Annotated in this window: 57 protein-coding genes and 1 pseudogene (1 of these 58 running past the window's edge); 25 read left to right on the plus strand and 33 right to left on the minus strand. The window is 67.1% G+C overall.

The genetic code is table 11. The features are described 5' to 3' along the window. Positions 1-1,144: pseudogene (locus VOI27_RS01410) on the minus strand (hypothetical protein); the annotation flags it as partial. 206 nt (positions 1,145-1,350) lie between these two features. After that, the gene (locus VOI27_RS01415; protein ID WP_323763500.1) at positions 1,351-1,839 is read right to left on the minus strand and encodes a hypothetical protein; all 489 of its coding nucleotides are present in this window, start codon (positions 1,837-1,839) and stop codon (positions 1,351-1,353) included. A 600-nt stretch (positions 1,840-2,439) separates the two neighbouring features. Between VOI27_RS01415 and VOI27_RS01420 the strand changes: the two genes are divergently transcribed. Beyond that, entirely contained in the window at positions 2,440-3,669 is a 1,230-nt protein-coding gene (locus tag VOI27_RS01420; protein WP_323763501.1) for a cache and HAMP domain-containing protein, read from the plus strand. After that, entirely contained in the window at positions 3,666-4,298 is a 633-nt protein-coding gene (locus tag VOI27_RS01425; RefSeq protein WP_323763502.1) for a hypothetical protein, read from the plus strand. Before VOI27_RS01420 ends, VOI27_RS01425 begins: the two co-directional genes overlap by 4 nt. Positions 4,299-4,303: 5 nt before the next feature. Here the strand turns inward: VOI27_RS01425 and VOI27_RS01430 are convergent, their stop codons facing one another. The 4 genes from VOI27_RS01430 to VOI27_RS01445 form a co-directional block, all read right to left on the minus strand. Further along, positions 4,304-6,283, minus strand: a complete 1,980-nt coding sequence (locus tag VOI27_RS01430; protein ID WP_323763503.1) for a glycosyltransferase — start codon at positions 6,281-6,283, stop codon at positions 4,304-4,306. Then, a complete protein-coding gene (locus VOI27_RS01435) occupies positions 6,283-7,455 on the minus strand; it encodes an HlyD family secretion protein (RefSeq protein WP_323763504.1) in 1,173 nt (390 codons plus the stop codon). The genes VOI27_RS01430 and VOI27_RS01435 overlap by 1 nt, the downstream gene beginning before the upstream one ends. Positions 7,456-7,571: 116 nt before the next feature. After that, positions 7,572-8,537 (minus strand): glycosyl hydrolase family 8, encoded by a 966-nt coding sequence (locus VOI27_RS01440; protein WP_323763505.1) that lies wholly within the window; start codon positions 8,535-8,537, stop codon positions 7,572-7,574. A gap of 437 nt (positions 8,538-8,974) precedes the next feature. Further along, positions 8,975-9,349 carry a hypothetical protein gene (locus VOI27_RS01445; RefSeq protein ID WP_323763506.1) on the minus strand — a complete coding sequence of 125 codons (375 nt, stop codon included), beginning with the start codon at positions 9,347-9,349 and terminating at the stop codon, positions 8,975-8,977. 116 nt (positions 9,350-9,465) lie between these two features. Between VOI27_RS01445 and VOI27_RS01450 the strand changes: the two genes are divergently transcribed. After that, on the plus strand, positions 9,466-10,221 hold the full coding sequence (locus VOI27_RS01450) for an alpha/beta fold hydrolase (protein WP_323763507.1): 756 nt from the start codon (positions 9,466-9,468) through the stop codon (positions 10,219-10,221). Positions 10,222-10,252: 31 nt separating this feature from the next. Here the strand turns inward: VOI27_RS01450 and VOI27_RS01455 are convergent, their stop codons facing one another. The 4 genes from VOI27_RS01455 to VOI27_RS01470 form a co-directional block, all read right to left on the minus strand. Beyond that, positions 10,253-11,239 (minus strand): LysR family transcriptional regulator, encoded by a 987-nt coding sequence (locus VOI27_RS01455; protein ID WP_323763508.1) that lies wholly within the window; start codon positions 11,237-11,239, stop codon positions 10,253-10,255. A 106-nt stretch (positions 11,240-11,345) separates the two neighbouring features. After that, on the minus strand, positions 11,346-11,663 hold the full coding sequence (locus VOI27_RS01460; RefSeq protein WP_323763509.1) for a hypothetical protein: 318 nt from the start codon (positions 11,661-11,663) through the stop codon (positions 11,346-11,348). A gap of 100 nt (positions 11,664-11,763) precedes the next feature. Further along, complete coding sequence (locus tag VOI27_RS01465; protein WP_323763510.1) at positions 11,764-12,531, minus strand: EcsC family protein; 768 nt, start codon at positions 12,529-12,531, stop codon at positions 11,764-11,766. 49 nt (positions 12,532-12,580) lie between these two features. Continuing rightward, positions 12,581-13,084: an N-acetyltransferase gene (locus VOI27_RS01470; RefSeq protein WP_323763511.1), complete on the minus strand. Its 504-nt coding sequence runs from the start codon at positions 13,082-13,084 to the stop codon at positions 12,581-12,583. 81 nt (positions 13,085-13,165) lie between these two features. On the opposite strand from VOI27_RS01470, the gene VOI27_RS01475 reads away from it, so the two are divergent. Next, on the plus strand, positions 13,166-13,771 hold the full coding sequence (locus VOI27_RS01475) for a flavin reductase family protein (protein WP_323763512.1): 606 nt from the start codon (positions 13,166-13,168) through the stop codon (positions 13,769-13,771). Between the two features lie 43 nt (positions 13,772-13,814). Here VOI27_RS01475 and VOI27_RS01480 read toward each other — a convergent pair whose 3' ends face one another. Next, positions 13,815-14,924 (minus strand): anhydro-N-acetylmuramic acid kinase, encoded by a 1,110-nt coding sequence (locus VOI27_RS01480; RefSeq protein WP_323763513.1) that lies wholly within the window; start codon positions 14,922-14,924, stop codon positions 13,815-13,817. Positions 14,925-14,985: 61 nt separating this feature from the next. Here VOI27_RS01480 and tyrS point away from each other — a divergent pair, with 61 nt between their 5' ends. Continuing rightward, positions 14,986-16,239, plus strand: coding sequence for a tyrosine--tRNA ligase (tyrS, locus tag VOI27_RS01485; RefSeq protein ID WP_323763514.1), 1,254 nt, complete (start codon positions 14,986-14,988; stop codon positions 16,237-16,239). 87 nt (positions 16,240-16,326) lie between these two features. Here the strand turns inward: tyrS and VOI27_RS01490 are convergent, their stop codons facing one another. Then, positions 16,327-16,461: a hypothetical protein gene (locus VOI27_RS01490; RefSeq protein ID WP_323763515.1), complete on the minus strand. Its 135-nt coding sequence runs from the start codon at positions 16,459-16,461 to the stop codon at positions 16,327-16,329. Between the two features lie 45 nt (positions 16,462-16,506). On the opposite strand from VOI27_RS01490, the gene VOI27_RS01495 reads away from it, so the two are divergent. Then, complete coding sequence (locus VOI27_RS01495) at positions 16,507-17,343, plus strand: GNAT family N-acetyltransferase (protein WP_323763516.1); 837 nt, start codon at positions 16,507-16,509, stop codon at positions 17,341-17,343. Between the two features lie 35 nt (positions 17,344-17,378). On the opposite strand, the gene VOI27_RS01500 is transcribed toward VOI27_RS01495, so the two are convergent. After that, a complete protein-coding gene (locus VOI27_RS01500) occupies positions 17,379-19,013 on the minus strand; it encodes a SulP family inorganic anion transporter (RefSeq protein WP_323763517.1) in 1,635 nt (544 codons plus the stop codon). 216 nt (positions 19,014-19,229) lie between these two features. Between VOI27_RS01500 and VOI27_RS01505 the strand changes: the two genes are divergently transcribed. Both VOI27_RS01505 and VOI27_RS01510 read left to right on the plus strand, forming a co-directional pair. Further along, positions 19,230-20,123, plus strand: coding sequence for an S-methyl-5'-thioadenosine phosphorylase (locus tag VOI27_RS01505; RefSeq protein WP_323763518.1), 894 nt, complete (start codon positions 19,230-19,232; stop codon positions 20,121-20,123). Next, positions 20,123-20,752: a LysE family translocator gene (locus tag VOI27_RS01510; RefSeq protein ID WP_323763519.1), complete on the plus strand. Its 630-nt coding sequence runs from the start codon at positions 20,123-20,125 to the stop codon at positions 20,750-20,752. The genes VOI27_RS01505 and VOI27_RS01510 overlap by 1 nt, the downstream gene beginning before the upstream one ends. Here the strand turns inward: VOI27_RS01510 and VOI27_RS01515 are convergent, their stop codons facing one another. Then, positions 20,753-20,929, minus strand: a complete 177-nt coding sequence (locus VOI27_RS01515) for a hypothetical protein (RefSeq protein WP_323763520.1) — start codon at positions 20,927-20,929, stop codon at positions 20,753-20,755. Between the two features lie 105 nt (positions 20,930-21,034). Here VOI27_RS01515 and VOI27_RS01520 point away from each other — a divergent pair, with 105 nt between their 5' ends. Next, positions 21,035-21,184 (plus strand): hypothetical protein, encoded by a 150-nt coding sequence (locus VOI27_RS01520; protein WP_323763521.1) that lies wholly within the window; start codon positions 21,035-21,037, stop codon positions 21,182-21,184. Here VOI27_RS01520 and VOI27_RS01525 read toward each other — a convergent pair whose 3' ends face one another. Both VOI27_RS01525 and VOI27_RS01530 read right to left on the minus strand, forming a co-directional pair. Further along, positions 21,185-21,829: a sulfotransferase family 2 domain-containing protein gene (locus VOI27_RS01525; protein ID WP_323763522.1), complete on the minus strand. Its 645-nt coding sequence runs from the start codon at positions 21,827-21,829 to the stop codon at positions 21,185-21,187. A 9-nt stretch (positions 21,830-21,838) separates the two neighbouring features. Next, entirely contained in the window at positions 21,839-22,759 is a 921-nt protein-coding gene (locus VOI27_RS01530) for a DMT family transporter (protein ID WP_323763523.1), read from the minus strand. Between the two features lie 75 nt (positions 22,760-22,834). Here VOI27_RS01530 and VOI27_RS01535 point away from each other — a divergent pair, with 75 nt between their 5' ends. The 7 genes from VOI27_RS01535 (at position 22,835) to VOI27_RS01565 (ending at position 31,458) form a co-directional block, all read left to right on the plus strand. After that, on the plus strand, positions 22,835-24,466 hold the full coding sequence (locus VOI27_RS01535; RefSeq protein ID WP_323763524.1) for an AMP-binding protein: 1,632 nt from the start codon (positions 22,835-22,837) through the stop codon (positions 24,464-24,466). Between the two features lie 6 nt (positions 24,467-24,472). Then, entirely contained in the window at positions 24,473-25,750 is a 1,278-nt protein-coding gene (locus VOI27_RS01540) for a 3-deoxy-D-manno-octulosonic acid transferase (RefSeq protein ID WP_323763525.1), read from the plus strand. A 67-nt stretch (positions 25,751-25,817) separates the two neighbouring features. Then, on the plus strand, positions 25,818-26,252 hold the full coding sequence (locus VOI27_RS01545) for a DUF1178 family protein (RefSeq protein ID WP_323763526.1): 435 nt from the start codon (positions 25,818-25,820) through the stop codon (positions 26,250-26,252). A 216-nt stretch (positions 26,253-26,468) separates the two neighbouring features. Then, positions 26,469-27,728: an imelysin family protein gene (locus VOI27_RS01550; RefSeq protein WP_323763527.1), complete on the plus strand. Its 1,260-nt coding sequence runs from the start codon at positions 26,469-26,471 to the stop codon at positions 27,726-27,728. Between the two features lie 99 nt (positions 27,729-27,827). Further along, positions 27,828-29,405 (plus strand): di-heme oxidoredictase family protein, encoded by a 1,578-nt coding sequence (locus tag VOI27_RS01555; RefSeq protein ID WP_323763528.1) that lies wholly within the window; start codon positions 27,828-27,830, stop codon positions 29,403-29,405. Then, positions 29,405-30,388, plus strand: coding sequence for an imelysin family protein (locus tag VOI27_RS01560; protein ID WP_323763529.1), 984 nt, complete (start codon positions 29,405-29,407; stop codon positions 30,386-30,388). Before VOI27_RS01555 ends, VOI27_RS01560 begins: the two co-directional genes overlap by 1 nt. Further along, positions 30,388-31,458 (plus strand): DUF1513 domain-containing protein, encoded by a 1,071-nt coding sequence (locus tag VOI27_RS01565; protein ID WP_323763530.1) that lies wholly within the window; start codon positions 30,388-30,390, stop codon positions 31,456-31,458. The genes VOI27_RS01560 and VOI27_RS01565 overlap by 1 nt, the downstream gene beginning before the upstream one ends. A gap of 91 nt (positions 31,459-31,549) precedes the next feature. Here the strand turns inward: VOI27_RS01565 and groL are convergent, their stop codons facing one another. Both groL and groES read right to left on the minus strand, forming a co-directional pair. Further along, positions 31,550-33,199, minus strand: coding sequence for a chaperonin GroEL (gene groL, locus VOI27_RS01570; protein ID WP_323763531.1), 1,650 nt, complete (start codon positions 33,197-33,199; stop codon positions 31,550-31,552). A 60-nt stretch (positions 33,200-33,259) separates the two neighbouring features. Then, the gene (gene groES / locus VOI27_RS01575) at positions 33,260-33,547 is read right to left on the minus strand and encodes a co-chaperone GroES (RefSeq protein WP_323763532.1); all 288 of its coding nucleotides are present in this window, start codon (positions 33,545-33,547) and stop codon (positions 33,260-33,262) included. Between the two features lie 326 nt (positions 33,548-33,873). Here groES and VOI27_RS01580 point away from each other — a divergent pair, with 326 nt between their 5' ends. Further along, positions 33,874-34,809, plus strand: a complete 936-nt coding sequence (locus VOI27_RS01580) for a phytanoyl-CoA dioxygenase family protein (RefSeq protein WP_323763533.1) — start codon at positions 33,874-33,876, stop codon at positions 34,807-34,809. A 158-nt stretch (positions 34,810-34,967) separates the two neighbouring features. Here the strand turns inward: VOI27_RS01580 and VOI27_RS01585 are convergent, their stop codons facing one another. From VOI27_RS01585 to VOI27_RS01595, 3 genes are read right to left on the minus strand one after another with little or no spacing between them, the layout of a single operon-like run. Next, positions 34,968-35,771 carry a metal ABC transporter permease gene (locus VOI27_RS01585; RefSeq protein WP_323763534.1) on the minus strand — a complete coding sequence of 268 codons (804 nt, stop codon included), beginning with the start codon at positions 35,769-35,771 and terminating at the stop codon, positions 34,968-34,970. Further along, positions 35,768-36,523 (minus strand): metal ABC transporter ATP-binding protein, encoded by a 756-nt coding sequence (locus VOI27_RS01590; RefSeq protein WP_323763535.1) that lies wholly within the window; start codon positions 36,521-36,523, stop codon positions 35,768-35,770. Before VOI27_RS01590 ends, VOI27_RS01585 begins: the two co-directional genes overlap by 4 nt. Further along, positions 36,520-37,002, minus strand: a complete 483-nt coding sequence (locus VOI27_RS01595; RefSeq protein ID WP_323763536.1) for a transcriptional repressor — start codon at positions 37,000-37,002, stop codon at positions 36,520-36,522. The genes VOI27_RS01590 and VOI27_RS01595 overlap by 4 nt, the downstream gene beginning before the upstream one ends. A gap of 79 nt (positions 37,003-37,081) precedes the next feature. On the opposite strand from VOI27_RS01595, the gene VOI27_RS01600 reads away from it, so the two are divergent. Then, a complete protein-coding gene (locus VOI27_RS01600) occupies positions 37,082-38,155 on the plus strand; it encodes a zinc ABC transporter substrate-binding protein (protein ID WP_323763537.1) in 1,074 nt (357 codons plus the stop codon). A gap of 229 nt (positions 38,156-38,384) precedes the next feature. Here VOI27_RS01600 and VOI27_RS01605 read toward each other — a convergent pair whose 3' ends face one another. The 8 genes from VOI27_RS01605 to VOI27_RS01640 all read right to left on the minus strand — a co-directional run bounded on the left by VOI27_RS01605 (position 38,385) and on the right by VOI27_RS01640 (position 43,800). Beyond that, positions 38,385-39,170 (minus strand): inositol monophosphatase family protein, encoded by a 786-nt coding sequence (locus VOI27_RS01605; protein WP_323763538.1) that lies wholly within the window; start codon positions 39,168-39,170, stop codon positions 38,385-38,387. Between the two features lie 118 nt (positions 39,171-39,288). Beyond that, positions 39,289-39,621, minus strand: a complete 333-nt coding sequence (locus VOI27_RS01610) for a hypothetical protein (protein ID WP_323763539.1) — start codon at positions 39,619-39,621, stop codon at positions 39,289-39,291. A gap of 114 nt (positions 39,622-39,735) precedes the next feature. Continuing rightward, positions 39,736-39,918: a DNA gyrase inhibitor YacG gene (locus VOI27_RS01615; RefSeq protein WP_323763540.1), complete on the minus strand. Its 183-nt coding sequence runs from the start codon at positions 39,916-39,918 to the stop codon at positions 39,736-39,738. Further along, positions 39,915-40,934, minus strand: a complete 1,020-nt coding sequence (locus VOI27_RS01620; RefSeq protein WP_323763541.1) for a ribonuclease E/G — start codon at positions 40,932-40,934, stop codon at positions 39,915-39,917. The genes VOI27_RS01615 and VOI27_RS01620 overlap by 4 nt, the downstream gene beginning before the upstream one ends. After that, entirely contained in the window at positions 40,931-41,512 is a 582-nt protein-coding gene (locus VOI27_RS01625) for a nucleoside triphosphate pyrophosphatase (RefSeq protein ID WP_323763542.1), read from the minus strand. The genes VOI27_RS01620 and VOI27_RS01625 overlap by 4 nt, the downstream gene beginning before the upstream one ends. An 11-nt stretch (positions 41,513-41,523) precedes the next feature. Further along, entirely contained in the window at positions 41,524-41,742 is a 219-nt protein-coding gene (infA, locus tag VOI27_RS01630) for a translation initiation factor IF-1 (protein ID WP_011455993.1), read from the minus strand. A gap of 71 nt (positions 41,743-41,813) precedes the next feature. Beyond that, the gene (locus tag VOI27_RS01635) at positions 41,814-42,716 is read right to left on the minus strand and encodes a carbon-nitrogen hydrolase family protein (RefSeq protein ID WP_323763739.1); all 903 of its coding nucleotides are present in this window, start codon (positions 42,714-42,716) and stop codon (positions 41,814-41,816) included. Positions 42,717-42,792: 76 nt separating this feature from the next. Continuing rightward, positions 42,793-43,800: an endonuclease/exonuclease/phosphatase family protein gene (locus VOI27_RS01640; protein ID WP_323763543.1), complete on the minus strand. Its 1,008-nt coding sequence runs from the start codon at positions 43,798-43,800 to the stop codon at positions 42,793-42,795. Positions 43,801-43,946: 146 nt separating this feature from the next. Here VOI27_RS01640 and nhaA point away from each other — a divergent pair, with 146 nt between their 5' ends. Continuing rightward, positions 43,947-45,143 (plus strand): Na+/H+ antiporter NhaA, encoded by a 1,197-nt coding sequence (gene nhaA, locus VOI27_RS01645; RefSeq protein WP_323763544.1) that lies wholly within the window; start codon positions 43,947-43,949, stop codon positions 45,141-45,143. 4 nt (positions 45,144-45,147) lie between these two features. Here the strand turns inward: nhaA and VOI27_RS01650 are convergent, their stop codons facing one another. The 4 genes from VOI27_RS01650 to VOI27_RS01665 form a co-directional block, all read right to left on the minus strand. Beyond that, positions 45,148-46,572 (minus strand): UdgX family uracil-DNA binding protein, encoded by a 1,425-nt coding sequence (locus VOI27_RS01650; RefSeq protein WP_323763545.1) that lies wholly within the window; start codon positions 46,570-46,572, stop codon positions 45,148-45,150. Beyond that, positions 46,572-47,804 carry a putative DNA modification/repair radical SAM protein gene (locus VOI27_RS01655; RefSeq protein WP_323763546.1) on the minus strand — a complete coding sequence of 411 codons (1,233 nt, stop codon included), beginning with the start codon at positions 47,802-47,804 and terminating at the stop codon, positions 46,572-46,574. Before VOI27_RS01655 ends, VOI27_RS01650 begins: the two co-directional genes overlap by 1 nt. A 76-nt stretch (positions 47,805-47,880) precedes the next feature. Next, positions 47,881-49,287 (minus strand): helix-turn-helix domain-containing protein, encoded by a 1,407-nt coding sequence (locus VOI27_RS01660; protein ID WP_323763547.1) that lies wholly within the window; start codon positions 49,285-49,287, stop codon positions 47,881-47,883. Between the two features lie 93 nt (positions 49,288-49,380). After that, on the minus strand, positions 49,381-50,598 hold the full coding sequence (locus VOI27_RS01665) for a multidrug effflux MFS transporter (RefSeq protein WP_323763548.1): 1,218 nt from the start codon (positions 50,596-50,598) through the stop codon (positions 49,381-49,383). Positions 50,599-50,832: 234 nt separating this feature from the next. Between VOI27_RS01665 and VOI27_RS01670 the strand changes: the two genes are divergently transcribed. From VOI27_RS01670 to VOI27_RS01695, 6 genes are all read left to right on the plus strand, one after another. After that, positions 50,833-52,365, plus strand: a complete 1,533-nt coding sequence (locus VOI27_RS01670; RefSeq protein ID WP_323763549.1) for an acyl-CoA carboxylase subunit beta — start codon at positions 50,833-50,835, stop codon at positions 52,363-52,365. Between the two features lie 61 nt (positions 52,366-52,426). Next, the gene (locus VOI27_RS01675; RefSeq protein ID WP_323763550.1) at positions 52,427-52,783 is read left to right on the plus strand and encodes a hypothetical protein; all 357 of its coding nucleotides are present in this window, start codon (positions 52,427-52,429) and stop codon (positions 52,781-52,783) included. 116 nt (positions 52,784-52,899) lie between these two features. After that, positions 52,900-53,271 carry a DUF6497 family protein gene (locus VOI27_RS01680; RefSeq protein WP_323763551.1) on the plus strand — a complete coding sequence of 124 codons (372 nt, stop codon included), beginning with the start codon at positions 52,900-52,902 and terminating at the stop codon, positions 53,269-53,271. 214 nt (positions 53,272-53,485) lie between these two features. Beyond that, a complete protein-coding gene (locus VOI27_RS01685) occupies positions 53,486-53,629 on the plus strand; it encodes a hypothetical protein (RefSeq protein ID WP_323763552.1) in 144 nt (47 codons plus the stop codon). Between the two features lie 81 nt (positions 53,630-53,710). Further along, entirely contained in the window at positions 53,711-54,070 is a 360-nt protein-coding gene (locus VOI27_RS01690) for a hypothetical protein (RefSeq protein WP_323763553.1), read from the plus strand. 313 nt (positions 54,071-54,383) lie between these two features. Continuing rightward, positions 54,384-54,821: the 5' end (the start) of an acetyl/propionyl/methylcrotonyl-CoA carboxylase subunit alpha gene (locus VOI27_RS01695; RefSeq protein ID WP_323763554.1), read on the plus strand. The gene runs 1,608 nt beyond the window's last position; only the first 438 of its 2,046 coding nucleotides appear in the window; its start codon is at positions 54,384-54,386; its stop codon lies beyond the right edge, outside the window.

A 54,821-nucleotide genomic window follows, 5' to 3' on the forward strand; every position in this document is an offset into this window, starting at 1 on the left:
CCCCCACATCGGAGAGCACGTCCTCAACCACATCGGTCGCGGTCTCCACCACTTCGGGAGCTACGCCATCGTCACCAAGCAGATCGTCGACGAGGCCTCCCACATCGGAGAGCACGTCCTCGACCACATCGGTCGCGGTCTCCACCACCTCGGGAGCCACGCCGTCTTCGCCCAACAGATCGTCGCCCAAGCCCCCCACATCGGTGAGGACGTCCTCGACCACATCGGTCGCGGTTTCCACCACGTCGGGAGCCACGCCGTCTTCGCCCAGCAGATCGTCGATCAAGCCTCCCACATCGGAGAGCACGTCCTCAACTACGTCCGTCGCAGTCTCCACTACCTCGGGAGCCACGCCGTCGTCACCAAGCAGATCGTCGACCAAGCCCCCCACATCGGAGAGCACGTCCTCGACCCCATCGGTCGCGGTGTCACCATCTGGCAAGCCGCTTTCGGCCCCACCATCGGCCGGCGCATCGCCCAGGGTCTCGGTCAGCACGTCTTCCCCAGAGGCCTCTTCCTCGGCACCCTCAGGGACAACATCGAGCGCCTCGTCAGAACCCACGGGTTCGCTCGGAAGCACAACCGGCGCGGAAGTGCCCCCCGATGCCACGCCGAGAGCCGCGGTCTGGCTCGCCTCTGTCCGGGCCGCCTCCAGATCAGCCTGCGTCCCGGCCGCGGCCCTTGCAGCCTCGACAGAGTGCTCGGTCGCGTTTTCGCGGACAAGATAGGCCGCGCCGGAGGACGCGGGAGCGGAGACCTCGGCTTCCGGGCCCCGCGCCGGCGGGGCAGACGCGCGGGCAGACGCCACCTCGATGCCGTCATCAAGCACATCGCTCGTCCCGGCCGGCGCCGCAGTCCGGGTCAACGGCGCAGAGGTCTGCAGCCCGGGGCCGGCCTCGCCCCGGGGCGTCGCCTCGTCCGAGCCGACCGTTTCGGCCGAGGGCACGGCGGCAAAGGCCTGCATGCCGCCTTCCGAGCCGCTTTGGCCCGCCAGCCCCATGCCGATTGCACCGGCAGTGACCGAGGCACCGACGCCGCGACCGCCCGATTCGCTGCCTGACCCGCCACGTGGCGGAACCCCGGCGACCGCCTCGCCCTGCGTCTCGCGGAGGCGCGTATCCCTGTGATCCTTACGGTCGGCCAAGCAAGTGAACTCCGGAATTGCCTGCATCAAACGCGCACCCACCCGCCAAGGCACCACCCCCGTGACAGGAGAGGAAGCGACGCGCGCACAGGCCACAGATATCCCACGCCGCGAGAGAAATCCATACTAAAGCGCCTGTAGCTGTCTATAGTATGCAGACCTGTGCGATTTTCGCCATGCGTCCGGCGCCGGCCTGTCTTCGAAGCTCAGGCCGGAGCGTTGACGCCATGACAGGCCGCCAGAAACCACCTGTGGTTCTCGATGGTGGCCCGCACGGCGGCCGCCAGAGCCTGCGACCCGGCCGGCCATTTCAGGGTCGCGTCACACGCCAGCATCCGCGCCGAAGAGAGGTCGGACTCGCGGACCTCGGTCGACACAAGCAGGATGCGCAACTCCGGAACGGCGCGCCGGACAGCCATGCAGAAGTCGACCGTATCCTCGAGATCCTCGAGATATTCCGCGTCGACGATCATACAGTCGAATGCCCAGGCATTGTCGACCACCCAGCGCGGCCCGACGGCTTTGCCATCCCGCAACACCAGTTCGGCCCCCTGCCCGGCTGCCCAGACCCAGAGGTCGGCGCCGATGCGCCCGACATCGCCGTAGAAAAAGACCCTTGGCGGCATGCTCTCGCCCACCATCTGCCTCTGCTCGAGATCCTCGAACAGCAGGTCCTGCAGTGGCGGAGGGGACAATGGGCGCGGTCTTCCCCCGTCCGGCTGTCTGTTCTGAAAGGGTGAATTCAGGTACATGGTAAGCCTCCTTCATGCCGGCACCGTGCCGATCTGAGGCCACCCTTCCACCCAACTCTGGCAAAAGTATGGCAAAACAAGCTAAAGTATGTATACTTTTGATATTGCTACCTCCGACAGCCCACCGGCCCGGCCAATTTGACGACAGTCTGGCTTGGTGCCCAGACATTCAGCAAGAGGTTGCCCCATGGCTCCGCTTCATCGACCCAAACCGTCTTCGGATTGCATGTCACGCGTATTGCTGCGCGCGCGGACACATAATAAAGACAGACAGGTGCAGACGTCCCCGCGTTTGTGGCGGAGGCAAGTCCCGCGCCGCACAGGAATTCGGCACAGCGCACAGAGGCAAGGAAACCTGAACCCAAAGTTGTGCAGCCACCCAGAAAAACCCGCAAAAGTAATATTGGCCTGCTGCATTGATGCTTTATCCTGATCTGCGATACACCCGGCCCAGTCGCGTAGGGGTTTCAAGGATATCTCTGCTCGGCGAGCCTCCGCTGTTCAGCCGAACGTGAAGGTGAAAATTCGATGAGGGACCGTAATATGACCAGTTTGCAGACCAAAACCTTGCCGCGCGCCTTCGAGTGGATCGCGTCTGCCCTGTTTGCAGCCGTAATTTGCGCAGCGCTGTTCGTGGCCGTGGTCGTTACGCAGAAAAGTGACGAGGCGCAGCAGCAACTGAGGCACGATATCGTCCTGCGTGGCGCCGATGCGGTGGGGCTGAGCTTCAACACCGCGCTGAAGCGGGAATGGCGCAGTCTGAACGCCGTGGCGCAGAACATCAGCGGCTCGTCCAAGGCCGACGTCGATGACTTCATGGATGCCGTGGCCGAGACCGGTGGCCAGATTGCCTGGTCCGGGGTCGCCGATCTCGAGGGGCGGATCTCTTCCGGCTCCAACCGTCTGCGCGAAGGCGAGGACGTGAGCGAGCGGCGGTGGTTCCGCGAAGGCCTGCGCCAGCCCAACGTCGGCAATGTCCATGTCAGAACCTCCGTCGCCGCGGCCGATGATGGCGAGAACCGATCCCTGCTGAACCTGTCGGCGCCGATCATCGACCCGGCGACACGCGAGGTGACCGGGGTGCTGGTCTACAGCCTGCGAATGGCTTGGGTCGAAGCCTTCCTCAGGAACGCGCGGGAACGGCTGAACATCGACCTGGTGGTACAGAACCGCGCTGGCCAGACCCTTGTCGACACCCGCGAAACCGCGCGCGACCTGCCCGAAGCGGTGGTGGCGCAGGCCGCACTGGGCCAAGACCTCGCCGGCACCTTCCGCCTGCTCGACCAGGCCGACGGGCTCTATGCCTTTTCTCCCAACTTCGTCAGCGACGATCTGCCGGATTTCGGCTGGCGGGTGTTTGCGGTGCTCGATACCAGCCAGGTGGTCAACGTGATGCCGGAGCTTCTGCGCGTCTCGGTGATCGCCGTCACCCTTGCGGCACTCTTCGTGCTGCTGGTCACCCTGGTTGTCGCGCGCGTCGTGCTGCGGCCGGTCGAAGAGCTGGCAAAGACCGCCGAGGCGATGGTCGATGGTGATTTCGAGTTCCCGCTGGAAAGCCGCAGCTCGCATGAGGCGCGCAGCCTGTCGCGGTCGCTGGCGCGGTTACAGGGATCTCTGGCCCTGCACAGGCTGCTGATCGAAAACCGCGACGCCCCACCGCTGCAGGTTCTGCTGGGCGGCGCAGATGGTGTCCGGGGCGGAACGGACAGGGCCTCGGACCAGGCCGGGCACGAGGATGACAGGCAAACCAGACAGGCAAGGAGAAAATCTTGAGCACCCCGAGAGTTCCGGCGCAGGTCGGCACAGCATCCGCCACCCCAGGCCCCTGCCCCATCCACAGACCGACCGGCAGGGTACGCCTCCTTGCCGCCGCGTTGTGCCTCGTGGCCAGCGGTGCCGCTGCCGACGGCAATTTCCTGCAGATGGATCTGGGGCCTGACACCGCCGACACCGTGGTCGCCGCGACCCGGGGCAAGGTGAGTTTCGGCGGCATCTACTCGACCTATGAAGGCGGCTGGAGCGCCGGCGGCAATGTCACCCGCGATCTTCAGCTCGGCGACGTGGCGACCCTCAAGATCGGCCCCAGCTTGGGCATAGGTGACGCCACAGAGGGCGTGGCCCTGGGGGGCAAGCTCATCGTCGAGAGCTACCGGCCCACCGGCTTCGGCTTTGTCTTTCTGTCGGGGCAGTACAATACCATCGCCAACGACTGGTTCACCCTGGCCCAGGTCGGCAACGGACAGGGGCTGTCGGTCGATCTCACCGCGGGCGGCAGCGACACCTATTCCGAACAGGCCGCGGCACTGAATTTCCGTCTGAACGATGGCCCGGTCAGCCTGCGCGCAGGCTATCGGTTTCAGGCCGAGTCCATCTTTTTCGGCCTTTCGGTCAACACTTACTGACCCGCTCAGCTGCGCCGGGGCGCGATACTTCGGAAGATATCCTTGGCCAGCTTCCAGAGATTGACCTCGGTGACCCCCGGCTCGTGACCGTCGGCATAGAGCTTCACGAACAGGGCTTCGCGCTGCGCTTCGGTCGGACGAAGCTGCAGCCGCAGCCCGTCGCCCACCTCGGCAAGGACACGGAAGCTGATCCGCCCCGGAATGTCGGCGATCATCAGGTGCCCGGCCGAGCGCACCGGGAGCTGCAACCCGCGGATGCGCACCGTGCCCATCGTCAGCGAGGTGATCCAGAGCTCGTGGTGGCGTCCGTCGGTGGACAGAACCGCCCGCTCCGGCTGGTCGCCGACGTGCAGTTCCTTGCGCGGCATCTCGATACAGGCAAGACAGGTCACCGCCAGCACCGCGAGGTTGTACAGGCTCCAGAACAGGATGACCCATTTGCCGTCGCCGGCCGCGAAGGTGGCAAACCCGTCGAAGACAATGCCCAGCAGCAGCCCCGTCAGGGTCAGGACAAAGCCTGCGAGGAACGGCATCATCATCCGCCACTGCACCACCACTTTCGACCTGTCCCCGCCTTTGGCCGTGACCGAGAACGGATGACCATGCGGTTTGAACAGGCCGGTAAAGGCCGCCCGGCTGATCGGAATGGCCCCCAGCAACTGGCTGACGTCGTTCAGGATCGGCACCACCATGCCGCGCGTCAGGTAGTTCAGGGTCAGCAGGATCCAGAAATAGTAGGCGCCGAAATAGCTGATCACATCGGTCAGGCGCGCATTGACCACGATGATGTCAAAGAACCAGTAGAGCAGCGGAAAGACGATGGCGGCGATGCGGAACGGATAGGTGGTCGTCCAGAAGAGGATCGAATCGGCGACGCTCCAGCGGTCGCGCAGACGCAGGTTGTTCGACGACAGCGGCCCCAGCGAAGAGCGCGCGATCTGCATCAGGCCAAGGCACCAGCGCGCCCGCTGGGTGACGTATTCCTTGAGCCCCTCCGGCGCGAGCCCTTCGGACAGGGGCTCTGACAGGTAGACTGACCGCCAACCCTGGTTCTGCAGAGCCAGGGTCAGCATGAAATCCTCGGTGACGGATTCGGTGTTGAACCCGCCGATCTCGCGCAGCGCCGTCCAGCGGGCGACCGAGGAGGTGCCGCAGCAGAACGCAATCCCCCAGCCATCGCGCGACGGCTGCATGTGGTCGAAGAAGAACCGCTGCTCGTCCGGGTAGGACCGGCCGAGGTTGAAATTGTGCTGGATCGGATCCTGGTTGAAGAAGTGCTGCGGCGTCTGGACGAGGCCCACGCCGGGGTCATGAAACAGCGCCAGGGTGCGCGACAGGAACCCGCGGTGCGGCACGAAGTCGGCGTCGAGCACGGCCACGAAATCGGGCGGCACCGGGTCCTCGGCAAGTCGGTCCAGCGCGTGGTTGATGTTGCCGGCCTTCTGGCCTTCGTTGGTCGGGCGGCACATGTACCGCACCCCGAGCTGTTCGCAGAACGCGCGCAGCCAGTCGCGACGGCTGTCATCGCAGATGATGATTTCCTTGTTCCGATGCCGCAGGTACTTGGCACCGACAATGGTGCGTTCAAGGACGTCCTTGTCCTCGTTGTAGGTGGCGATCAGGATCGCCACCCTCGGCTCTTGCGCGCCCCACCACCCGGCGTGGGCGTCGGCTTCCTCGCTGCGCAGCTTAAAATGCGACAGGATGAGGAAGGCGCTCAGCGAGCTGACGATCGAGAGAGCCTCCAGCGCGAAGAGCAGCCAGCTTCCGATCATGCTGAAGCTGAGCTCGGGCGGCGCCAGCGTCTCTGTGGCCCGCCACCACATGTAGCGCAGCGCAAGCAGCGCCGCGACGCCCAGCAACAGGCTGCGATGCCACCGCCGCTTGGGATCGATGACCAGCGGCATCACCGAGGCCACGCCGATCACCAGCATCAGATGGGTGGCAGAGGAACCGAGTTCTCCGAGATGCGGAAAGGGCAGCATCAGTTGAACAGGTCTCGGACCCAGTTGAGCGGCCGTTCATCGAAAAACGCCCGCCCGGTGCGACCGACGGCGCAGCCACGTTCGCTGTCAGCGTTCAGCTCGGGCACCAACAGGGCCACATCGTAGCGCTCCAGATGTTTCTGCGAGGGGGCGACGGCGAGCGCCTCGTAGATCGTCGCGGCCCCGGCACCGGCCAAGCGGGCCACCGTACCTTCGTACACCGGCGTCTCGCCGGTCAGGCGGAAGGAGGCCGCGTCGCCGATGCTCAGCGAGTTGAAGACCCGCTCGGTCACCGACAGGGTCACGATGGCCGCGTCGCAATTCACCAGTCTGAGGATCGGGTCGCCGCGCTGAACATTGACGCCATCGGCCTGCAGGATTTCCCAATAGAGCCCGTTGACCGGCGAGGCGATCTCGCCGCCCCCCAGCGCGAGCACGCGCAGGTTTTCGCGCTGGCGGCGGGTGATCGCCGTCTCGACGCGGCTTTGAGCCTCGACGAGCCGGGTCTCGAGCTCCGAGATCACGGTCTCGAGTTCGGTTGCGCGCTGCTCTGCATTGGGAGAGTCGTTGTAGCCATCCCCGAGAAACACCCCCTCCTGCGCGGCCTCGAGCGCGATCTCGAGCACCTCGACCCGTTCGCGGGCGTGATCCAGGACCAGCGGCGCCAGCCCCGGCTCCATCGGCAGGCGATTGGGCAGTTCACCCACCAGGCTCAGCACCTCCTGATCGATGGTGTCGGGCAGCTCGCCGCCCTCGAGAATGGCCAGCCTGATGCGCGCATGATCCAGCCGAGCGCGCAGTTCCTCCAGCCGCGCGCTGCGGAAGGTCTCGGCCCGCTCCAGCAGGCTCTCGCGCAGGGCGGTCGCGCTTTTCAGATCGGCCTCGATCCGGGTGATCTCGGCCTCGATGAAACCCTGCTCCATGCGCAGATCGTGCAGTCTCACGGTGTCGACCAGCGGGTCGTCGACCGCGGCAATGATCTCGCCCTTCTGCACCCGCGCGCCGAAGGGCGTACTGGGCAGGCTGAGATTGCCGGCGGTATCGGCGCGAACTGTCACCACCGGCGCGTTGATAAAGGCGTTGGCGCTCGCACCCGACATCTGCTCGGCGATGATCACCCAGAGGGCAAAGGCGATCAAGAGGATGCTGAGGATCATGCGTAGCAGTTTCATCCGCTGTCTCCTGTTTGGCTCGCATCCTTAGATTGCATACTTTTGACAGCCGCAAGCAGTCTCTCGCGACCCGTTGCCAAATTGCGTCACGCCGTTCTGGTGCCGTCTCGCGGCGGTTACCGGCCCTCTCGCCAGGCGATCTGCGCCAGAAGCGCGAGCGTATCGGCGTAGTAGCCTTGGCCGGGCCGTGGCGCGGCCGGGGCCCGCCCGGCGGCCAGATCGGCGACCGCGCCAAACCCCGCCGCATCGCTCTGCTGCACCAGTCGCCCCGCGGGATCGGTCACCGTTGCGACATGCCCTTGCAGGCTGGCGGCGGCAAACCGCGCGCTGGCAGCCTTTAGCGCCGGATGCCCCTGACGGCCCGACCAGAACAGGTACAGCGGCAGCCGCAGCGCGTCCCAGCCGAAATCGCCCGAGAAGTCGGGGGCCGCCCCAAGGCCCTCCGGGGTGACGGCAATCCAGTCGCGAAGCGCCTGCGGCTCGGTCAGCAGCCGTTCGCCGTGGGCCGCCGCGCGCAGCAGTTCGACCTCGCCGGTGGCCTCGCCCAGTTCGATCATGGCGCGGATCATATAGTAGGAGGGGTTGACGATGACCAGACCGGCGTCGGCCGGCATATGGCTCGCAGGCAGAAGCAGCCGCTCCTGCGGTGCCCGCGGATCGGGAGCAAGGCAGTGGGCCACCAAGTCGCGACAGATCAGTGCCGCCTTGCCCGACTGATCCTGCCAGCCGGAGTCCCGGGTGGCGCGCAGCAGCGCCCAGGCGCGCAAGAGGTCACCATCGGTGGCATTGCGCAGATCGCGCGCGCCGTTCTCTTGCCATTTCCACGCCATCAACTTGTCAGGGCGCACCGCCAGCCTGGCCTGCGTCCAGGCTTCGATCCGGTCGAAGGCCGCCCGGTCGCCTGTGGCCTGTGCCAGCAGCAACCCGTAGGCCTGCCCCTCGGAATGGCTGATATCACCGTTCCAGTCGTCGATCACGCGGCCATCCCGAGCCAGATAGGCCGCTTTCCACTGCGACCAGGCCTCCGATTGCCCCGACTGCGACGAGACAGGCGCCGACGCCAGGCAGAACAGGGCCAGCATCAGACTGCGTCTGTCGATCTCGTACCGCCTCATTGCCGCCGTGCCTTCCAGCTACGCCACTTGGTGGGTCCAGTGGTGGCACCAAGGGAGACGCATTGCAACGGCAAGCCCGCCATGCGCGCCTCGCTATCCCTTGGACATTGACCTGCCCCCTGCCGGCCCCTCAGTAATAGCAAGGGGTTGCGGGCTGGATTTTAGTCTCCCGGGCCACTCGTGCGCCCGACAGTCTGGTGTCAGCGACGAGGCCCAGGCATTGACGGGTCGGCCAGGGCCGCGATCCGTTTTCGGTCGAGAGATGGCTGAAGACTGAAGACTGAAGTGAAAGCCTTCGAGCGTCTTGGCCGGCAAAGCGGACAGCCGATGGAACGTCCCTCCGACATCCCGGCGCGACCACGGCCTGTGCCATGTCGCTCGACACGGTCCAAGCCCACTGCGCGCTAGAGCAGCCCCTGCCAGCGCAGCACCGCCAGGAACACGGCTGCGATGATCAGCACCTTGAGCACGATCCCCCCCGCAAGATGCAGTCGCGCGGTGGTCCGGCGCTCATCCGGGTCGATGCTGGTGAGGTAGCGGCGCAACCGCGCCTCGGCCTTGTCGAGCGCGGTCTCGTCGATCTGCCGCGCCAACTTGGGATGCGCCGCCAGCCGCCCGGCCTCGACAAAGCGTGCGGCATCGCGCCGGGCCCAGCGCGGCAGCAGCCGGCCGGCCCGCTTCAGCCGCTGTTCCAGCGTCGCGCCGCCCACCCGCAGCCGCGTGCCGATCAGCTCTGCCAGCGCCGCCCTGCGGCCTTCCAGTTCCCGTGTGTCGAGCATCCGCGCCACCTCCGGCGCCTTCCATAGGCCGCGCGCTGCGACGGGGCAACGGCTTCTGCCCGCCAAACCCGCATTTCCCGGTTTCCCCCCGCGCCCCGCCGCGCTAATCCTGCCCCATGCTGAACCAGATCCATCATGGCACCCCCGGCGGCCGGCCGCTGATCATCGTCCACGGGCTCTATGGCTCGGCCCGCAACTGGGGGGTGATCGCCAAGCGCCTGTCAGACACGCGGCACGTCATCACCGTCGACCAGCGCAACCACGGTGACAGCCCCCGGCACGACAGCCATGGCTACCCCGAGATGGCCGAGGACCTGGCGCAGGTGATCGCGGCGCATGGCGGTCGCGCCGACGTGGTCGGCCATTCAATGGGCGGCAAGGCGGCGATGGTGCTGGCGCTGGCCCACCCCGAGATGGTCGGCAAGCTGGTGGTCGGCGATATCGCCCCGGTCGGCTACAGCCACGACCAGACGCAATATATCGACGCCATGCAGGCGGTCGACCTGTCTCAGGTCGCCAAGCGCGCCGATGCCACCCGTCAGCTTGCCCCCCGGGTCGCGGACCCGGTGCTGCAGAGCTTCTTCACCCAGTCGCTCGACATCGCCGGCCAGCGCTGGAAGCTCAATCTCGAGGTGCTCAAGCGCGAGATGGACAAGATCGTGGGCTTCCCCGAGGTCTCCGGCCAGTTCGAGGGGCCGACCCTGTTTCTCTCTGGCGCGCTGTCGGACTACGTGCTGCCGGAACATCGCCCGGCGATCCGTGCGCTCTTTCCCAAGGCGCGGTTCGCCAGGCTGGCGGGCGCTGGCCACTGGCTGCATGCCGAAAAGCCACGGGAATTTGAGGCCTCGGTGCGGGCCTTTCTCGACGCCTGACAGTTTCGAAACTCCGAAATCGGATTGGCCTTTACGATGATGGCCCGCCAGTGCCGGAGGAGGCCGGCGCGAGCAGCCGCAGCTCGTCTTTCAGCCAAGGCAGCTGCGCCACCGCCGGCGTGATCACCAGGTCGCTCACCAGCCGCTGGACGGTGGCCGCGATATCGCGCGGCACCTGATCGGCCCAGTCCGGGCTGGCAAAGAGCGAGATCCGGCGGGCAAAGGGGGCGAACGGCAGCGGATGCGCCGTGATCTGGCCGTGGATCCGCCGCGCCCGCATGTAGCCCAGCGGTGTGGTCAGCGCCCAGCCCATGCCGCGCGAGACCAGCGTCATCAGCGCCAGGTGCGAGCCGATCTCGAACCGACCCGCCGAGGCGATTCCCAGCCGCGACAGATGCGCCTCGATCTGCCCGCCGATCATCTGGTCGCGGTCATAGCGCAACAGCGGCAGCTCTTTGATCGCTGCGGCCGCACCGCCAGCAAACCCCTGCGGCGCCACCAGAATAAACGGATCGCGGACCAGCGGATACTCCGTCACGCCCGCCATCACCGCGCCCGGCGAGGCCGCGACCGCCACCTGCAACCGCTTGTCGCGCAGCGCCGCGCTGATTTCGTGGCTCGGCGCCGAGACCAGCTTGAAGCGGCAGCGCGACAGGCTCTCGCCGAGGATCGTTGCCAGCCGCGGTGTTACCTCGGTGTCGAAATCGTCGATCATGCCAAGGTTGAGCGTCGACAAATGCGCCAGATCCATCACCGTCAGCTCGCTCTGCGCCAGCCGGAGCTGGCCCAGCACCGCTTCGGTCCGCGCCAGGAAGGACCGCCCGGCGGGCGTCAGTTGCATCGGCCGGCGGCCGTGATCGACCAGCGCGGTGCCCAGCGCCGTCTCGAGGTTCTTCATCTGCTGGCTGACGGCGGGCTGGCTGAGCCCGGTGCTGCGCGCCGCGCCGGCCACCGATCCGCTCTGCGCCAAAGCCTCGAATACCTCGAGCCCGCGCAATGTCACACCCTTCGCCAGCATCCCCTGCCCCTCCGCACGGTTTTGCCGTTTGTGAATGTATTGCCGGCAAGGATCAACCACCCGCGCGCCCCGGGCGCGCGGTCAGGGTTCAGAGGCGCAGCGCGGATCAGTAGCCGCGACAGCTCCGTTCGGCCTGTGTGCCGAAGGCCTTGTAGCGCAGCCAGAAAGCCTCGTCGCTGGCGCGATCGGACTGGCGCGTTTCCTGCGCCCGATGCGGATCGCGAAAGAACTTGGCCGCCTGACGCTGGTCGCGCCGGCTCAGCGCCACGTCGGCCACTGCCTGAATACACCCGCAAAGACTCGAGTTCGCCGCCTTGCGACCGGAGGTCAGACAGGCGCGGCTGATCGGGCCGGCGGAGGCATAACTGGCAAGGAGCGGCGTCAGGGTCGCCGCAAACGCAAGGGTGTAGATCACCTGTTTCATCACTGCCCTCTCATGGTGCGACGCGGGTTTGCTCGGGTGCGCCGCTTTTCTTTTCAGGCAGTCTGCGTCAATTTCACGTAAATTTCAATTCACGGAGCCGTCAATTTGAGGCCGTCCGCCCGGCAATGGCAAGCCTCCGCCGAAGATCCTCGATCAGCGCCTCGCGCGGCAGCCCCTCGTCGATCGCCAGCCGGCGCAGGCCGAAATGCACATGCGCCATCTCCTGATAGTAGCTGGTATAGGCGAAATTCGTCGCCGCACCGGCCACCGCGCCCACCACCGGCACCGCCTGCGCCGCCAGTTTCTGCCCCAGCACCGTCGCCAGCCGCGGCACCACGCGGGCAATAACGCCATGCACCGTCGCCCCGGTCAGCGTCACCCTCGCGGAGAGAAAGGCCATGTTGGCGCCGTCGTCATGCTCGAGCGGGCCGGCGGCGGCAAAGACCTGCAGGCATTCGGCGCGAATCTCGGGATCGTCGGGGTCGAACCCGTGTTCGGCGGCAATGCCCTGGATCGCGCGCAACAGCACCGTGGTGGTCACCGGCAACTCTGCCAGCGCCGAGGGCAGCCCGCCGAAACCGCCAGCCGCGCCCATCGCCGTGGTCGCCGCGCGGTTGAGCCAGCCCGGCGCATCGCCCAGCCGCGCGCGGCTTTGTCCGGCGGCTTCGAGGGCGATGGCCAGCGCGCGTTCCGTGGCGCTTTCCAGCCGCTGCTTGACCCCGTCAGGCAGCCGCTCGAGCAGGTTTTCGGCCTGGCCGCCCACCAGGTTGAGCACCTGCAGCCCGACGCCGCCGGCCTTGCGATAGCGCAGCGCCAGAGCGTCGAGCCGTGTGGCGGCGGATTGCGAGATCAGTTCTGTTCCGGTCATGGCGGCCCCCGATGTTATCCCTCTTTACATTGGGCGCCCGCGGCGGATGTCAAGCCGTGCCCGGCCCGTCGCACCAGCGCAGAACCTCGCCGGTGACGCCCTGCCAGGCGCCTTCGGTCAGCGCGTGGCCCAGCACCCGGTCGGGGTTGGTCGGCGGCGGCATCTCGACGCCCTCCAGCTTGTCGAAGCCGAACCGCGAATAATACGGCGCATCGCCCACCAGCATCACCCGGCGCCAGCCCAGTTCGGCCGCCCGCGCCAGCGAATCGCGCATCAGGGCAGCGCCCAACCCCTCGCCCTGCCGGGTGGGGTGCACCGCCACCGGCCCGAGCAGCAGGGCCGGATGCGCCCCGACGTAGACCGGCCAGTAGCGGATCGCACCGCCGATCACCCCGGTCTCGTCCTCGGCCACGGTCGAAAGCGCTGCCACCGGCGCCACGTCCTCGCGCAGCCGATAGGAGCTCAGCGCCGTGCGGCCCGGCGCGAAGCAGAGATCATACAGCGCCTCGACCGCCCAGAGGTCGGCCGGTGTTTCCTTGCGCAACTGGATCAAAGGCGACCGTCCTCGACTGGTTCATGGTGGAAAGCCGGTTAACATGGGGCTAGGTCAGGGGTAAAGCCAAAGGATTTCCGCATGTTCTATCGTCCCAAGGACGGCCACGGGCTGCCACACAACCCGTTCAGCGCCATCGTAAGCCCGCGTCCGATCGGCTGGATCTCCAGCCGCGGCGCCGACGGGCAGGACAATCTGGCGCCCTATTCGTTCTTCAACGCGGTGGCCTACACCCCGCCGCAGGTGATGTTTTCCTCGACCTCGGCCAAGGACGACCGCGGCGACACCAAGGACAGCGTGGCCAATATCCGCCAGACCGGGGTGTTCTGCGTCAATATCGTGGCCTCGGCGCAGCGCGACGTGATGAATGTCAGCTCCGGCCCCTGGCCGCGCGACGTGGATGAGTTCGACAAGGCCGGCATCGCCCGCGAGGCCTGCCACGAGATCGCCTGCTCGCGTGTTTCGGGCAGTCCGGCGGCGCTGGAATGCCGGATGACACAGATCATTGACCTGCCCGGCCAGTCGAATTTCATGGTGCTGGGCGAAGTCATTGGCGTGCATGTCCGCGACGAATATCTCGACGACGGCCGGCTCGACGTGACCCGCTATGCGCCGCTCGCCCGGCTGGGCTATCGCGACTACGCCGATGTGCGCGAGGTGTTCTCGCTGAAACGCCCCGGCGAGTGAGCCGCTCTTCCGTCCTTGCGGACGTCCTCGCGAGGACAGGCCGTCAGGGTTGAAGACCCGCTTCGGGACGGGAAATTTCGCCGCCGCCGACCAGCGCGCGCACGCCGGTGGTGCTGGGCGAAGAGGTCGGCAGGCCGCGCGCCACCCGCACCGCAAGATAGGCAAAGGCCTGCGCTTCGAGCATGTCGCCGTCGAGCCCCACCGCCTCGACCGGGTGCACCGGGCAGTCGAGCGAGACGCCGAGCATCTGCATCATCACCGGGTTGTGCCGACCGCCACCGGTGACATAAAGCGCCTGTGGCGGCGCCGGGCAATGCTCCATCCCGCGCATCACAGCGCTCGCCGCCATGGCGCACATCGTGGCCGCCGCATCGGCATCGGCCAGCTCGCGCACAAGGTCGAGCATCAGGGAGAAATCGTTCCTGTCCAGAGACTTAGGCGGCATCTTGAGGAAATACCCCTCGTCAAGGAACAGCTCCAGCGCGCCCTCGGCCACCGCACCTTGCAACGACAGCGCGCCGTCGCGGTCATAGGGCAGGCCGCGGCGTTCCTGCATCAGGTCGTTGAGCGGTGCATTCGCCGGACCGGTGTCAAAGGCCAGAAGCGCGCCCTCGGCCTCTGGGCCCGGTTTCGACGGATCGACCCAGGTGATGTTGCCGACACCGCCAAGGTTGAGGAAGGCGACAGGCCCTGTCGCGCCGATCCAGCGAGCGCAGGCGAAGTGGAAGAACGGCGCCAACGGTGCCCCCTGCCCGCCGAGGCGCACGTCGGACGAGCGGAAATCCCAGACCACCGGCCGGCGCAGCGCCTCGGCCAGCGCCGCGCCATCGCCCAGCTGATGGGTGCCGCGTCCGCCCGGCTCATGCGCCAGGGTTTGGCCGTGAAACCCGGCGATATCCACGGCGTCAAAGCCCTGCATCGCCTCCACATGCGCGCTCTGCACCACGTCCAGCGCCGCGTCCAGCCCCGCCCCCGGCCAGCGCCCCAGCGCGGCGCGCAGCGCCGCGCGCTCTTCGTCGGAATAGGCCCGGTAGCGATGCGCCCCGAATCGCTCGATCGTCACCCCGTCGGTGCGGATCACCGCCGCATCGACCCCGTCGAGCGACGTTCCCGACATCGCGCCCAGCGCATTGACCATGCCTGCCTGCAACATGCTCTTTTCCTCGTGGCTTGCGGCCTTTATAGCCTTGCCCCGACCATATCGGAGAGACCTCATGACCTACCATCCCAAATCGGACTTCATGCATGTCATGATGGAACGCGGCTACCTGGCCGATTGCACCGATTATCAGGGGCTGGACGAGGCCCTGTCCAACGGCATGGTGACCGCCTATATCGGCTATGACGCCACCGCGCAGTCCCTCCATGTGGGGCACCTCCTCAATATCATGATGCTGCGCTGGCTGCAAAAGACCGGCCACAAGCCGATCACCCTGATGGGCGGCGGCACCACCAAGGTGGGCGATCCGTCGTTCCGCTCGGACGAGCGGCCCTTGCTTGGCCCCGAGCAGATCGACGCCAATATCGCCGGCATGCAGCAGGTCTTTGCCAAATACCTCGATTACGGCGCCGGTCAGGACAACGCGGCGCTGATGCTGAATAACGCCGAATGGCTCGACGGGCTGAACTACCTCGATTTCCTGCGCGACATCGGCCGGCATTTCTCGGTCAACCGGATGCTGTCGTTCGAGAGCGTGAAGTCTCGGCTCGACCGCGAGCAGTCGCTCTCGTTCCTCGAATTCAACTACATGATCCTGCAAGCCTATGATTTCCTTGAGCTGAACCGCCGCTACGACTGTGTGTTGCAGATGGGCGGTTCGGATCAATGGGGCAATATCGTCAACGGCATCGACCTGACCCGGAGGGTGCTCGACCACGAGATCTATGGCCTGACCTCGCCGCTGCTGACCACCTCTGATGGCCGCAAGATGGGCAAATCGCAGGGCGGCGCCATGTGGCTCAATGCCGACATGCTCTCGCCGTATGAGTTCTGGCAGTTCTGGCGCAATTCCACCGATGCCGACGTCGGCCGTTTCCTCAAGCTCTATACCGAGATCGAGGTTGCCGAATGCGAGCGTCTCGGCGCGCTGGCCGGGTCCGAGATCAACGCGGCCAAGATCGTGCTGGCCAATGCGGTGACCACGCTGTGCCATGGTGCCGAGGCGGCGGCGGCGGCCGAGGCCACGGCACGCGAGGTCTTCGAGAAGGGCGGCGTCGGTGATGATCTGCCGACCCTGACGCTGAGCGCGGCCGAACTGGGCGACGGCCTGTCGATCGTGCAGGTGATCGTACGCGCCGGGCTGGCGAAATCCGGCAAGGAAGCCAAACGGTTGATCGCCGAGAACGGCGCGCGGCTGGACGATGCGCCGCTGACCGATGCCGGGCTGATGCTCGACGCGGGTGCGCTGGCCTCGCCGATCAAGCTGTCGGCGGGCAAGAAGCGCCACGCTCTGGTTCAGCTGGGCTGACACCTGGTGCGAGGGGCCGCGCCCCTCGCGCGCCGCGCGACGTTCGCCGGTTCATGACGGCCCGCACCGGGTCTTAACGCTCGCTGCCTAGAGCAACAGCCATTCGCTCAGCCAGAGCAGGATGCCCACCGGCATGGCAAGGGCAGCAGAGAACAGCGCGAGGCCCGCGAGGGCAAGACGCGGCGGCGGGGCGTGGACGCCCATGACGATGTGTTTTTTCATGGCGTCATTAAGAACTGATTCACCTGAATCAGATGTTAATGGGGCATGACTTTTCATGCCTCTCACTTCACGGCGTTGCAACGCACGCCATTTCAGCAGCACCCGGCCTATGGCGCCACGCTCACTCACCTTGGCCGGCCACCGCTGCGGATCTTCCTCGGCCAAGCTGTCGGCGAGGTACAGTTGGTGCGCAGGCGCTTCGGTCCTATGGGCCAGGTCGGCCTGATCTCACGCGCCGATGTGACACGGCGCGACCTGCGGCGATTGCGCGAGGCGACCGGTTGCCGGCTGTTCGTGATCAATGCCGAGACGCCGGGCCCCGCCCCCGGACTGCAGCTGAAAACCGGCGCGCATGTGGCCGAGTTGTCACTCGAGGGCCCGGCGAAAGACTGGCGCGCGCGGATGGCGCAGAAGTGGCGCAACCGGCTCAACCGCGCGTCGGACTTCGGGTTGAAGCTCACTGCGCTGGCGCTGCCGCCCGACCCTGGCCACTGGCTCTTGCGGGTGGATCAGGCGCAGCAGGTGGTCAAACGCTATCGCGGGTACCCGCCGCGCTTTACCGCCGCCTTTGCTGCCGCGAATCGTGGCCAGGCGCGGCTTTTCGAGGCACGCGCGCGGGGCGCGCCGGTGGCGGCGCTGCTGTTTCTCTGTCACGGCGCGGTGGCGACCTATCACATCGGCTGGTCCGGCCCAGAGGGGCGGGCTGCCTCGGCGCATCACCTGCTGCTCTGGCGGGCGATGGTCGATCTGGCAGCGCGCGGGGTCACGCGGCTCGATCTGGGGATAGTCGATACGGTGACCGCGCCGGGGCTGGCGCGGTTCAAGCTTGGCAGCGGGGCGCAGTGCCGGGCGCTGGGGGGGACATGGCTGGCGCGGGCCTGAGCCATGCCCCCGGTGCGTCCGGTGCCCCCGGCGGCTCAGTGACCGCCGAGGATGCCGGTGCGGACGTGGTAATCCACCGCCAGCTCGTAATCGGGGTCGTCGTCGCTGTCGACCATCAGGTGGCCGGCCTTGGTGAGCAGCGAATGGCAGTCGCGGCTCAGGTGGCGCAGCTTGATGACCTTGCCGGCGGCCTCGTATTTCGAGGCGACGGCCTCGATCGCCTGCAGCGCCGACTGGTCGACGACACGGCTCTCGGCGAAATCGACGATCACGGTGTCGGGGTCGCCGGCAATGTCGAAAAGCTCGATGAACCCGTCGGAGGAGCCGAAGAACAGCGGGCCCTGGATCTCGTAGACCTTGGCGCCCTTGTCGGTGATCGACATGCGGGTGCGGGCGTGGATCCGCCGGGCGTTGTTCCACGAATAGGCCAGCGCCGAGACGATGACACCCACCACCACCGCAACCGCGAGGTCTTCGTAGACCGTGACCGCGGTGACCAGCAGGATGACGAAGGCATCCATCTTGGGCACCTTGCGCAGGATGGTCAGCGAATTCCAGGCGAAGGTGCCGATCACCACCATGAACATCACGCCGACCAGCGCCGCCAGCGGGATCACCTCGATGATCGGCGAGGCGAAGAGGATAAAGATCAGCAGGAAAACCGCCGCCGCGATGCCGGCGATGCGGGTGCGGCCGCCGGATTTGACGTTGATCATCGACTGGCCGATCATCGCGCAGCCGCCCATGCCGCCAAAGAAGCCGGTGACGGTATTGGCCACGCCCTGGGCGATGCATTCCTGGCTGGCGCCGCCGCGCTTGCCGGTGATCTCGCCCACGAGGTTCAGCGTGAGCAGCGATTCGATCAGCCCGATGGCCGCCAGGATCACCGCGTAGGGCAGGATGATCTGCAGGGTTTCCCAGGTCAGCGGCACCATGGGGATATGGAAGCCGGGCAGCCCGCCCTGGATCGAGGCCATGTCGCCGACCCGCGGCACATCGATGCCAAAGGCGATGACCAGCCCCGCCACGACACCGATTCCGGCGAGCGGAGCCGGGATCACCTTGGTGATCCGCGGCATGACCCAGATGATCGCCATGGTCAGCGCCACCAGCCCCAGCATGGTAACCAGGGGCCAGCCGGTCAGCCAGTCGCCGCCGCCCATCCCGTGGCCGGAGCTCTCGGCGGTGCCGGGCACCTTGAACTGGGTCAGCTGGGCAAGGAAGATCACGATCGCCAAGCCGTTGACAAAGCCTAGCATCACCGGGTGCGGCACCAGCCGGATGAACTTGCCCCATTGCATGGCGCCGGCGAAAATCTGCATCAGCCCCATCAGCACCACCGTGGCAAAAAGGTATTCGACGCCGTGCTGCGCCACCAGCGCCACCATGACGACGGCGAGCGCGCCGGTCGCGCCGGAAATCATCCCCGGGCGCCCCCCGATCAGCGCGGTGATGAGACCGACGAGAAAGGCGGCGTAGAGGCCGACCAGCGGGTGCACCCCGGCGACAAAGGCAAAGGCCACCGCCTCGGGTACCAGCGCCAGCGCGACGGTGAGGCCGGAGAGCAATTCGATCCGCAGCCGCCCCATGGTAAAGCCCTCGTCGGGCATCCAGCGGAGGTCGGGCATGTTGGAGCCCTTGGCGAATGAGGCCAGCAAGGCGCGTTTCATCGGCGGATCCTGATGTTTGATGTGGTTGCGTTAGCGCTATAGAGCGGTGCCGCGCGAAATGCCACCCCGGCGGGGTTCGGAATGCAATGGCTGGGAGAGAGGCGACGCGCGCGTGAACCCAGTCGGGCGCCCGGAACAAGGGCGCAGCCTGCCACCCTGACTTGCGCTCGCCCGCCCCCGCCGTAAGGTAGCCCCGGGACCAGACGGAGCAGGCGCATGACGGAGACGATGATCGGGGTGATCGGCGGATCGGGGATTTACGAGATCGCCGGGCTCGAGGGGGCGGAGTGGGTCCCGGTCGCCTCGCCCTGGGGCGATCCCTCGGATCAGATCCTGACCGGCAGGCTGGACGGCGTGAAGATAGCGTTTCTGCCGCGCCACGGCCGCGGCCATGTGCATGCGCCCTCCACCGTGCCCTACCGCGCAAATATCGACGCGCTCAAGCGGCTCGGGGTGACCGACGTGATCTCGGTCTCGGCCTGCGGCTCGTTCCGCGAGGCGATGGCACCGGGCGATTTCGTGATCGTCGACCAGTTCATCGACCGCACCTTCGCGCGCGACAAGAGCTTCTTCGGCACCGGCTGCGTGGCGCATGTCAGCGTGGCGCATCCGACCTGCCCGCGCCTGTCGGACGCCTGCGAGACGGCCGCGCGCGACGCCGGCATCAGGGTGCACCGCGGCGGCACCTACCTCGCGATGGAGGGGCCGCAGTTCTCGACCTTGGCGGAGTCGAAGATGTACCGCGAACACTGGGGCGCCGACGTGATCGGCATGACCAACATGCCCGAGGCCAAGCTCGCCCGCGAGGCCGAGCTCTGCTACGCCAGCGTGGCGATGATCACCGATTACGACAGCTGGCATCCCGACCATGGCGAGGTCGACGTGACGCAGATCATCGCCACCCTGATGGGCAATGCCGAGAAGGGGCGCGCCCTTGTGGCCCAGCTGCCCGGCCTGCTGGGGCCTGCGCGGGAGGCCTGTCCGCATGGCTGTGACCGCGCGTTGGAATACGCGATCCTGACGGCGCCGGACAAGCGCGACCCGGAGTTGGTGGCGCGGCTCGATGCGGTGGCCGGGCGGGTGCTGGGCAACGGGCGACAGGAGACGTGATGGCCTTCGATCTCTGGCTGACCTTCGTGGCGGCCTCGACCGCGCTCTTGCTGATCCCCGGGCCGACGGTGCTTTTGGTGCTGAGCTATGCGCTCTCGAAGGGACGGGGGGTGGCGCTGGCCTCGGCGGCCGGTGTGGCCACCGGCGATCTGGTTGCCATGAGCGCGTCACTGGCGGGGCTCGGGGCGCTGGTGCTGGCCTCGGCCACGCTCTTCACCGTGCTGAAATGGCTGGGCGCGGCTTATCTGGTGTGGCTGGGCCTCAAGCTGATCCGCTCGGCGCCCTCAGAGGGGCTCACCGCAGACCGGATCGGCGCGGATGTCACCTCGCGCGGGGTGTTCGCGCATACCGCCGCGGTGACGGCGCTCAACCCGAAATCCATCGCCTTCTTCATCGCCTTCGTGCCGCAATTCCTTGACCCGGGCGCGGCCTTGGCGCCGCAGTTCGCGGTGCTTGTCGCCACCTTTGTCGGTCTCGCGGCGCTCAACGCGCTGGCCTATGCGCTGCTGGCCGACCGGCTGCGGCGGATGATCTCGCGGCCACAGGTGCTGACCTGGATCACCCGCGCCGGCGGGGGCGCGCTGATTGCCATGGGCGTGCTGACGGCGACGATGCGGCGGGCGGCCTGATCAGGCCTTGTCGGCGTGTTTCTTCATGAACTTGCGGATGAAGTGGCGGATCTCGCGCGCCGCGGTGGTGTCAAGCTCGCGGCAGAGCGCCACGAAGGCGTCACGCTCGTCCTTGTCGAGCCGAAGGATCAGCTGGGCGTCCTTGTTCGCGCTCTTCTTCTTTGGCTTCTCGCTCACGTAAACTGGCCTGACCCTTGATTTCTGGCGCCTGCAGTGTATATACATTGCATAGGCGACGCAGCGCGATGCTATGTCGCCGCTGTCAAAAAGGGAAGAGTGAATATGTTGCCGATCAGTGTCGCCAGATGCCTTCTGATGCAGGACCGGATGGACTGGAACCGCCCGCATGCCACGTGGCTGACCCGCAAGTTCTATGCCCTGAGGTTTCCGAAAAAGCATGACGGGAACCCGGACTGGCGCGATCCGCGCTGATCAGAAGTCATAGCCGAAGCGGGCGATATCGGCGGCACAGACACGGGCAATGATCTCGGCGCCGGCGTCGTCGTAATAGCCCCGGTAATCGGCGGCGCGCTCAGAGCGGTTGGCGTGCGGCATCTCCGGCCGGAAGCCGAGATGCGCCTCGAGCGCCGGCAGGTCGGTCTCGAGGTGCTCGAGCCGCAGGAACAGCGCCGGGCGTTCGCGCCCGGCCGCATCGGTGACATACTGCGCCGCCGGGCTGTGCTTCAGGCTCGCCTGGATCGGCGGTGCGCGCAGGAACTCGGCAAAGCTCAGCCGCTGCGCCAAGGACACCGCCAGATGGTCAAAGCGCTGCACCCTGAGCCAGTGGTAGTAGCTCACCACCCGGTCCCAGGGGTTGCGCACCAGGGTAAAGATCTGCAGCTGGTCGAGCTCGTCCGGAGACACCACCCCGTCGATATCGGCCAGGGTCGCATGTTTCCACAGCCTCCCGCGCGGCGAGAGTGTCTTGAGCCTGCCGCGGCGCCGGAGCGCCTTTGGCGTGTCGCCGATCAGGATGTCATCGGCCTTGGCGCGGGCCTCGAGCGCCAGCGCCATGGCGGTGCCGCCGGTCTTGGGAATATGGACGAAGATATAGCGCCGGCCGCGGGAGATAATCATGACGCGACGCTACCCGTCCCGCAGCCGCCAGACAATCACCAGCCCGGCGCCGGCAATCAGCGCGATGCCCGCCACCTCGTTCCAGCCGACCCGCTGGCCGAAGATCACGAAAGCCGCCAGCGGGCCGAAGATGAAGACCGAATACTCGAAGACCGCCACGTAGGAGGCCTCGCCCAGCGCATAGGCGCGGGTGATCAACCCGACGCCCAGCACCGAAAACACCGCCTGGACAACCATCAGCAGGTGCACCAGTGGCGACATCGGCCAGACCCAGCCGCGGGTGACGAACCCCGCCGCGCCCTCGCCCACCTCCGGCTGCAGCAAGGTCACGGCAGAAAGCCCCGCCACACCGATCAGCCCCTGCACCAGGAACATCGCCAGCAGCATCGCCAGCACGTCCTCTCCGGCGCAGACGGTGCGGGTGGCGATGGCGCCCAGCGCATAGAACAGCCCGCCAAAGACCGGCAGGAAAGTGGCAAGGCTGAGGTTCGACGGGTCGGGGCTCAGCACCACAAGGATGCCGACAAAGCCCATGCTCACCGCCAGCACCCGCCAGGGCCCGATCGGCTGGCGCAGCGCCAGGGCGGTGATCACCAGCACGAAGACCGGCGAGGTGAACAGCCCCGAGAGCGCCTGCGCGATCGGCAGCACCGAGAGCGCGCCGAAGTAGAACATCATCGAGATCGCCAGCATCGCCCCGCGCAGGACAACCGCCCAGAGCCGGTCCGGTCGCACAGATCCCAGCCCCAGCCGTGCGGCCAGCAGGATCACCGGCACCGCCAGCACCACCCGCCAGGCGTAGAACTGCCAGAGGCCGATCTCGGCCGCGAGCCGTGGCACGGCGTTGTCGATCACGCCGATCACCGCCATGGCGCCCAGCATCGAGGCGGCCGCGGCCAGCGGGCGGGTTTCGGGAACGGGTCTGCTCATCGGGTCAACGGGCCAGCTTGCGGGAGGTCTGTCTTGCCTTATAACGACAGGATCAGGCTTGAAAGGGAGGATGCGATGGGTTGGCTGGCGGATGAGACCGGGTTGGACCGCAACCCCGCGAACTACGTGCCGCTGACGCCGCTCTCGATGCTGCAGCGGGCGCGGCGCATTTTCCCCGAGCGGCTCGCCGTGGCCTATGGCACGCACCGCAAGACCTATGCCGAGTACCACGCCCGCTGCACCCGCCTTGCCTCGGCGCTGGCGGCGGCCGGCATCCGGCCGGGCGACGTGGTGGCCACCGTGCTGCCCAACATCCCCGCCCAGGCCGAGGCGCACTTCGGTGTCCCGGCCTGCGGCGCGGTGCTCAACACCATCAACACCCGGCTCGAGCCCGAGACCATCGCCTATATCCTCGACCATGGCGGCGCGCGGCTGGTGCTGGTCGATACCGGCGTGCTGCCGGTGGTGACCGCCGCGTTCGCGCTGATGGAGGGCGCAGCCCCCGGCATCGTCGAGGTGCCAGACCCGGTGGCCGGCCTGCCCGCCAGCGGCGATCACCTGCAATACGAGGATTTCCTCGCCAGCGGCGGCCCCGAGTTCGACTGGCGCCTGCCCGGCGACGAATGGGAGAGCATCGCGCTCAGCTATACCTCCGGCACCACCGGCCGGCCCAAGGGGGTGGTGACCCACCACCGTGGCGCCTATCTCAGCGCCATGGCGCAGCCGGTGTCATGGCGGATGGTGCTCTATCCGCGCTACCTGACCATCGTGCCGCTGTTTCACTGCAACGGATGGTGCCACACCTGGATGATGCCGCTTTTGGGCGGCACGCTGGTCTGCTGCCGCGAGATCACCGCGAAAGCGATCTTTGATGCCATCGCCGACGAAGGGGTGACGCATTTCGGCGGCGCGCCGATCGTGCTCAACATGCTGGTCAACGCCCCCGATGAAGACCGCCGCAGCTTTGCCCAGACCGTCGAGGTCTTTACTGCCGGCGCGCCCCCGGCTCCGGCGACCCTGGCCAAGATCGAGCCGATGGGTTTTAACATCACCCAGGTCTACGGGCTGACCGAGACCTATGGCCCCTCGACCGAATGCACTTGGCGCGACGAGGATTGGCAGGCGCTGACGCCTGACGACCGCGCCGCGGTCAAGGCGCGGCAGGGCGTGGCGATGCCGATGATGGACGAGATCACCGTGCTCACGCCGGACCGCCTCGAACAGGTGCCGATGGACGGCGTCACCCAGGGCGAGATCATGTTTCGCGGCAACGCAGTGATGAAGGGCTATTACAGGAACCCGGACGCCACGGCCGAGGCCTTTCGCGGCGGCTGGTTCCACTCTGGCGACCTCGCGATCCAGCATCCCGACGGCTATGTCCAGATCGCCGACCGCGCCAAGGACATCATCATTTCCGGCGGCGAGAACATCTCCTCGGTCGAAGTCGAAGGCACGCTGATGGCACATGATGCGGTGTCACTGGCCGCCGTCGTGGCGCGGCCTGACGAGCAATGGGGCGAGGTGCCTTGCGCCTTTGTCGAGCTGAAACCGGGGCACGAGCCGTCCGAGGCCGAGCTGATCGCCTTTGCGCGCGAACGTCTTGCGGGTTTCAAGACGCCGAAAAAGGTCGTATTCCGTGAGCTGCCGAAAACATCGACCGGCAAGATACAGAAATTCGAACTGCGCAAGATTGCCAAGGACCTTTGATCCTTCATGACATTTCCGGCCCTGCCGCTCTATCGCCTCGTCACCGGCCTGGCGTGGCCCCTGGTCGCGCTGGTCCTTTTGGCCCGCGTTTTCTCGGGACGCGAGCGTCTGGCCGACTGGGCCGAGCGGACCGGGCTGGCGCTCGGACGCGCACCGGGTCCGCATCTCTGGCTGCACGCCGCCTCGAATGGTGAGCTGACCTCGGCACGGCCGCTGCTGCTGGCGCTGCATGCCGCGCGGCCGGATCTGCGTTTCCTGATCACCAGCAATTCGCTCACCGCCCGCGATCTGGCGTCCGAACTGGGCCTGCCCGGTGTGCACGCCCGGCTGGCGCCGTTTGACACCCGCTGGGTGGCCTGGCTGCTCTGCCGGCGCTACGGCGTGGTGGGCCATGTTCTGCTCGAAGCGGAGTTCTGGCCCAACCGGATCGCCGCCGTCGCCAACCGCGGCCTGCCGGTGATCGCCATGGGCGCGCGGCTTTCGGCGCGCACGGCGCAGAGCTGGCGCAAGCTGGCCCCCCTGTCGCGCTGGCTTCTGTCGCGGCTGAGTTTCGTCTCGCCGCAGGATGCGGGGACGGCGCAGCGCCTGTCGGACCTTGGGCTGGCGCCGGAGCGGCTTGGCGAGGTGCTGGACCTCAAGGCCTTCTACGTGCCGCCCGCCGGGCTGACGCTTGACCCCGAGCTGCAGGCGCAGTTCGACCGGGAGGCCACGTGGCTTGCCGCCTCGACCCATGAGGGCGAGGACGAGATCGTGCTCAAGGCCCATGCCGCGCTGCTTGCACACCGGCCTGAGGCGCGGCTGATCATTGCCCCCCGCCACCCCCGCCGCGGTGCCGAGATTGCCGCCATGGCCCGTGCCGCAGGCCTGGCCGTAACGCGGCGCGCCGCCGGCGAGGCCCCGCAGGCCGGGGCCGTCTATGTGGCGGATACCCTTGGGGAAATGCCGCTCTGGTACCAGCTTGCCGGCACCACCTTCATCGGCGGATCGCTGGTCGAGAAAGGCGGTCACACGCCGTTTGAACCGGCGGTCTTCGACAGCACCCTGCTGCACGGGCCCGACACCCGCAACTTCACCCTCATCTTCCGCAGGCTCGATGTTGCCGGTGCGGCGATCCAGGTCGCCAGCGCCGAGGATCTGACCCGCGCCCTGATCCAGGTGCGCGACCCCGAGCGGCGCGATGCGATGCGGCGCAAGGCCCATGCGCAGCTCGACCAGCCTGCCGATCTGGCCGACCTGGTGCAGCGCATCGCCGCCGCCCTGCCCGGCGCACGTGATGGGGCGTGAGCGCGCAGCGAGTTGAACTTGCCGGACAAATGGCTATGTCTTGGTCAATCAAGGATCGGTCACGGCGATGATTCACTACGCGCTGAAATGCAGCGAAGACCACAGGTTCGAAAGCTGGTTCCAGTCCGCAGCCGCCTTCGACAAGCTTCAGGCCGCGGGCATGGTGGCCTGCGCCGTCTGCGGCACCAGCGCGGTCGACCGTGACCTGATGGCACCCCGCGTTTCGCATGGCTCGTCCAAGCCCGCGCCCGCGCCGGCCAAGCCGCTTTCGACCCCGGCCTCGCCGGCCGAAAAGGCGCTGGCCGACCTCAAGGCGCATATCGAGAAGACCTCCGAGGACGTCGGCCGCGACTTTGCCCGCGAGGCCCGCGCGATCCATCTTGGCGAGGCGCCGAGCCGGGCGATCCGTGGCGAGGCCAAGCCCGAAGAGGCGCGCAAGCTGGTCGAAGACGGCGTGCCGATCGCGCCGCTGCCCTTTCGGGTGGGGCGGAAATCCAACTGATCACCTGACGACCGGCGACAGCTTGCCGCGCCAAGTACGCCCCCTATACCGTTGAATTAAGACGTTTAATCTCGATCTCTTGTGACCGGGGCGACGACTGATTTTGCCCCATTGACTATTCTGACTGATTAAGTCAGCTATTGCGCAGCCCCATGCTGTGCAGGCCGCGTCGTCCTGCCCGGCACGATATTAACGAGTTGAAAGGACACCTCCGAAATGCGCTTTCGCACCAGCACCGCCCTCGCCCTTGTGGTCCTCGCGCCCCCTGCCCTCGCCCAGAGCAAGGCCGAGGTGCTCGACACCTATGCCGATATCGCGCAGGCCGGCTACGAGGACAGCCTGATCAAGGCCCGTGACCTGCAGGCGGCGGTCGAGAGCCTGCTGGCCGATCCCTCGCCCGAGGCGCTTCAGGCAGCGAAGTCTGCCTGGCTTGCGGCGCGGGTGCCCTATCAGCAGACCGAGGTCTTCCGCTTCGGCAATGCCATCGTCGACGACTGGGAGGGCAAGGTGAACGCCTGGCCGCTCGACGAGGGGCTGATCGATTACGTCGATGTCGCCTATGACGGCGCCACCGACGAAAACCAGCTCGCGGCGCTCAACGTGGTGGCCAACCCGTCCTTCACCCTTGGCGGTGAGGACGTCGATGCCAGCGAGATCACCCCTTCCCTGCTCGAAGGCCAGCTGCATGAGGCCGGCGCGATCGAGGCCAATGTGGCCACCGGCTATCACGCGATCGAGTTCCTGCTCTGGGGCCAGGACCTGAACGGCACCTCGCATGGCGCCGGTGCCCGCCCCTGGACCGATTACGCCCTGGGCGAGACCTGCACCGGCGGCAATTGCGACCGGCGCGGCCAGTACCTCAGGGCGGCGACCGACCTGCTGGTCTCGGACCTCGACTGGATGGCCGGGCAATGGGCCGAGGAGGGCGCCGCCCGCGCCGCGGTGCTCGAGGATGAGGTTGCCGGCATCAACGCGATCCTCACCGGCATGGGCTCGCTGTCCTACGGCGAACAGGCGGGCGAGCGGATGAAGCTCGGCGTCATGCTGAACGATCCCGAGGAAGAGCACGACTGCTTTTCCGACAACACCCACAACAGCCATTACTACGATGGTCTGGGCGTGCAGAACGTCTATCTCGGCGCATACCTGCGGGTCGACGGCTCGCTCGTGACCGGCCCGGCGCTGTCGGATCTGGTGGCCGCTGCGAGCCCGGAGGTGGATGCCGAGTTGCGCGCCAAGCTCGGCGCCACCATGGCGCGTCTCGGCCGGGTCAAGACCGCCGCCGAGGCCGGTTTCAGCTATGACATGATGCTCGAGCGCGGCAATGCCCGTGGCGAGGCGCTGATCATGGGCGCGGTCGAGGCGCTGGTCGAGCAGACCCGAAGCATCGAACGCGCGGTGACCGTTCTGGGCGTCGATCAGATTGCCTTCGAAGGCTCCGACAGCCTCGACGACCCTACGGCCGTCTTTCAGTAAGCGATCGGCCGGGGCGCCGCGCGCGCCCCGGCGACCTCCGCCGCCAGACCCGAGCCTGCCGGCCGGGATGCGGCTTGGCGGCATCTCACCGGGGGCCCGATGACACACCGACAAAGATCGACCCGCGCCGCGCTGGTGCTGGCCATTCTGGCGGCCGGCACCGGGGTGGCGCCCGGCCCTGTGGCCGCCGACCCCGATGATCTGACTTGGCCGCATCTTGCCGTGGTGCCGCGCAGCGCCGCCGAAAGCGCGCGCATCGCCGGGGCCACTGCGCCGCCGCAGGATTTCACGGCGTCCGAGCCTTTCGAGACAAACCCCGGCGGTGCCGCCACCACCCGCGCGCGCACCACCGCCGAGGCCTTCTCGCAATCCTCGGCCAACATGCCCCTCGAGCGCGAGCTGGACTTCAAGGTCGGCAACGGCCTGTTCAAGAAGCTCTGGGTCTCCTCGCCCGCGTCCACTCTGGCCTCTGATGGGCTTGGGCCGGTGTTCAACGCCCGCTCCTGCCAGCGCTGCCATCTCAAGGATGGCCGCGGCCATCCGCCCGAGGGGCCGGAGGATGATGCCGTCTCGATGTTCCTGCGCATCTCGGTACCCGCCGCCCCCGACGAAGAGATCAGCAGGATCGAGGCCTTCCTGCTGTCGCTCGGCGATCAGACCCCGCGGATGCGGCCCGACCCGACCTATGGCGGCCAGTTGCAGGACTTTGCCGTCGCCGGACACAGGGCCGAATACCGGCTGGGTCTGCGCTACGACGAGATCGAGATCGCGCTGTCCGAAGGCGAGACCGCCAGCCTGCGCAAGCCGACGTTCACCGCCGAGAACCTGGGCTATGGCCCGCTGGCGCCCGGCGCCCGGCTCTCGCCCCGGGTCGCGCCGCCAATGATCGGGCTGGGCCTGCTCGAGGCAATCCCGGCCGCGGACATCCTCGCGCTGGCCGACCCCGAGGATGCCGACGACGACGGGATTTCCGGCCGGGCGCAAGTCGTCTGGTCCTTCGAGCACGACCGGCCGATGCTGGGCCGCTTCGGCTGGAAGGCCGGCGCGCCGACGATTCGCGAGCAATCGGCCAGCGCCTTTTCCGGCGATCTCGGCATCTCCTCGCCGCTGTTTCCCGCGCCCTGGGGCGATTGCGCCGCCGGGCAGCAGGCTTGCCGGCAGGCCCCGCATGGCGACGGCGATGCGCGCACCTTCGAGATCGACACCGAGGCGCTCGACCTCGTGACCTTCTACAGCCGCAATCTCGCAGTGCCGGCGCGGCGGGACGTGGATGATGCGCAGGTGCTGCGCGGCAAGCAGGTGTTTCACGACAGTGGCTGCGCCGCCTGCCACACCCCGAAATTCGTCACCCACCGGCTCGAGGGCCAGCCCGAGCAGAGCTTTCAGCTGATCTGGCCGATGACCGACCTGCTTTTGCATGACATGGGCGAAGGCCTCGCCGATCATCGCCCAGAGGGCCGCGCCTCGGGCCGGGAATGGCGCACCGCGCCGCTCTGGGGCATCGGTTTGACCGAACAGGTCAACGGCCATACCCAATTCCTGCATGATGGCCGCGCGCGGTCCCTGCTCGAGGCGGTAATCTGGCACGGCGGCGAGGCGCAGGCCGCCCGCGATACCGTGGTCAAGATGCCGAAAGCCGACCGCGTTGCCCTGATCCGCTATCTGGAGAGCCTCTGATGCGCGCCTTGCTGACCGCCACCCTCTGCCTTGCCACCCTGCCCGCCTTGGCCGGCACCCGCGAAGTGGTGCAGGACCACGCTCTGCCCCGCGTTGCGGCCTTTGCCGAGGCCGCGCAGGCGCTCGGCTCCGCCGCCGCCGATGACTGCCGCGCCGCGACGCTGCGGCCGGCTTTCCAACGGACGTTCGACGCCTGGATGGGGGTCTCGCACCTGACCCTCGGCCCTTTGGAAGACGACGGCCGGGCGCTCACCATCGCCTTCTGGCCCGACAGCCGTGGCCTCGTCGGCCGAGCGGTACAGCAGATGCTGGCGGCGGAGGATGCCGCCGTGGAGACCGCCGAGAGCTTTGCCGAGGTCTCGATCGCTGCACGCGGGCTGTTTGCGCTGGAACGGCTGCTCTATGAGGCGGGCGACGCTGGCAGCGAGGGCTATGCCTGCCGCTTCGCGCAGGCCATCGCCGCCGATCTGGCACGGCTGGCGCAGGAGACCCACGACGCATGGCAGGCTGAGTTTGCCGACCAACTGCTGAGCGCCGGCGACCCCGACACCCCCCGTTTCCTCACCGAGCGCGAGGCGGCGCAGGCGCTCTACACCGCGCTCTCCACCGGGCTGGTGTTCACCGCGGACCAGCGCCTTGGCCGCCCAATGGGCAGTTTCGACGCAGCGAGGCCGCAGGTCGCCGAAGCGCGCCGGTCAGGCCGCCCGCTGCGCAACGTGATCCTGTCGCTCGAGGCCCTGCGCGACCTCGCGCGCGCGCTTGCCGACCAGCCGATCCCGCGAACCGAGGCCGGTTTCGCGGCGGCGCTGGAGACCGCCCGCGACCTCGACGATCCGCTGCTTGCCGGTGTGGCGGAGCCTGCCGGTCGCTTCAGGGTCGAGGCGCTGCAGACCCGGGTGGAGGAGATCTTGCCGCCGCTGGCCGCAGAGATCGGCGCTGTGCTGGGCGTCAGCGTCGGTTTCAATGCGTCGGACGGCGACTGATGCCCTCGCGCCGCGCTTTCCTCGCCGGCCTGCTGGCCACCTCTGCGCCGCGGCTGAGCTGGGCCGATGCCGGCAACCCCGCTTATCTCGCCGCCGCCCGGGAGCCCTCTGGCGTCCATGCACTCTTTGGCCTGTCGGCCGAGGGGCAGGACATCTTTCGCATCCCCCTGCCGGACCGCGGCCATGCCGCAGCCGCCCATCCGACCGCGCCGGAGGCGGTGGCCTTTGCCCGCCGCCCCGGTCGGTTCGCGCTGGTGATCGATTGCCTGACGGGCCGCGAGCTGCAGCGCCTGCACGCACCGCAGGGCCGGCATTTCTACGGTCATGGCGCCTTTCTCGCCGGTGGCGACATCCTTGCCACCAGCGAGAACGCGATCGACACCGGCCAAGGCGTGATCGGCCTCTGGGCGCGCGGCGAAGGCTATGCGCGGATCGGCGAATTTGCCTCCGGCGGCATCGGCCCGCATGAAATCCGCGCCCTGCCCGGCGATGTGCTGGCGGTGGCCAACGGCGGCATCCGCACCCATCCCGACCACGGTCGCGACACGCTCAACCTTGCGACCATGCGGCCGAACCTCAGCTACCTTTCGGCCAGTGGCGCGGTGCTGGAACAAGTCGATCTGCCGGCCGAGCTCTGGCCGAACTCGATCCGCCACCTGGCCTGCGCGCCCGGCGGTCAGCTGGCCTTTGCCATGCAGTGGCAGGGTGCGCCCGAGGAGGGCGTGCCGCTTCTGGGGCTGCATCGCCGGGGCGAGACGCCGGTCCTGGCCGAGGCCGGACTGGCCGAACAGCGGGCGATGCAGGGCTATGCCGGCAGCGTCGCCTTTTCCGGCAACGGGCGGCAGATCGGGATCACCTCGCCGCCCGGTGGGCGACTGCATGTGTTTGATGCCGAGGGGCGATTTCTCGCCAGCCACCGCCGCGCCGATATCTGCGGGCTGGCCGCGGAGGCCTCTGGCCTGCTGGCCACCGACGGGCTGGGCGGGGTGATGCAAACCGCGGCCGGGCGGCTCGCGCCGCTGGCCAGTGCCATGCGCGCCTGGGACAATCACCTGGTGCGGATCGGCTGAGCCCGGCCGCCCCCCCCATCTGCAATCCTCGCAACGAGAAAGGGGCCGCCCGAAGGCGACCCCCAAATCATCCGGACGTGGATGGCGTGATTTACATCATGCCGCCCATGCCGCCCATGCCGCCCATGTCGGGCATGCCGCCGCCAGCTGCGCCGGCTTTCTCGGGCTTGTCCGCCACCATCGCTTCGGTGGTGATCAGCAGACCGGCGATCGAGGCCGCGTCCTGCAGGGCAGTCCGCACCACTTTCGCGGGGTCGATCACGCCGAACTTGAACATGTCGCCATATTCTTCGGTCTGGGCGTTGAAGCCGAACTTGACGTCGTCGCTTTCGCGGACCTTGCCAGCCACGACCGAACCGTCAACACCGGCGTTCTCTGCGATCTGGCGCAGCGGCGCTTCCAGCGCCTTGCGGACGATCGAGATACCGACGTTCTGGTCGTTGTTGTCGCCGGTCAGACCTTCGAGGGTCTTGGCCGCCTGAACCAGAGCCACACCGCCGCCGACGACGATGCCTTCCTGCACCGCTGCGCGGGTCGCGTTCAGAGCGTCGTCGACGCGGTCCTTGCGCTCTTTCACTTCGACTTCGGTCATGCCGCCGACGCGGATCACGGCAACACCGCCGGCCAGTTTGGCAACGCGTTCCTGCAGCTTCTCACGGTCGTAGTCGGAGGTGGTCTCTTCGATCTGGTTGCGGATCTGGGCCACGCGGGCTTCGATCTCGGCCTTCTCGCCAGCACCGTCGACGATGGTGGTCTCGTCCTTGGTGATCTGGATCTTCTTGGCGGTGCCGAGCATGTCCATGGTGACCGACTCGAGCTTCATGCCGAGGTCTTCCGAGATCACCTGGCCACCGGTCAGGATCGCGATGTCCTGCAGCATGGCCTTGCGGCGATCGCCGAAGCCCGGTGCCTTGACGGCCGCGATTTTCAGGCCGCCGCGCAGCTTGTTGACCACGAGGGTCGCCAGCGCTTCGCCTTCGACGTCTTCTGCAATGATCAGCAGCGGTTTCTGCGACTGGATCACCTGCTCGAGCAGCGGAACCATCGGCTGCAGCGAGGAGAGTTTCTTCTCGTGCAGCAGCACCATGCAGTCTTCCAGCTCGGCGACCATCTTGTCGGAGTTGGTGACGAAGTAGGGGCTCAGGTAGCCGCGGTCGAACTGCATGCCTTCGACGACATCGGTCTCGGTCTCGAGGCCTTTGTTCTCTTCGACGGTGATCACGCCTTCGTTGCCGACTTTCTGCATCGCGTCAGCGATCTGCTGGCCGATTTCCTTCTCGCCGTTGGCCGAGATGGTGCCGACCTGTGCGACTTCGTGGCTGTCGGAGACAGCGCGCGAGGCCGCCTTGATGGCTTCGACGACTTTCGAGGTCGCGAGGTCGATGCCGCGCTTGAGGTCCATCGGGTTCATGCCCGCTGCGACCGACTTCATGCCTTCCTTGACGATGGCCTGGGCCAGAACCGTCGCGGTGGTGGTGCCGTCACCGGCTTCGTCGTTGGTGCGGGAAGCGACTTCCTTCACCATCTGCGCGCCCATGTTCTCGAACTTGTCTTCCAGTTCGATTTCCTTGGCAACCGACACACCGTCCTTGGTGATGCGCGGTGCGCCGAAGGATTTGTCGAGCACGACGTTACGGCCTTTGGGACCGAGGGTCACCTTCACCGCGTCGGCGAGGATGTTGACGCCCTTGAGCATCTTGTTGCGGGCATCGGTATCGAATTTGACGTCCTTGGCAGCCATTTATGACTCTCCTTGACTTGAATTTCGTTGGCTTCAGGCGGCCGGGCCGCCCGGCGACATTCAGGCGATAACGCCCATGATGTCGCTTTCCTTCATGATCAGCAGCTCTTCGCCGTCCAGCGTGATCTCGGTGCCCGACCATTTGCCGAACAGGATCTTGTCGCCGGCTTTCACGTCCATATCGACCCGCTTGCCGTCGTCGTCACGCGCGCCTGCGCCCACGGCCACAACTTCACCTTCCTGCGGCTTTTCCTTAGCGCTGTCAGGAATGATCAGCCCGCCTTTGGTTTTCTCTTCGCTCTCAGTGCGACGCACCAGCACGCGGTCATGCAGCGGTGTAAATGCCATCTTTGCAGCTCCTTGGCTCAAAGTTCTGTTCCAGTCTCGCCTCCCCTCGGGGAGGCGTTAGCACTCACCCTGTTTGAGTGCTAACGGCGCATAGCTAGGCAGTTCGATTTGCGCTGTCAACAACTGGCTTGGAAAATTTTGTGCCGGATCGGGCAATCCCGGGCGGCACGCCGCCGGTCCGGGTGACCTGTGGACTGCCGGCGGCGATTGCAACCCCGGCCGACCAACCCGCTTGCCTGCCAGCCGCCTGGACCCTCGGGCGCGGCGCTTGACGCATGTGACCGGCCGCGTCACTCTGGATCAGGTGGCCTGAGGGGAGAGAGGGCATGGCGAATTTCACGCTGTCGCCGGCGCAGTTGCGGCAGCTGGACCGCCAAGGGTTTACCCGCTTGCCCGGCGCCGTGCCGCCCGAACTGCTGGACCGATTGCGTGACACGGCCGACCGGCTGGAGGCAAGGGCCCTGGACGAACACGCAAGGGCCTGCAATTCCGGCACGGCGGCGGTGTTTGATGCACCGGGAGGGCCGGTGGTGGAGCGGGTCAACCGGTTGTTGGAATGGTGCCCCGAGGAGGTGATTGATCTGCTGTCCTCACCGCCGATGATGGCCATTGCGCGCGAGATCTGCGGCGCCGATGCGGTGCCGGTCGAGACCGACCTGCTCTACAAGCGTCCGCACCCCAATGGCTATGTGATCTGGCACCAGGACGCTCGGCACGCGGAACGCTGTCCCTACCTGAACGTCGGCATCTACCTCGACGATGCCGAGATCGACGATGGCTGCCTGCGCTATGTGCCCGGCACCCATCATGAACTGGCCGATATCTGCGCGCTTGCCGGCGAACATGGCTGGGATATCCCCGGCGCGATCGATGTGCCGGCGCAAGCCGGAGACATCCTGGTGCAACACGTCATGGTGCTGCATGCCTCGCGCCCCAAACGCCGCCCGAACGTGCGCCGGACGATCTATGCCGGGTTCCGCCCGGCGGCGTCGATCAGCGCCGCAAAGGCGCAGTCGGAGGCGTGGATCGAGGCACGACGCCGCTGGATGGCGCTTATCACCGCCCGCGCCGATGCCGCCGACTGGCCGGCCGCCTGGCGCGCGGCGCTGCCTGAAGGCGGCACAGTGGCACAGGAGGTCGCCGCGGTCGCGGCGCTGCAGGAACCACCGCAGCCGGCACACCACTGCCACAAGCCGATCGACCATCCGGACTACCCGGTGCCGGCCGACCTGCGTGACGGGGGCCGGACCGCGGAAATGTGAGCCTGGACGGAGAGCTTTGCCCCGCTTTGTGAGCCTGGACGGGGGGCTTTGCCCCGCTTTGTAAGCTTGGACGGGGGGCTTTGCCCCCCGGGCCTGCGGCCTCCCCCCAAGGGTATTTTTGAACAGAAGAAGGGCTGGATCCGGGCTGGATTGCGGGCTCAGGTCCTGGCGCCACGCAGCACGGAGAGCAGGACGCTGGTGGCAAATAGCAGCGCGGCAGCACAGACGATGGTGGGGCCGGTAGGCGAATCGAGCAGCAGTGCCAGCTGCATGCCGCCGATCACCGCACCGGCGCCGACCAGGGCGGCGATCGTGGCCATGGTCTCGGGCGTGGCGGACAGCGGCCGGGCGGTGGCCGCCGGGATGATCAGCATGGCGGCGATCAGCAGCACCCCCACCACCTTGATCGCCACCGCCACCACCAGCGCCAGCGCCAGGGTCAGCACCATCTGCTCGCGCCGCGGGTCGATGCCGGCGGCCCAGGCCAGCTCGTCGCTGAGCGTCGCGGTCAGCAGCGCCTGCCAGCGCCAGACCATCAGCCCGATCACCGTCGCCGCCCCGCCCCAGATCACCAGCAGGTCGGTGCGGCCGACGGCGAGGATGTCGCCGAAGAGATAGGACATCAGGTCGATCCGCACGCCGTCGAGCAGCGACACCGCCACCAGACCAAAGGCCAGCGCCGAATGCGCCAGCACCCCCAGCATGGTGTCGACCGCGAAACCGCGCCCGGAGAGCACCGAGACCAAAGTGGCCATCGCCAGCGCCACGATCAGCGCGCCGAGGAAGGGCGAGGCCGAGAACGCCAGCGCCAGCGCCACCCCGAGGATCGAGGCATGCGCCGTGGCATCGCCGAAATAGGCCATCCGCCGCCAGACCACGAAACAACCGAGCGGCGCCGCCGCCAGCGCCACGCCAAGCCCGGCCAGCACCGCGCGAATCAGGAAATCGTCGAGCAGGGTCATTCCGCCGCCTCGTGTTTATGCCCATGGTCATGATCGCAGGCGGCGTCATGCTCGTGGTCGTGTTCATGCCGATAGAGCGCCAGCGCGCCGCCGGTGCCGCTGCCAAAGAGCGCGCGGTATTCCGGTGCCGAGGCGACGATCTCGGGCCGGCCTTCGCAGCAGACATGACCGTTGAGGCAGATCACCCGGTCAGAGGCGCTCATCACCACGTGCAGATCATGGCTCACCATCAGCACCGCGCAGCCCAGCTCGGCCCTGAGGTCCTCGATCCGGCGGTAGAAGGCCGCCGCGCCGGGCTGGTCGAGCCCCTGGGTCGGCTCGTCGAGCAAAAGCAGATGCGGCTCGTGCAGGATCGCCCGCGCCAGCAGCACCCGTTGCAGCTGGCCGCCGGAGAGCGCCGACATCTGTCGGGAAGCGAGGTCAGAGACCCCGGCCCGCGCGAGCGCCGTGGCGCGGCGCGCCGTCGAGACCGGTTTCGGCAGCGACAGGAAGCGCATCACCGGCATCGGCAGGGTCGGGTCGATATGCAGCTTTTGCGGCACATAGCCGATGCGCAGGCCGCTTTGCCGATCGATCCGGCCCACATGGGGCTTGATGGCGCCGATCAGCGCCCGCAACAGCGTCGACTTGCCAGAGCCATTGGGGCCGACGACGGTGACGATCTCGCCCTGGTCGATGGCGAAATCGACCTGGCTCAGCGCCGGGAACCGACCGTGGCGGATGCTCACGCCCTGCATCGTCATCAAGCTCATGCCTCGGCGGCCTCGCGGCAATTGGGGCAGAGCCCCTCGGCCTCGATCACCGCGCGTTCGACGGCAAAGCCTGCCTCTTCCGCCAGGTCGCGCAGCAGGGTCATCGCCGGGCGGGCGCGGGTTTCGGCCACCGCGTCGCAGCGCCGGCAGATCAGGAAGGCCGGGGTGTGATCGGCGCCCGGATGGACGCAGCCGACAAAGGCGTTGAGCCGCTCGATCTTGTGGGCAAAGCCGTTCTTCACCAGAAACTCCAGCGCCCGGTAGACCACCGGCGGCTGGCTGCCGAACCCCTCGGCGCCCAGCACCTCGAGCAGATCATAGGCGCCCATTGCGCGGTGTTCCGACAGCAGGATCTCGAGCGTGCGGCGGCGCACCGGGGTGAATTGCAGCCCCTTGGCGGCGCAGTAGTCATCCGCCGCGGCCACCCCGCCGGACATGCAGGTCTCGTGATCGTGCTGGTGAAAGCCTATCGGGTCCATGGTACGTCCTTTCCGACTTTCTACTTGTTACGTAATAACATCGTGTGTATCAAGCCGTGAACGTTATAAGGTAACATACATGATGCAGAAAATTGTCACTCTCTCTTTCGCTCTTGGCGCTTTCGCCGGGACCAGCGCGCTGGCCGAGGTGCCGCAGGTGGCCACCGATATCGCCCCGGTGCACGGGCTGGTGTCGCGGGTCATGCAGGGTCTCGGTACGCCAGAGCTGATCGTGCCGGCCGGTGCCTCGCCGCATGACTTCGCGCTGCGGCCGTCGCAGGCACGCGCGCTTCAGGGGGCCGACCTGGTGTTCTGGATGGGCCCGGCGCTGGCGCCCTGGCTCGACCGGACGCTCGACAGCCTGTCGCTCGGCGCGGTGATCGACCTCAATGCCCGCCCGGAGACCCGGCTGCTGGGCTGGCGTGAGAGTTTTGGCGAGGGCCATGATCACGGCCCCGCAGAGGACGCGCAGGCGGATCGCGACGACCACGCCCATGAAGACCACGCGGAACATGACCACGAGGGACACGATCATGGCGAAGCAGACCACGCGGGGCATGACCACGAGAGCCACTACCATGACGCAGAGGACCATGCGGCACACGATCACGACGACCACGCCGGCCATGACCACGGCGACCGCGACCCCCACAGCTGGCTCGACCCGGAAAACGCCAAGGCCTGGAGCCTGCTGATCGCCGAGACCCTGGCCGAGGCCGATCCGCAGAACGCCGGGACCTACCGCGCCAATGCCGAGGCCGGTGTGGCCGAGATCGAGGCCGCCGCGCAGGCCGCCGAGGCGTTGCTGGCGCCGCATCACGACGCGGGCTTTCTCGTCTTCCACGACGCCTATCACTATTTCGAAACCCGGTTCGATCTGCACGCGGCGGGTTCGGTCTCGCTCGGCGATGCCGCCGCGCCCGGTCCGGCCCGCGTTCGCGCGCTGCAGGTCCGCGTCGCGGAAGAGGGCATCGCCTGCCTGTTCGCGGAACCGCAGTTCGAACGCGGGCTGATCGAGACGCTGGCCGAAGGCACAGGCGCACGCATCGCCACGCTCGACCCGCTGGGCAGCCGGCTCGAGACCGGCGCCAGCTTCTACCCAGGGCTGATCGGCGCGATGGCCGAGGATATTGCGGGGTGCCTCGGCGGCTGAGCCTTGGCTCAGCGCCCAACTGGCGTGGCGGCTGACCCTGGGCGTAACGCCCAACGGGCATGGCGGCTGAGCTTTGGCGCAGCGCCGATCCGGCCTGAAGGCTGGGCCATGGCGCAGCCTCGGGCTAACCTGCCGGCCAAGCCCTTCTCAGGGCTTGGCTTTCCTGACGAATGGACCTTGGCTCGGCGACGGGCGAGCGGTGGCCGGGCTTAGGCTCGGCCATGACGGTTCAGCCGCGGATCACCTTGGCGAACTGGTTGAACAGCCGCTCGTTGGCACAGATCACCGTGCGGTCCATCAGCGGGTCCTCGTCGGGGGTGATGGCTTCGGCCAGCGCGCCGGCCTCGCGGGCGATCAGCAAGCCGCCGGCCACGTCCCAGGCCTGCACCTCGCGCTCCCAGTAGCCATCGAAGCGACCGGCCGCCACATAGGCAAGGTCGAGCGCCGCCGCCCCCCAGCGCCGCACGCCGGCACAGACCGGCATCAGCCGGCCGAGATCCTTGAGCGTGTCGGGCAGGCCCCGGCGGGTGCCGAAGGGCACACCGGTGGCAAACAGTGCCTCGTTCATGCCGCGCCGGTCAGAGACCCGCACCCGCTGGTCGTTCATCCAGGCGCCGCCGCCCTTCTCGGCAAAGAACATCTCGTCCTTGGCCGGGTCGAAGACCACCGCCGAGACGATCTGGCCCTTGTGTTCGAGCGCGATCGAGACCGCCCAATGCGGCAGCCCGTGCAGGAAGTTCGAAGTGCCGTCGAGCGGATCGACGATCCAGCGGCGGGTCGGGTCCTGGCCGGCGGTCTCACCGCCCTCTTCGCCGAGAAAGCCATAGGTCGGCCGCGCGCCCAGCAGCTCATCCTTGATGATCTTTTCCGCCGCGATATCGGCGCGGGTGACAAAGTCGCCCGCCGCCTTGGACGAGCTCTGCAGGTTCTCGACCTCGCGGAAATCCTTGACCAGAGACCGGCCCGCCTTGCGCGCGGTCTTCATCATGATGTTGAGATTGGCGCTGCCCTGCATATCCGGCTCCTTCGGGGGTCACCCGTGGCACGGGCGAAAAGCATCAGGCCGCGCATATACGCGGCCCGTGGGCTCTTGCCAAGGCCGGATCGGCCCCGGTCGCCGCGTCGTGACGGGATTACTTGTAGATCACGCCCTTGTAGCCCTCTGGCGCATAGGCCTTGGGGGCATAGGATTTCGGCGCATGGCTGCGCTGGCGGACCACGTGGCGTTTGCCCGGTGCGTTGTGGTAGGCGGCCGTGGTGTTGGGCTTGCCACAACAGATCTCGCCATTTGCCAGCACCGGCTGAAGCCCGGCAGGGCAATAGTTGGCGACCCCGGGATAGGGAAAGACGAGGTTCTGGCCGGCCCGGGTGGTGCCGTCGCCGGTGTACATGTCGCCCCAGGCCAGCGCCGGCGACGCGCCAAGCGCAAGAAACCCGGCAATCAAGGTGGCTTTGCTCAAAGTCATGGTATCCCCCGTATCAGGATGCAATCGCGTGAAAGGATTGCCCTCAAGGCTACCGGCTTCCGCCCTCAAGTCAACGAAAGCCTGCGCAAACGCCTGATTAATGCGGGATTTCTCTCAATGGGTGCGCCGCTGCGGGGTGTCGACGGGGCCTTGGTCATCGCTGAACGCGTCCTCCTCTTCAAGCGGCACGGCGTAACTGCCGTTCAGCCACTTGGCGAGGTCGAGATCGGCGCAGCGTTTCGAGCAGAACGGGCGGTAGGTGTCATCCACAGGCTTGGCGCAGATCGGGCAGCTCATGGGGCCTCCGGCAAGGGCGTGCGCACCCGCGCGCGGTTCAGCTCGTAATGGCCGAGGTTGGTCCAGCCCACCATCGTGGTCTCGACCTGGCAGGCCTTGAGCGCGCGGCGCAGCTCGGTTTCCGCCGGCCGGCGATCCTTCTTGGCCATCGGCGCGAGGTCGACGACGACCTGACCGCCAAGCCCGCGCAACCGCAGCTGCCGCGGCAGATCGCGCAGCGCCGCCATGTTGGCCTTGAGCCCGGCGGCGGGCGAAGTATCGCCGCCGGTATTCACGTCGACCGCCACCAGCGCCCGGGTGGGCTCGATATACATGTGGCCGGCGCCCTTGAGCGTGACCCGCGGGCTCTGCAAGTCCTCGATCAGGTCGAGCACGCCATGGGTCTCGAAACTCCCCGGCGCGGTCTCGACCTCCGCCGGCTCCACCCAGTCGCGCCAGGCCAGCACATGCGGCCCGTCACCCTCGGTCAGCTTTTCCGGCTCGCCCGTCGCATCCGCCAGCACCTGCCGCGCCAGCGACAGCATGGAAAGGATGTCCTCGGCAATCTCCTCGGCATCGGCCTCGGCGCAGGACGACCGCAGGATCAGCCCCATGTCACGCTCCGGCATCGCCTCGTGGGCAATCTCGAGAAGCGCGTCGCGCACCGCCTCGTCACGGATCTGGCGCGAGACGTTCAGCCCCGGCGCTCCCGGCGTGACGATGGCATAGCGGCTCTTGAACAAGAGCTTCTGCGTCACCGGCACCGCCTTGCCCGGCTCGGCACTGCCGGTGACCTGCACCAGCAGCGGCTCTCCGGGCTTCAGCCCCTTGACCTGACGCAGGAACACCGGGCCGTCCGGGGTCGAGAGGAACATGCCGCCCTGCCCCTTCATCGGCCGGTCGGCGCGGGCGCGGTAGATCGCGCCGTGGCGCACGCCGTCGCCATCGATCAGCAGGTCTTCGAGCCGGCCATCGACCAGCAGCGCCGCCGCCTCGCGGCCAGCGTATTCGTCAAGGATGATCTGGCGGCCCTTCATGCGGCGCTCTCCCGGTAAAGCGGGTAACCCGCCGCTTGCAATAGCCCCGCCGTCTCGGCCAGGGGCAGCCCCATGATCGCGGGGTACGACCCCTGAATCCACGGGATGAAGGCGCCGGCCATCCCTTGGATGCCATAGCCGCCCGCCTTGCCCTGCCAATCGCCGGACTGCAGATAGGTGTTCAGCTCGAGATCGCTCAGCCGCTTCATCTTGACGGCGCTGACCACGTCGCGCTGCCAAAGCCCGCGCGCGGTCTTCACCGCCACCGCGGTGATCACCTGGTGACGTCGCCCGCCAAGCTTGGTCAGGAATTCCGCCGCCTCGCCGATATCAGCCGGCTTGCCGAGTATCCGCCGGCCCAGCGCCACCGTGGTGTCGGCACAGAGCACGACCTCGCCACCGCCCACCACCAGCGCCTCGGCCTTCTGCCGGGCAATGCGGGCGCAATAGGCCCGGGGCTGCTCGGCCTTCTGCGGCGTCTCGTCGATGTCGGGGGCGCGGATCTCGTCGGGCACTACGCCCAAAAGCCCCAGCAGCTCGCGCCGTCTGGGGCTTCCCGATCCCAGGATGAACCTCACTGGAACCCCGGTTACTTGAAGCGATAGTTGATCCGACCCTTGGTCAGATCATAGGGGGTCATTTCCACCTGAACCTTGTCGCCTGCCAGAACGCGGATGCGGTTCTTGCGCATCTTGCCTGCCGTATGCGCGATGATCTCATGGCCGTTTTCCAGCTCGACCCGAAACGTCGCATTCGGCAGGAGTTCCTTCACGACACCGGGGAATTCGAGCATCTCTTCCTTGGCCATGGTCTCTCCTTTGTTACACACCCCGGCACGAAGGCCGGGCGCGCTCTAAATGAGCGCTTGCGGCGCGATTTTCAAGAGGTATGTGCGCGAAGATCGCGCATTGTGATGGGGCGATCGCCCGCGGGCTGCTCTGCCCAATGGGCACGGTTGGCCACCACGCCCTCGCGCCGCACCCGGGCGACCGCGCCCTCGGGCAGCTCGGCATAGGTCCAGCCGGGCCGGTTCAGCGCCCCCTCGGCCAGCACGCCGGTCGACGGAAACCCGAGGTCCGGCGGGCCAAACACCCCGCCCGCCCCGGTGTTGGTGTCCACCGCCTCGGACCAGGGGCACGCGCCCACGGTGCTTGCCATCGCCACCACGCATTGGCTCTCGAGCGCGCGGGCCATGGCGCCGATCCGCACCCGCCAATAGCCCGCCAAGGCCTCGGTGCAGGACGGCACCAGCAGGATATCCGCCTCCGCCAGCGCCCGCCCCAGGAGCGGGAATTCGGCGTCATAACAGATCAGTATGCCGATCCTGCCGAGGTCGGTCTCGATCAGGCAGAGCGGATCGCCCCCGACCACGCCCCAGGGCGCGCGCTCGAAGCGGGTCATGATCTGCTTGTCCTGGTGCACCATCGCCCCAGAGGGCGCAAGGAGCCGCGCCCGGTTCACCGGCCGCCCGCCTGTCCGCGCGCCGCCGGCAAAGACCGGCGCCGAGGCGGCGCAGATGTGCACCCCATGCTCGGCCGCCAGCCGGGCATGCAGCGCATCGGCCTCCGCCACCCGCTCAGAGACCGCATGCAGCGACCGCTCCAGGTCCCCCGCCACCTCCGGCCCGTCCAGCGTCGCCAGCTCCATCGCACCATATTCCGGAAACAGCAGCAGCTCCGCTCCCTGCCCCGCCGCCTCCGCCACCCAAGAGGCGATCTTGTCCTCATAGGCCGACCAGCTGTCCAGCACGCTCATCGGATAGGCCGCCGTTGCAAGTTTCACCATGATCCCACCTTCTTCTGTTCAAAAATACCCTCGGGGGAGTCGCCAAAGGCGACGGGGGCAGCGCCCCCAAAACTCAGACCTCGATATCCAGCGTCACCGGATAATGATCCGACGCCGTCACCAGCGCCTCGCGCAGTTCCCGGGTCTGCCAACAGGTCGGATCGTTGAACGGATGCCAGATCCGCCACTCAGGCCGCCTGGCACAGAGGTCCGGCGAGATGAAGATATAATCCAGCAACGCCTGCAGGTACCGCGCCTCGCCGGCGATGTAAAACCGTGCCGTGGTCGGCTGCGCCCCCAGCCGCCGCTGCAGCGCGATGCTGGCATTGGGATCATAGAGCCGCGGGCCGTCGCGCCCCTCGCCGCGCACGATCTCGACCGAGGAGCGGCCGAAGAGCTCTTCGTATTCATCCAGTCCGGGGCCGTCGTTCAGATCGCCCAGCACCATCAGGCTCTCGCCCGCCGCGAGATGCTCGACCACCCGATGACGCAGCCAGATCGCCTGCGCCAGCTGCTTGCGGCGGTTGGCGATCGACAGCCGCATGATCTGGTCGCGGGTGGTGGCGCCATGCGGTGCCTTGCTCTTGAGATGCGCGCCGATCATCCGAAACCGCTGGCCGCCCGCCGTCTCGACCGCCAACTCCAGAGGCGGCTTGGAAAACTGCACCCTGTCTCGTTGGGCATCGAAATCGAGGTCGATCTCGAAGGTGCCGTCGAACCGCGGCGCCGCGGCACTGTCGCCGGGGTCATGCCTCACCCGCAGCGCGTCGGGGTCATAGAGCAGCGCGATTTCCTGCTGCGTGGTGTTGGTAAAGCCGATCAGCGCCTTGCGCGCCCGCAGGCCGAAGGTCTCGGCAAACCCCTCCAGTGCCCGCACCCCGTCGCGGACGCGGTGGCTGTCGGGCGCCTCGATCACCATCACCGCATCGGCATCCAGCGCGGTGAAAACCAGCCCCAGCGCCTCGGCCTGGTCGCGTCGGGTGACATCGTGGCGCGCCGACCACTGATCATCGGCCAGCAGCCGGCCCGCGTCATCGAAAAGCGCGTCGAACCATTCCACGTTATAGGTCGCAATCCGCATCCCGCGCCTCCGGCCTCTGCCTCCGCGCACTATGCCATCCCGGCGCCCCCGCGCAACCAGCCAGGCAGACTGCGACCGCATAGCCAGTTGAAATACGCCCGCGCGTGCGCATATCGAAACAAAATCATCAGGATATGGGGACTTCAATGCTTCTACGCGCCATGGACCGCTTTTTCAGTCACGAGGCATCGGGGGGCATACTTCTGATGCTCTCGGCGGTCGCGGCGCTGATCGTTGCCAATTCCGGCCTCGCCGGGGCCTATGACGCCTTTCTCGGCGCCTATCTCGGGGTGACGGTCAATGGCGAGGGGCTGGAGAAACCCGCGATCCTGTGGATCAACGACGGGTTGATGGCGGTGTTCTTCTTCCTGATCGGGCTCGAGCTGAAACGCGAGTTGCTGGAAGGCAAGCTGAAGAACCCGCGCGACGTGGTGCTGCCCGGTGCCGCCGCGGTCGGCGGCATGGCGCTGCCGGCGCTGGTCTATGTCGCGATCAACTGGTCGACGCCCGCCACGCTCGACGGCTGGGCGATCCCGGCCGCCACCGACATCGCCTTTGCCTTGGGCATCCTGGCGCTGGTGGGCAGCCGCGCGCCGTCCTCGCTCAAGGTCTTCCTGCTGACCCTGGCCATTCTCGACGACCTCGGGGCCATCGTGATCATCGCCCTGTTCTATACCGCCGAGCTTCAGGTCAACTACCTGATCGCCGCCCTCGTCCCGCTGGCGCTGCTGCTGTTTCTCAACTTCAAGCGGGTGCACCGGGTGGCACCGATGATCCTGCTCGGCGCCGTGATGTGGTACTTCGTGCTGAAATCCGGCGTCCATGCCACGCTCGCCGGGGTGATCACCGCCTTCTGCATCCCGATGAAGGACAAGTGGGGCAAGAGCCCGCTGCATTCGCTGGAACACGGTCTGGCGCCCTACGTGCTCTATTTCATCATCCCGGTCTTTGCCTTCGCCAATGCCGGCGTGGTGCTGCAGGGGATGAGCTTTGCCGCCCTGCTGCAGCCGCTGCCGCTGGGCATCGCGCTGGGCCTGATCATCGGCAAGCAGCTCGGCGTCTTCGGCGTCACCTTTGTGATGGTCAAGGCCGGGCTGGCCCGGATGCCTTGGGGGGCCAACTGGCTGCATATCTACGGTCTGAGCTGTCTCGCCGGCGTGGGGTTCACCATGTCGCTGTTCATCGGCTCGCTCAGCTTCGACGACCCGCTGTTGATGAACCAGGTGCGGCTGGGCGTGCTCTCGGGCTCGCTGGTCTCGGGCCTTTTGGGCTACGGCGCGCTGATGCTGGCGGCGCGTGACACCGCCGGGGACGAGGAGGAAGAGGCGGCGGAAGCCGCCTGAGCCCTCAGGCCATCAGCCGCGCCACCTCTGCCAGGTCGGCGCGGAAGGCGGCCTCTGCGTCGGCCCGCTGCTGCGGGTCGCGCAGCCGCAACAGGTAGCTCGGGTGGACCGTCACGAAGACCGCCTGATCGCCCGCCATCTCGAGCCTGCCGCGCCGCTTGAGCAGCCCGGTGCCATCCCCGGTCAGCCCGCGCAGGGCGCTGGCGCCAAGGGCGACGGCAAGCGCGGGCCGCACCCGCTCGCGCTCCAGATCCAGCCACCAGCGGCAATGGTCGATCTCATGGTTGTTGGGCGCCTGGTGCAGCCGGCGGCGGCCTTGCGGGCGGAATTTGAAATGCTTGACCGCGTTGGTCACATAGACCTCGTCGCGGGCAATCCCCACCTCCTGCAGCACCCGGTCGAACACCTGCCCCGCCGGGCCCACGAACGGCCGGCCCTCAAGGTCCTCGCGGTCGCCGGGCTGTTCGCCGACGAACATCAGCCGCGCCTCGAGCGGCCCCTCGCCCGACACCGCCTGTGTCGCGTTCTCCCACAGCGGACAGCGCCGGCAGCCCGCCAGCGCCTCGGCCATCTTGCCCTCGCCCGGCACCTCGGCGCGGGCGTCGGCAAAGCGCGCAGTGATCCGCTCGGCGCGCATCGGGGGCAGGCTGGGCGCGGCGGCCTGCATCTCGGCGGCCCGCGCCCGGGCGCCGGCGATCATCTCGGGGATATGCGCCGCCTCGGGCATGTTCTTCCAGTATTTCTTCGGCATCTCCGCTTGCATCGCCTTCAGCTTGACCCGCGCCGGGTTGAAGATATTGCGAAAGTAGGTTCCCCAAAGCTCTTCGGTGGCATCCTCCGGCAGCGGCGGCTTCGCCTGCCCCGGCGCAAAGCTGAGCTTGCCGGCCTCGAACTGCGCGGTCAGGTCGGGGGTCACGATGGTCCAGTCCATGTCGCCGAAGCGCTTGGCAAAAAACGGCGCGGTGGGCTCCATGATGAAATGCGAGGGTTCGAACCAGGCGGCAAAGCGGCGGCGTTCGGCAGCGGGATCGCCGATATCGCGGAACCGGACGAAGGCGGTCATCTTGTGCTTGTCGCGGCCGACTTCCTTGGCCAGCGCGTTGAGCTTGGCGACCCGCGCATCGCCGCGATCCTCGAACAGCCGCGGCTGCGCCTGCAGCGCGCGCAGCATGGCATAGGCGCGGGCAAACCGCTCGGGGTCGCGGTGCCAGAGCGCCAGCCGGACGGTCTGCAGGAAGCTCTTTGGCACGCTGAACCGCGCGCCCTCGGGCGCCGGTGGCAGCACGGTCTCCTCGCCGAAAAGATCGGCACCGCCGCTGCCCCTCTGCCAGACGATGTCTTCTGCCGGAATGTCAGCCGCGAGCGCCTTGCGGGCGGCATCGCGCCAAGCCTCGAAGGTGCCGACCTCTGGCAGGCTCACGCGATGCATCAGAACAACGCGAGCTGTTCCGGCGGCGGCGCAAAGCGCGCGCGCAGATCGGCGGCGTCGAGATCCCTCGCCCGCCAGCCCGGCAGGGTGATGAAGGAGCGCGCGCTTTTCAGATTGGCCCCCATGCGCTGCAAATCCTCCCAGCGAACCGAGCGATGGCGGCGCGAGGCCAGAATGCGACCCACCGTCTTGGTGCCAAACCCCGGCACCCGCAGCAGCATCTCGCGGGTGGCGCGGTTGACGTCGACCGGGAACAGCGCGCGATGCTCCAGCGCCCAGGCGAGCTTGGGGTCGATCGTCAGGTCGAGGTTGCCATCCGTGCGCGCGGCGGTGATTTCCGAGGCGTCGAAGCCGTAGAACCGCATCAGCCAGTCGGCCTGGTAGAGCCGGTGCTCGCGCATCAGCGGCGGCTGGATCAGCGGCAGGGTGGCAGAGGCGTCGGGGATCGGCGAGAAGGCGGAATAATACACCCGGCCAAGGCGATAGCTGGAATAGAGCCGGGTCGAGGTCTTGAGGATGGTGGCGTCGCTCGCGCCGTCCGCGCCGACGATCATCTGCGTCGATTGACCCGCCGGGGCAAATTTTGTGGCCCGTCGGCCGCGATAGCTCTTTTCCCGCCCGGCCTCTCGCAGCACCCGCACATCGGCCATCGCCTTGCGGATCTGGTCGGGGTTCTTCTCGGGGGCGTAATCCTTGACCGCCGCATCGGTCGGCAGCTCGACGTTGATCGACAGCCGGTCGGCATGGCGCCCCGCCTCTTCGATCAGATGCGGGCTGGCGTCGGGGATGGTCTTGAGGTGGATGTAGCCGCGAAAGCCGTGCTCCTCGCGCAGCGTCTTCACGATCCGCACCATGTCGGCCATGGTGTCATCCGGCGAACGGATAATGCCGGACGACAGGAACAGCCCTTCGATGTAGTTGCGCCGGTAGAACTCCAGCGTCAGCTCGACCACCTCTTCGGGGCTGAAGCGCGCCCGCTCGACGTTGGAGCTCACCCGGTTGATGCAATAGGCGCAGTCGTAGATGCAGAAATTGGTCATCAGGATCTTGAGCAGGCTGATGCAGCGCCCGTCCGGCGCATAGGCGTGGCAGATGCCCGATCCGGTGGTCGAGCCGATGCCGCTCCCGTCACGGGAATCGCGCTTCTCCCCGCCGCTCGAGGCGCAGGAGGCATCGTATTTTGCCGCGTCAGAAAGGATCGCGAGCTTTTCCTGCAAGGTGCGTTTGGCCATGGTGTTCACCATATGTTCTCAAAGCATGAACCACAAGCCGCGCGCCGCTCACATCCCCGTCATTCGATCTCGCCCGTCATTCGATTTCATACGGCAGCACATCGCGGCTGTCAGGCTGGATGCGCAACCGCTGCTCGAGCGGCGGGATGGCGCGCTGGTGGCAATGGGTTCGCTCACAGATACGACAGGAAATGCCGATCGGTTCAAAATTAGTGTCCTGAGTCACGTCGAGACCGTCGGCATAGACCAGTTGCCCGGCGTGTTCGACCTCGCAGCCCAGCGCCATTGCATAGCGCCGCACCGGCGCGCCGTAGCGGCCGCCGCTTTTCGAGATGTCGCAGGCGATGGAGATATAGCGCACCCCGTCCGGCGTCTCGGCCAGCTGGCGCAGGAAGCGGCCCGGCGTCTCGAAAGCGCGGTGCACGTTCCACAGCGGACAGGCGCCGCCGAAGCGGGCGAATTGCAATCGCGTGGCGGAGTGACGCTTGGTGATCGTGCCAGCCTGATCGACGCGGACGAAAAAGAACGGCACCCCCTTGGCGCCGGGCCGTTGCAGCGTCGAGAGCCGGTGTGCGACCTGCTCGATCGAGGCGCCGAAGCGGGTGGCCAGCCGTTCGAGATCATGCCGCGTCTCGCGGGCGGCGGCGAGAAACGGACCATAGGGCATCAGCGCGGCGCCGGCGAAGTAGTTGGCCAGACCGATATGGGCGATGTCGCGCGCGGTGTCGGATTGAAAGCGGGCGAGGTCGAGCGTCGCCTGCAGCAGCTTGTCCTGTTGCAGCAGCGCCATCTGCAGCAGCAGCTGAAAGTTGCGGGTCTCCGGCGCGGCGCGGTCCGACAGCGTCACGGTGCCGGCGGCGCGGTCGAACTGGCGCAGCGTGTCGGTGGCGGCAATCCGCAGCGAGATCCCCTGACCGCGCAGCCAGGCCTCGGCCGCGCCGGGCACATCGCCACGCTTGGCGGTGGCGGCGAAATTCTCGGCCGCGCGGTCGACGGCGTCGATGTAATTGTCGCAATAATGAAAGAAGTCGCGCACCTCCTCCCAGGGGCTCAGCTGCAGCCCGCCGCCCTCGTGCCCCAGCGCCGCATCGAGCGAGGCCAGCCGCTCGTGGGTCTGGCGATAGGCGCGGTGCAGCTCGAGAAAGGCGCGCGCCAGCGCCGGCGCATTGGAGGCGGTCAGGCGCAGGTCGGCCAGCGGCGGCGCGCCGGCCTCGTCTTGATTGAACACCGGATCGGCCAGCGCCTCGCGCATGTCCGACACCAGCCGCTCGGCATCGCCGGAGGAGAGCTCGGTGACGTCGAAGCCGAACTCCTGCGCCAGCGCCAGCACCACGGTGGTGCTGACGGGGCGGTTGTTGTTTTCCATCTGGTTGAGATAGGGCAGCGAGACGCCGAGCTTGCCGGCGAAATCCTTCTGAGTCAGCCCGAGACGGGTGCGGGTCTCGCGCAGCTTGGCGCCGGCATAGAGTTTCTGGGTGGCCATGGGCATGCCTTTGCGAATTTGCGTCGCCCGCAGGCTAGCTTTGCAAACCGCTCTGAGCAACCCGCAGGACAGACGGACCGTCGCCCCCCCGGCCTATACCAGCCTGAGGCGCTCTTCGCGACGGATCACCATCAGGATGGCGACCATGCCCAGGATACTGGTAATCAGCATCAGCCAGAGCAGCGGCCAGGGGCCGGTGCCGGGCTGCAGCAAGGCTCCGGCCAGTGCCGAAAGCCCGGCACCGCCGCCGATCATGATCGCCCCGCCGAGCCCACTGGCGGTACCCGCCAGATGCGGCCGCACCGACAGCATGCCGGCGGTGGAATTGGGGATCGTCATGCCATTGCCAAAGCCCACGAAAGTCATGAAGCCGAAGAAGCTCAGCGCCGAGCCCTGCCCCATCGCAAACACCAGCATCGACAGTACGACGCCGACGATATTGACCCAGCACCCCCAGAGCACCATGCGGTTGACCCCGACCCGGGCCGAGTACCGGCCCGAGATGCCGTTGCCGGCAAAATAGCCCACCGCCGGCGCACCGAACAGCAGGCCCAGCAGCGCCGGTTGAAGGCCAAAGACCTCTGACCCGACAAAGGGCGCGCCGCCGAGATAGGCAAAGAACGCCCCCGAGGCAAAGGCCGCCGCCAGCGCATAGCCCCAGAACCGCGGCGCGCGGATCAGTTCGGGGTAGTCCTGGAACTGCCGCAGCAGGGTCTGGCCGGAGCGCATCTTGGTTTCGCCCAGGTCGCGCCAGGCCAGCCAGAGCGTCGCCACCCCGGCCACCAGCAACAGCCAGAACGAGGCCTTCCAGCCCCAGATCTCATCGAGGAACCCGCCGATCATCGGGCCGATCATCGGCACCACTGCCATGCCCATGGTGACATAGCCGATCATCGAGGCGGCCTGGTCCTGCGGCACCATATCGCGCACCACGGCCCGGCTCAGCACCATCGCCACCACCACCGCGGCCTGGGCCATGCGACAGATCAGGAAGACCGTGACATTGGGCGCAAAGAGACAGCCGAGCGTCGCGAGGATGAAGATCACCAGCCCGCCAAGGATCACCGGCCGGCGGCCCATCTGGTCCGACATCGGACCGACGACCAGTTGCAGACAGGCGTTCACGCCCAGGTAGATGGCGACCGAAAGCTGCATCAGGCTGTAATCGGTGTCAAAATAGGCAGTCATCCCCGGCAGCGACGGCAGGAAGATGTTCATTGCAAGCGCCGCCAGCCCCGAAAGCAGGATCAGCGTTACGATATGAGGCGGGGTGGACCGGTCAAGAAATCTGACCGCAGGAGCAACTGACATGGGGAAAGACTTACGCCTGCGGCGGGAACAAGTCCATTATCGCGCGCCCACAAACTGTCACTCCGATCTGCACAAGTCCCTGTGCATTTTTGCAAAAACTCCCCTTGGCCGTGGGAAAGCTATATTTGCAAATATTCCAATCTCCCTGCAAGCTTATTTGCAAATATTCCACCTTATCCTTGTGTCGTCGCTGCATCGCAGTATGGTCTCGCGGAACCAGACAAGGGGCCGATGATGACCGACATTCTTCAGGAACTCGAAGACCGCCGCCAGGACGCCCGCATGGGCGGCGGACAGAAACGCATCGACGCGCAGCACGCCAAGGGCAAGCTGACCGCGCGCGAGCGCATCGAGCTCCTGCTCGACGAGGAGAGTTTCGAGGAATACGACACCTTCGTCACCCACCGCTGCACCGATTTCGGCATGGAGGACAACCGTCCCGCCGGCGACGGCGTGGTCACCGGCTGGGGCACGGTCAACGGCCGCATGGTCTATGTCTACAGCCAGGATTTCACCGTCCTCGGCGGCTCGGTCAGCGCCACCCATGCACAGAAGATCTGCAAGATCATGGACATGGCGGTTCAGAACGGCGCGCCGGTGATCGGCCTCAACGACTCTGGCGGCGCCCGTATTCAGGAAGGCGTCGACGCGCTCGCCGGCTACGCCGAGATCTTCCAGCGCAATATCATGGCCTCCGGCGTGGTGCCGCAGATCAGCGTGATCATGGGCCCCTGCGCCGGTGGCGCGGTCTATTCGCCGGCGATGACCGATTTCATTTTCATGGTGAAGGACTCGTCCTACATGTTCGTCACCGGCCCCGACGTGGTCAAGACCGTGACCAACGAGCAGGTCACCGCCGAAGAACTGGGCGGCGCGTCGACCCACACCAAGAAGAGCTCAGTGGCCGACGGCGCCTTTGAAAATGACGTCGAGGCGCTGGCCGAGGTGCGCCGGCTGGTTGACTTCCTGCCGCTCAACAACCGCGAGAAGCCGCCCGTCCGGCCGTTCTTCGACGATGTGAACCGGATCGAGGACAGTCTCGACACGCTGGTGCCGGAAAATGCCAACACGCCCTACGACATGAAGGAGCTGATCCTGAAGGTCGCGGATGAGGGCGATTTCTACGAGATCCAGGAAGAGTTCGCCAAGAACATCATCACCGGCTTCATCCGGCTCGAAGGCCAGACCGTCGGCATCGTCGCCAACCAGCCGATGGTGCTGGCCGGCTGTCTCGACATCGACAGCTCGCGCAAGGCGGCGCGATTCGTGCGGTTCTGCGATGCCTTCGAGGTGCCGATTCTCACCTTCGTCGATGTCCCGGGCTTCCTGCCCGGCACCTCCCAGGAATACGGCGGCGTCATCAAGCACGGCGCCAAGCTGCTGTTTGCCTATGGCGAGGCGACAGTGCCCAAGGTGACGGTGATCACCCGCAAGGCCTACGGCGGCGCCTATGACGTGATGGCCTCGAAACACCTGCGCGGCGACATGAACTATGCTTGGCCCACCGCCGAGATCGCGGTGATGGGGGCCAAGGGGGCGACCGAGATCCTCTACCGCTCGGAACTGGGCGACAAGGAAAAGATCGCCGGGCGCACCAAGGATTACGAGGACCGCTTCGCCAATCCCTTCGTGGCGGCCGAGCGCGGCTTCATCGACGAGGTGATCATGCCGCATTCGACCCGCAAGCGGGTGAGCCGGGCGTTTGCCGCGCTGCGCGGCAAGAAGCTGACCAACCCGTGGAAGAAACACGACAACATCCCGCTGTGAGCGCCCCGGCGGCACCGCGCGAAGAGACGAAGAGGGACCGCAGGGCCCCGAGGAGATGCCCGTGAGCAAACCCTGGCACATACGCCGCGACGCTGGCGGGCTGACCCTGTCGCGCCAGCCGGTGGCGCAGTTCGACGTCTCGGCCAGCGCCGGGTTCCCGCCGCTGAGGATGCTGCGGCTGGCGCAGATGATTCGTCAGGACATGTGGCGGCGGCTGCAGGGGCTGCGCGGCTTCTCGCCGGTGGTGCAGGTGCGCCGCGGCGACGACGGGCTTTGCGTCACGGCCGGTGGCGCGGTTGCCGGTCGGTTTCCAAAGGCGCACACCGAGGCGCAGATCGACGCGCTTCTGCACGACCCGGCGCTGCGCGCCCGCTGGCAGCGATGTGCCCTGTTGACCCATGGGAAAGTTCTGGTATGACCTTGTGCGACATCAAGTTCAATGCGGCGCGAGGGGGACCTGAACGCCGCGCAGCCCCACCGGGAGGAGCCCGGAAACGGGGGTGGGGCTGCCACTTGATTTTCCCTGCGATTGCAATGCTCTGGGCCAACAGCCTGCCGGCGGCCGCCAGCGATCCGTCGCGTTTCGAGGTGCCGTCTGGCCTGCAGGTCTCCCTGCAGGAATACCGCGACGAGACCGAGACCCCGCTGGCGATCTTCCGCGCCCGATTCGTGGTGCCGGATCTCGAACAGGCCTCCGAGGACATGGAATCGGTTTTCGCCGACATGGAGCACCTGTGCGCCGAAGTGGCCCTGCCCGAGCTTGAGCGCCGCGGTCTGCCCGCCCAACGCATCGTCATATCACTTAGTTCCAAGCCGCTTGAATTCGGCACCATCGCACCCGACGTGGCGCAGTTCTTCGAGAGCTATGCCATCGAGGATGCCATCTGTATCTGGGAGTTGTTCTGATGCGGCTACTATATCTTGCGGCGTCCGCGCCGAGACCGCCCAGAAATGCGGCTTTCGCGCCACATGCCGGCAACCGCGTCGAAAAGCCGTATATTTTCGGGCGGTTATTCACTAACGTTAAGGCGGGTTACACCCAAGTGACCTTACCTTTGTGTCGGCATGGGGCCTCGCTGCGTGCGCGGATCCATGCCGTTGTGACTGACAGGAGAACTTTATGTCCAAGAGCATCAAGCTCATCGCAGCACTTGGCCTCTTCACCGCTGTCGCGGCTTGCTCGCAGCAGCAGGAAGAGGAATACATCGTTGTCGATCCGGCACCGATTTCGGTCGAACCGGTCTACACCGGCAAGTACAAGTAACTTACCAACGGGACAGGCCCCCGGGCCTGTCCTGCTTGCGCCCGCCGCGCACCGGCCCCTCGCAGGCCAGGAGGGCGCGGCATGATCAAGCATCGCGGTTTCCCCGGCCGCCTTCCCGGCACCGATTTCCAGTTCACCGTTCGCCGCCCCAACCCAAAGGGCGCGACGCCGATCATCCGGCGCGAGCGCTACCGCGACCGCCGTGCCCCCGACCGGCGCGCCGACCTGTGGTTCCTGGCCGCGCTCTGGCAGAACTTCGGCCCCGAACCCTTCGAACGCGGCAACCTCGACGCCGGCCGCCTCAGCTGGCTCTTCGGCCGCGAGGTGCTGCCCTATGACGATCCCTTCGATCCCAAGGACTACGAGGCCCGCCTGATCATCGACGAAGAGGCCGCCCGCGCCGCCTTTCCAGAGGCCTTCGACGAGGGCGCGACCTGGTGATGAGCGCCTTTCTGCCAAGGATCGCGACAAACACGCGGAGCTCTGCCGATCGCCGCGCCACTGCGCGACAGCGCTTGGCAGCGGGCCGCAGCGCTCGCAGTGTCACCGACATAACCGTGTGGTCGGGCTGCCAATCGTTCCCGATCGATCACCGTTACCCTTTGACCTGCGGGCGGTATTGCGTGTCCCCTGCGCAACCGCCCGCGTCTTTTCCCCCGATCGCTCCGCCGCTCACAGGCCTGGACCCACTCTCGACGCATGTGCTGCGGCCGGGCCGGTCCGCCGATGTCAGCCCCATCAAGAAGGACACCTCATGTTCAAGAAGATCCTGATCGCCAACCGCGGCGAGATTGCCTGCCGTGTCATCAAGTCGGCCCGCAAGATGGGCATCAAGACGGTGGCTGTCTATTCCGACGCCGACAAGCACGCGCTGCATGTGAAGATGGCCGACGAGGCGGTGCATATCGGCCCGCCGCCCGCCAACCAGTCCTATATCGTGATCGACCGGATCATCGCGGCGATCCGCCAGACCGGCGCCGAGGCGGTGCACCCGGGCTATGGCTTCCTGTCGGAGAACCCCAAGTTCGCACAGGCGCTCGAGGCCGAGGGCGTGGCCTTTGTCGGCCCGCCGGTGGGGGCGATCGAGGCGATGGGTGACAAAATCACCTCCAAGAAAATCGCCCAGGAGGCCGATGTCTCGACCGTGCCGGGCTACATGGGGCTGATCGAGGATGCCGAGGAGGCGGTGAAG

This window comes from Marinovum sp., assembly GCF_034669705.1.
GTDB lineage: Bacteria > Pseudomonadota > Alphaproteobacteria > Rhodobacterales > Rhodobacteraceae > Marinovum.

Bases quoted from the DNA above. Each gene is read 5' to 3' on its own strand.
- VOI27_RS01420 (WP_323763501.1), top strand. From the start codon at position 2,440: ATGACCAGTTTGCAGACCAAAACCTTGCCGCGCGCCTTCGAGTGGATC.
- VOI27_RS01430 (WP_323763503.1), bottom strand. From the start codon at position 6,283: ATGCTGCCCTTTCCGCATCTCGGAGAACTCGGTTCCTCTGCCACCCAT.
- VOI27_RS01435 (WP_323763504.1), bottom strand. From the start codon at position 7,455: ATGAAACTGCTACGCATGATCCTCAGCATCCTCTTGATCGCCTTTGCC.
- VOI27_RS01440 (WP_323763505.1), bottom strand. From the start codon at position 8,537: ATGCTGGCCCTGTTCTGCCTGGCGTCGGCGCCTGTCTCGTCGCAGTCG.
- VOI27_RS01445 (WP_323763506.1), bottom strand. From the start codon at position 9,349: ATGCTCGACACACGGGAACTGGAAGGCCGCAGGGCGGCGCTGGCAGAG.
- VOI27_RS01450 (WP_323763507.1), top strand. From the start codon at position 9,466: ATGCTGAACCAGATCCATCATGGCACCCCCGGCGGCCGGCCGCTGATC.
- VOI27_RS01455 (WP_323763508.1), bottom strand. From the start codon at position 11,239: ATGCTGGCGAAGGGTGTGACATTGCGCGGGCTCGAGGTATTCGAGGCT.
- VOI27_RS01460 (WP_323763509.1), bottom strand. From the start codon at position 11,663: ATGAAACAGGTGATCTACACCCTTGCGTTTGCGGCGACCCTGACGCCG.
- VOI27_RS01465 (WP_323763510.1), bottom strand. From the start codon at position 12,531: ATGACCGGAACAGAACTGATCTCGCAATCCGCCGCCACACGGCTCGAC.
- VOI27_RS01475 (WP_323763512.1), top strand. From the start codon at position 13,166: ATGTTCTATCGTCCCAAGGACGGCCACGGGCTGCCACACAACCCGTTC.
- VOI27_RS01480 (WP_323763513.1), bottom strand. From the start codon at position 14,924: ATGTTGCAGGCAGGCATGGTCAATGCGCTGGGCGCGATGTCGGGAACG.
- tyrS (WP_323763514.1), top strand. From the start codon at position 14,986: ATGACCTACCATCCCAAATCGGACTTCATGCATGTCATGATGGAACGC.
- VOI27_RS01490 (WP_323763515.1), bottom strand. From the start codon at position 16,461: ATGAAAAAACACATCGTCATGGGCGTCCACGCCCCGCCGCCGCGTCTT.
- VOI27_RS01495 (WP_323763516.1), top strand. From the start codon at position 16,507: ATGACTTTTCATGCCTCTCACTTCACGGCGTTGCAACGCACGCCATTT.
- VOI27_RS01500 (WP_323763517.1), bottom strand. From the start codon at position 19,013: ATGAAACGCGCCTTGCTGGCCTCATTCGCCAAGGGCTCCAACATGCCC.
- VOI27_RS01505 (WP_323763518.1), top strand. From the start codon at position 19,230: ATGACGGAGACGATGATCGGGGTGATCGGCGGATCGGGGATTTACGAG.
- VOI27_RS01510 (WP_323763519.1), top strand. From the start codon at position 20,123: ATGGCCTTCGATCTCTGGCTGACCTTCGTGGCGGCCTCGACCGCGCTC.
- VOI27_RS01520 (WP_323763521.1), top strand. From the start codon at position 21,035: ATGTTGCCGATCAGTGTCGCCAGATGCCTTCTGATGCAGGACCGGATG.
- VOI27_RS01525 (WP_323763522.1), bottom strand. From the start codon at position 21,829: ATGATTATCTCCCGCGGCCGGCGCTATATCTTCGTCCATATTCCCAAG.
- VOI27_RS01530 (WP_323763523.1), bottom strand. From the start codon at position 22,759: ATGAGCAGACCCGTTCCCGAAACCCGCCCGCTGGCCGCGGCCGCCTCG.
- VOI27_RS01535 (WP_323763524.1), top strand. From the start codon at position 22,835: ATGGGTTGGCTGGCGGATGAGACCGGGTTGGACCGCAACCCCGCGAAC.
- VOI27_RS01540 (WP_323763525.1), top strand. From the start codon at position 24,473: ATGACATTTCCGGCCCTGCCGCTCTATCGCCTCGTCACCGGCCTGGCG.
- VOI27_RS01545 (WP_323763526.1), top strand. From the start codon at position 25,818: ATGATTCACTACGCGCTGAAATGCAGCGAAGACCACAGGTTCGAAAGC.
- VOI27_RS01550 (WP_323763527.1), top strand. From the start codon at position 26,469: ATGCGCTTTCGCACCAGCACCGCCCTCGCCCTTGTGGTCCTCGCGCCC.
- VOI27_RS01555 (WP_323763528.1), top strand. From the start codon at position 27,828: ATGACACACCGACAAAGATCGACCCGCGCCGCGCTGGTGCTGGCCATT.
- VOI27_RS01560 (WP_323763529.1), top strand. From the start codon at position 29,405: ATGCGCGCCTTGCTGACCGCCACCCTCTGCCTTGCCACCCTGCCCGCC.
- VOI27_RS01565 (WP_323763530.1), top strand. From the start codon at position 30,388: ATGCCCTCGCGCCGCGCTTTCCTCGCCGGCCTGCTGGCCACCTCTGCG.
- groL (WP_323763531.1), bottom strand. From the start codon at position 33,199: ATGGCTGCCAAGGACGTCAAATTCGATACCGATGCCCGCAACAAGATG.
- groES (WP_323763532.1), bottom strand. From the start codon at position 33,547: ATGGCATTTACACCGCTGCATGACCGCGTGCTGGTGCGTCGCACTGAG.
- VOI27_RS01580 (WP_323763533.1), top strand. From the start codon at position 33,874: ATGGCGAATTTCACGCTGTCGCCGGCGCAGTTGCGGCAGCTGGACCGC.
- VOI27_RS01585 (WP_323763534.1), bottom strand. From the start codon at position 35,771: ATGACCCTGCTCGACGATTTCCTGATTCGCGCGGTGCTGGCCGGGCTT.
- VOI27_RS01590 (WP_323763535.1), bottom strand. From the start codon at position 36,523: ATGAGCTTGATGACGATGCAGGGCGTGAGCATCCGCCACGGTCGGTTC.
- VOI27_RS01595 (WP_323763536.1), bottom strand. From the start codon at position 37,002: ATGGACCCGATAGGCTTTCACCAGCACGATCACGAGACCTGCATGTCC.
- VOI27_RS01600 (WP_323763537.1), top strand. From the start codon at position 37,082: ATGATGCAGAAAATTGTCACTCTCTCTTTCGCTCTTGGCGCTTTCGCC.
- VOI27_RS01605 (WP_323763538.1), bottom strand. From the start codon at position 39,170: ATGCAGGGCAGCGCCAATCTCAACATCATGATGAAGACCGCGCGCAAG.
- VOI27_RS01610 (WP_323763539.1), bottom strand. From the start codon at position 39,621: ATGACTTTGAGCAAAGCCACCTTGATTGCCGGGTTTCTTGCGCTTGGC.
- VOI27_RS01615 (WP_323763540.1), bottom strand. From the start codon at position 39,918: ATGAGCTGCCCGATCTGCGCCAAGCCTGTGGATGACACCTACCGCCCG.
- VOI27_RS01620 (WP_323763541.1), bottom strand. From the start codon at position 40,934: ATGAAGGGCCGCCAGATCATCCTTGACGAATACGCTGGCCGCGAGGCG.
- infA (WP_011455993.1), bottom strand. From the start codon at position 41,742: ATGGCCAAGGAAGAGATGCTCGAATTCCCCGGTGTCGTGAAGGAACTC.
- VOI27_RS01640 (WP_323763543.1), bottom strand. From the start codon at position 43,800: ATGCGGATTGCGACCTATAACGTGGAATGGTTCGACGCGCTTTTCGAT.
- nhaA (WP_323763544.1), top strand. From the start codon at position 43,947: ATGCTTCTACGCGCCATGGACCGCTTTTTCAGTCACGAGGCATCGGGG.
- VOI27_RS01650 (WP_323763545.1), bottom strand. From the start codon at position 46,572: ATGCATCGCGTGAGCCTGCCAGAGGTCGGCACCTTCGAGGCTTGGCGC.
- VOI27_RS01655 (WP_323763546.1), bottom strand. From the start codon at position 47,804: ATGGCCAAACGCACCTTGCAGGAAAAGCTCGCGATCCTTTCTGACGCG.
- VOI27_RS01660 (WP_323763547.1), bottom strand. From the start codon at position 49,287: ATGGCCACCCAGAAACTCTATGCCGGCGCCAAGCTGCGCGAGACCCGC.
- VOI27_RS01665 (WP_323763548.1), bottom strand. From the start codon at position 50,598: ATGTCAGTTGCTCCTGCGGTCAGATTTCTTGACCGGTCCACCCCGCCT.
- VOI27_RS01670 (WP_323763549.1), top strand. From the start codon at position 50,833: ATGACCGACATTCTTCAGGAACTCGAAGACCGCCGCCAGGACGCCCGC.
- VOI27_RS01680 (WP_323763551.1), top strand. From the start codon at position 52,900: ATGCTCTGGGCCAACAGCCTGCCGGCGGCCGCCAGCGATCCGTCGCGT.
- VOI27_RS01685 (WP_323763552.1), top strand. From the start codon at position 53,486: ATGTCCAAGAGCATCAAGCTCATCGCAGCACTTGGCCTCTTCACCGCT.
- VOI27_RS01690 (WP_323763553.1), top strand. From the start codon at position 53,711: ATGATCAAGCATCGCGGTTTCCCCGGCCGCCTTCCCGGCACCGATTTC.